The organism is Streptomyces sp. 5-10 (assembly GCF_014712245.1).
Taxonomy (GTDB): Bacteria; Actinomycetota; Actinomycetes; order Streptomycetales; family Streptomycetaceae; genus Streptomyces; species Streptomyces violaceusniger.
The window spans coordinates 1-57,671 of sequence record NZ_JACVYG010000050.1; the positions used below are offsets into that span (position 1 = coordinate 1).

A 57,671-nucleotide genomic window follows, 5' to 3' on the forward strand; every position below is an offset into this window, starting at 1 on the left:
CGGGGTCTGGGGCGGAGCCCCAGTTTCGGGGAGGGGTGGGGTGGGGGAAGCATCGATATGCGGCTCCCCGCCGCGTGGCCCGCCGCAGGCGTCACGATCCGCCGGGCACCCCCGGGGCGGAGGCACGAGGCGCGAGCCGGGCCACCTCATCCATCAGCGCCCGCAGCCGAGGCGAGGCGACCAGCTCCTCCAGGGACATCGGGCGCCCCTCGGCGTCGGCGATCGGCAGCCGCCAGTTGGGGTACTGATCCCACGTGCCCGGCAGATTCTGCGGCCTGCGGTCCCCCACCGCGTCCGGCAGCCAGACGCCCACCATCTTCGCCGGGGTGCGCAGCAGAAACCGGTGGACCGCCTTGACCGCCGCCTCCTCGTCGCCCGGCCCCTCCGGCAGCAGCCCGAGCCGCCCCAGCAGCCCCAGCCACTCGGCGACCTCGACCGCGTCCGCCGCCCGCTCCTCGGCGAGGGGACGGCTCAGCAGGCCCAGCCGGTGGCGCAGCTCCACATGGTCGCCGGTGAGCCGGGCGGCCGTGCTCGGCAGATCGTGGGTCGTCACGGTGGCCAGGCAGTCCGCCCGCCACTCCTCCGGCGCCAGCGGCCGGGCCGCGCCCACCCCGTCGTAGTTCCGCTCGAACCACATCACCGAGGTGCCCAGCACCCCCCGCCGCTCCAGCTCCTCCCGTACACCGGGCTCGACCGTCCCCAGGTCCTCCCCTATGACGACCGCCCCGGCCCGGTGCGCCTCCAGGGCGAGCGCGCCGAGCATCGCCTCCGCGTCGTAGCGGACGTAACAGCCCTCGGTCGGCTCCCGCCCCTCCGGCACCCACCACAGCCGGAAGAGGCCCATCACATGGTCGATGCGGAGCGCGCCCGCGTGCCGTAGGAGGCCGCGCAGCAGATCGCGGTAGGGGGCGTAGCCGGTGGCCGCGAGCGCGTCCGGGCGCCACGGTGGCAGGCCCCAGTCCTGGCCCCGCGAGTTGAAGGCGTCCGGGGGCGCGCCGATCGACATGCCGGAGGCGAAGACGTCCTGGAGCGCCCAGGCGTCGGCGCCCGAGGGATGGACCCCGACCGCCAGGTCGTGGACGAGGCCGATGCCCATGCCCGCCTCGCGCGCGGCGCGCTGGGCGGCGGCCAGCTGGGTGTCGGTGAGCCAGGCCAGCCAGCAGTGGAAGTCGGTGCGGTCCAGGTGCTCGGCCCGCGCCCGCGCGGTGCCCGACGAGCGCGGATCGGCCAGGCCGTCGGGCCAGGTGCGCCATTCGGGGCCGTGGATCTCGGCGAGCGCGCACCACAGGGCGTGGTCCTCCAGGGCCTGACCGCGCTCGGCGAGGAAGTCGCAGTAGGCGGCGCGGCGGCCGGGGCTGAGCGGGACCGTCCGCACCAGCTCCAGCGCCTCGCGCTTGAGGGCCCAGACGGCGTCCCGGTCGATGAGGGCGCCCTCGCGCAGGACGGCCGTACGGAGGGCGGCGGCGGCCTCCAGCAGCTGATCGGCCCGCTCACGGGCGCGGCCGCGCAGATGGGCGTATTCGGGCACGTCCTCGATGCGCAGATGGACCGGGTCGGGGAAGCGCCGCGAGGAGGGGCGGTACGGAGAGGGGTCGGTGGGCGCGGCCGGGGTGCCGGGCACGGCGGCGTGCAGCGGGTTGATCTGAACGAAGCCGGCACCGAGCGCCCGCCCGGACCAGGCGGCCAGATCGGCCAGGTCGCCGAGGTCGCCCATGCCCCAGGAGCGTGCGGAGAGCAGTGAGTAGAGCTGCACCAGGAAACCGTGGCTGCGGGCCGGGGGCAACGGCATCCGGTCGGGGGCCACGATGAGGGGGGCGGTGGCGCGGCGGCCGTCGGGGGCCCCGGCGAGCAGGGTGTGGGCGCCGGGCGGCAGCGCGGCGAGCGCGGTAAGGAGGCCATCGGCGGTGGCGCCCTCCGTAAGGACGCCGTCTGTAAGCACTCCGGCCGTAAGGACGCCGTCCGTAAAAACTCCGGCCGTAGGGACGCCATCCGCAAGCACTCCGGCCGTAAGAGCGCCCTCAAAAGCGCTCTCCGTAAGGACGCCGTCCAAGGCGCCGCCCTCGCGGGCGCCCCTCGTCAGGGGGCCATCGGCCCGTAAGGCCCCCGCGGCCGCCCGCCCCCGCGCGTGCGGTGCGCCGTCCTCGAGGCGCACCCGCAGCGCCGTGCCCTCGGGCAGGCTCAAGCGGGGCACCTTGCCGGGGCGCACCACCACACAGGGGGGCAGCAGCCGTTCGCGCCGCCGGCTCTCGTGCCGGTCCAGCGCTTCGGTCACGGATCGGGGGGTCGAGGCGTCCACGCCGAGCGCGGCGAGCACGGCGACGACCGTGTCCTCGGGCACCTGGACGGTGCGGCCCGGGGCCGGGTCGTAGGAGGTGGCGACACCGTGCAGCTCGGCGAGCCGCGCTCTGCCCATCAGTACTCCATCGGCTCGCAGCCCGCGCCCGCGCCGGTGAGGACGGCGGTCGGCTCACTCGTCAGGGGAGGTTCGGCGGCCAGCGGAGGCTCGCTGGTCAGGGGGATGTTGTCGGAGAGGGGAGGCTCGCTGGTGAGGGGCGCCTCGGTGGCGCTTCCGGACCCGAAGCCGTCCAGGCCGCACAGTCCGCAGTCGGGGTCGGAGACCCCGTCGAAGGGATCCGGTTCGCTGGACGCCTCGGGGCCGGGTTTGGACAGGGCGGAAAGCAGGAGTTGAGCTGACGCGGCCACACGGACCTCCGTGGGGTTGTCGGCAGTGGGTCATCCCGAGCCCTACCCACTCCGGAGTGACGCAGACGTAAACGCCCCCCGGACGTGCTGTAGGTCACATCCCCTCTGGGCGGCGATTTCACGGCGGGAAGGGATCGGGGGCACAGAGTTTACGAACAGGACCGCCCTTCATCCGTCAGACTTGCGCCGGGCGTGCCGCGCCCGGCGCGGGCCGCCCGAGGCCGGGCGCCAGGCGCCCGAGGCCCGGCGCACGCGGCAATGCCGACACTTCGGTCGTTCGCGTTGACACCCTCACCGGCCTGGTGGTGGGCTCACGCCTATCGGCGCCACATCTACGGGGACCGGCTATCTGGATCGAGGAGAGGCCCGTGCAGTTCGGGGGGAAGAGGCCCAGGGCAGCGGGCGCGACGGCCATGGCCGCCGCGGTCATCGGAGGGCTGCTCGGCGGTGCCCCGGCGGCCACCGCCGCACCGGTGGACCACGGCGCCCCGGGCGCCACCACACCGGAGCGCGACAGCAGCGAGGGCATACCACCCGTATGGCCGCGCCCCCAGTCGCTGCGGGCGCAGGGGTCGGAGGTGGCCCTGGGGGACGAGGCCACGCTCATAGCCGACGGCGACGCCGATCCGTACGCCCTGGACGCGCTGCGCGGCCTGCTGCACGACGCGGGGGTGCGCACCGTCAACGAGGCCACGCCCGGCGGCAAGGCCCCGGCACGCGGGCTGGTGGTGCATGTCGGCGGCAAGGGCGCGACGAACGCGCTGCGCGCCCTGCGCGCGCCCGAGCGCGGCGACCTCCCCTCCGGCGGCTATCTCCTGGCCACGGGCCCGGTGGACGGGCACCCCACGGTCGCGCTGTCCGGCGTCGGCCCCGACGGGCTCTTCCACGCCGTCCAGACCTTGCGCCAGCTGCTGGTGAAGCGGGAGGGCCGGGGCTCCGCCTTCGCCGGGGTGACCGTACGCGACTGGCCCGCGACGGCCGTAAGGGGGACGACGGAGGGCTTCTACGGCTCCCCGTGGTCGCACCGCGACCGGCTGGCCCAGCTCGACTTCATGGGCCGCACCAAGCAGAACCGCTACCTCTACGCGCCCGGCGACGACACCTACCGGCAGGCGCGCTGGCGCGACCCCTACCCCGCCGAGCGGCGCGAGGAGTTCCGCGAGCTGGCCACGCGTGCCCGGGCCAACCATGTGACCCTCGGCTGGGCGGTCTCCCCGGGCCAGGAGATGTGCTTCTCGTCCTCGAAGGACCTCAGGGCGCTGCTGCGGAAGGTCGACGCCATGTGGGCGCTCGGGGTGCGCTCCTTCCAGCTGCAGTTCCAGGACGTCAGCTACAGCGAGTGGCACTGCGGCGCCGACGCCGACGAGTTCGGCTCCGGCCCGGAGGCCGCCGCCACCGCGCAGGCCAAGGTGGCCAATGCCCTCGCCCGCCACCTGGCCGAGCGCTACCCCGGCTCGGCCCCGCTGTCCCTGATGCCGACCGAGTACTACCAGGACGGCGACACGGATTTCCGGCGCGCGCTGGCCGGGGCGCTCGACCAGCGTGTGGAGGTCGCCTGGACCGGGGTCGGGGTGGTGCCCAGGACCATCACCGGCGGTGAGCTGGCCGGTGCCCGGTCGGCGTTCGGCCACCGCCTGGTCACCATGGACAACTACCCGGTCAACGACTGGGCGCAGGATCGGATCTTCCTCGGCCCGTACACCGGCCGCGACCCCGCGGTGGCCACCCAGTCCGCGGCGCTGCTGGCCAACGCCATGGAGCAGCCGACCGCCTCCCGGATCCCGCTGTTCACCGCCGCCGACTTCGCCTGGAACCCGCGCGGCTACCGCCCCCAGGAGTCCTGGCAGGCGGCCATCGACGACCTCGCCGGGCCCGACGCCAAGACCCGCGCCGCCCTGCGCGCCCTCGCCGGGAACGACGCCTCCTCGGTGCTCGGCGGCGACGAGTCCGCGTATCTGCGCCCGCTCGTCGACGCGTTCTGGACGGCCCAGGGCGGTACGGACGTGGAGCGGCTGGAGCGCTCGGCCGACCGGCTGCGCGAGGCCTTCACGACGATGCGTGACGCCCCCGAGCGGCTCTCCCGCACGCTGGGTGACGATGTGCGGCCCTGGCTCGACCAGCTGAGCCGGTACGGCGACGCGGGGGTGCGGGCCGTGGACATGCTCACCGCCCAGGCGCGCGGCGACGGGGCGGCGGCCTGGAAGGCCCAGCTCGCGGTGGAGGCGCTGCGCGAGAAGATCGGGGACAGCCGGGTCACGGTCGGCAAGGGCGTCCTCGACCCCTTCCTCGCCAAGGCCCTGGTCCGGGCGGACGCCTGGTCGGGCGTGGACCGGACCCCGAAGCTGGGGCTGCGGACCGGCAAGGAGGACCGCGCGGCGGCCGACGGCAAGGCGGCCACCGAGGTGTCCTCGCCCGGCCGCCCGGTCACCGTGCGCTTCGGCCGCAGCCGTCCGCTCTCCTCGGTCTCCGCGCTCACCGCCCGGGTCCAGGACGCCGCACCGGGCACCGTCGAGGCGCATGTGCCCGGTGCGGGCTGGCGCCGCATCGGCACCCTCTCGGGCAGCGGCTTCACCCAGGTCAGGGCGGCGGAGGGGGACAAGGACCTGTCGGCGGACGCGATCCGGCTCAGCTGGCCGGAGGGCACCACCCCGCCGGCCGTGCACGAGATCACGCCCTGGTTCGGCGACACCCCGGACGCCGGGCTCACGCTGTCCCACAAGACGGCGGACGCGCAGATAGGCGGCGACGCGGCCGTCGTCGAGGCCCAGTTGGTCTCCCATCGCCCCGGCGATGTGAACGGCGACCTCACGGTGAAGGCGCCGCGCGGCATCACCGTCCGCGCCCCCGCAGGGGTGACGGCTCCGCGCGGTGGTACGGCGACCGCCCGGCTGGAGATATCGGTGGCCAAGGGCACCAAGCCGGGCAGCTACTCCCTTCCGGTCCGCTTCGGGTCCGAGGAGCGCATGCTGACCATAAGGGCGCATCCGCACACCGGCGGCCCGGACCTGGCCCGCGCGGAGGGCACGAAGGCGACCTCGTCCGGCGATGAGACCGCCGATTTCCCGGCGTCCGCAGCGATCGACGGCAAGGCGGACACCCGCTGGTCCTCCCCGGCCGAGGACGGCGCCTGGCTCCAGCTGGAGCTGGCCCACCCGGCGCGGATCGGCCGCCTGGAGCTGACCTGGCAGGACGCGTACGCCTCCCGCTACCGCGTCCAGGTCTCCAAGGACGGCCGCACCTGGCGGGACGCGGCGACGGTGGCCCATGGGAAGGGCGGCCGGGAGTCGATCGGCATGGACGCCCCGGACACCCGGTTCATCCGCATCCAGGGCGTCGAGCGCGCCACCCGCTTCGGCTACTCCCTCTGGTCGGTCGCCGCCTACGCGGTACGGAAGGACTAACGGCGTCCGACGGATCTTTCCCCTCCCCACCCCTTCCCGCGATATGCGGCTCCGCCGCGTGGCAGGGGCTTCGCCCCGGATCCCGGGTCTGGGGCGAAACCCCGCACGCGGCCGAGCCGCATATCGTCAGGTACCGGGGAGGGGCCGGGAGGGGGCAGCATCGATATGCGGCTCCGCCGCGTGGCCCGCCGCAGGCGTCACAATCCGCCGGACGCGCCCGACGCAGTGCGGAAGGACCAGGCGGCGCAGAAGGACCGGATCCTGTCCGGCGGATCTTCACGGGCCCGTGAAGATCCGCCGGACAGGACCCAGGGGCTCCCGCGGGCAGACACAGTAATGGCCCGGTCTCTCAGGCAGATTTGCCGTCGATCCGGGCCATGGCGTCTTCCGCGCCGTATGCCTGGAGGTATGGCAGCCAGCGCGGGTCCCTATGGCCCGTGCCGATGATCCGCCACGCGAGCCCCGACGGCGGCGCGGGTTGATGGCGCAGCCGCCAGCCGATCTCCGCGACATGGCGGTCCGCCTTGACGTGATTGCAGCGACGGCACGCGGCGACCACGTTCTCCCAGGTGTGCTGCCCGCCACGGCTGCGCGGGATGACGTGATCGACGCTGGTTGCGACGCCACCGCAATAGGCGCACCTGCCGCCGTCGCGGGCGAACAGGGCGCGGCGGGTGAGCGGGACGGGGCCGCGAAAGGGCACCCGCACAAAGCGCTTCAGCCGGACGACGCTGGGTGCGGGGATGACGCGGGTCGCGCTGTGCATCAGGGCGCCTGAGTCCTCGAGACTGACGGCTTTGTCATTGAGGACGAGTACGAGCGCGCGGCGGAGCGGTACGACGCCGAGGGGCTCGTACGACGCGTTGAGGACCAGGACATGCGGCACGGGGGCCTCCTTGTACGCCGGCGGCGCGTGGCTCGCGCCGGGACGATCTCCCCCAGTTTCCCCTGAACCCTGGCCGGAACGCCACTATCACCGGGTTAACGGTTGAGAGGCATTTCCGCGTACCGCACGTATACCCTCCGTACACGGCGGCGACACCGACCGCTTGACCACTGCCCCGTCGGCCTTCCGGCGCCCTCGCTCACGAGGTGCGCGGGGAGCGGGACCACACCGCGAAGTGGCAAGAATCACGGCCCGCTCCGGCTGGTGCCGCCGCACGGCCCCCGGCCGGGGCAGAAGGTGGAATTGCCGCCTCCGGACCCGCTCATATGCGCCCCCTGGCCGCGCTCGCGCGCTCTCGAACACAGGAACGGCGCACCTCGCGCCCGGCTACTGTGTGAGAGGTTGCGCGCGGGCGATCCGTGCGGGCATGTCGCATACGAAGGGTTTCTGCTGTGTTCTGGTCCGCTGCTCTGGCCGCTGACTCGACGCCTCGTCCCACGACTCTCGACGATGCGCAGAAGAGCGCCACGAACGCCGCGGGCTGGGTGGAGGAGAACTGGTCCACCTGGCTCGGCATCGGGTTGCGCATAGCCCTGATCCTGATCATCGCCTTCGTCCTCCGGTCCGTCGTCCGGCGGGCGATCACCAAGCTGATAGAGCGCATGAACCGCACGGCCCAGGCCGTCGACGGCACCGCGCTCGGCGGGCTGCTGGTCAATGTGGAGCGACGGCGCCAGCGCTCCGCGGCGATCGGCTCGGTGCTGCGCTCCGTGGCCTCGTTCCTGATCATGGGCACCGCGGCGCTGATGATCCTCTCCGCGCTGGAGATCAATCTGGCGCCGCTGCTCGCCAGCGCCGGGGTCGCGGGCGTGGCGATCGGTTTCGGCGCCCGCAATCTGGTCACCGACTTCCTCTCCGGTGTCTTCATGATCCTCGAGGACCAGTACGGGGTCGGCGACACGGTCGACGCCGGGGTGGCCTCCGGCGAGGTGATCGAGGTCGGTCTGCGCGTCACCAAGCTGCGCGGGGACAACGGCGAGATCTGGTACGTGCGCAACGGCGAGGTCAAGCGGATCGGCAACCTCAGCCAGGGCTGGGCGACGGCCGCGCTCGACGTCCAGGTCCGGGCCGAGGAGGATCTGGACCAGGTCCGGGCCGTGATCACGCAGGTCGGTGTGGACATGGCCAAGGAGGAGCCGTGGAACGAGCGGCTCTGGGAGCCGATCGAGGTCCTGGGTCTCGACGCCGTCTATCTGGACTCGATGATCGTCCGGGTGTCGGCGCGGACCATGCCCGGCAAGGCGCTCGGCGTCGAGCGTGAGCTGCGCTGGCGGATCAAGAAGGCGCTGAACGAGGCGGGCATCCAGCTCGTCGGCCGGCCCCTGGACCCGGAGCTCCAGACCGACGCCGTCGATGCGGGCGCCGCCGTGGCGGCGCCGTCGGCGCTGGCCAACCCGGACTCGCCGCAGTCGGCGGCGGCCAGCCCGATCGCTCCCGCCGCCGGTCCGGCCACCACCCCCTCCGCGACGGTGCCGCCGCCCACGACGAAGTGACCACGGCGGGCGCGACATGGCTGACGCGGCACGGCTGACGCGGCACGGCGGACATGCCACGGCGGAACATGACGAGGCTCCCGCCCCAGGGAGGGACGGGAGCCCCATGCGAACCGTAAGGCGCTCAGCCCCGGCCGCTCAGCGGCGGTGGTGTCCACCGAACGAGGTGAGGTAGCCGGCCGCGGGCGTGCCCACACCGGTCACGTCGTCATAGCCCACGACCGCGTGGAGCGAGCTGTCCCGGCCGAGGCTGCGCAGCGAGGTCACCAGCCCGTCGGCGTCGTCGTGGCTGTTGACGTAGTCGACCCGGACCACGCCCAGCGAGACACCGGCGCCCAGCGGGTGGTCGGTCACATCGTGGTACGAGGCGGTGCCGTACCGGTCGTACAGCGCGGGGTTGGCGAAGCCGATCGGCTGGCCGCCGCGCGCCTGCTGGGCGAGCGCCTGCACACCGGCGATCACGGGCGCGGCCAGCGAGGTACCGCCGATGCGGTACTCGCCGTACTGGAGCGATCCGTCCGGGAAGGTCTGCGTCTGGCCCACCAGGAAGCCGGTGTTGGGGTCGGCCACGGCCGCGATGTCCGGGGTCACCCGCTGCCTGGCCGGGCCGCCGCCTGCCAGGGCGAGCGCGTCCGGCACCACGCCGCGCTGGTAGAAGGGCTGGGCGACGGTCTTGCTGGTGCCGCCTCCGGCGCCGGAGGTGTACGCGCCGGGCAGCGCGTCCCAGTTGGTGCCGTCGGCCGAGAGGGTGGCCTTGGTGGTGCCCCAGCCGGTCTCCCACTGGTACTTCTCGCCCTTGCCGACGGCCAGGGAGGTGCCGCCGACCGCCGTCACCCATGCCGAGTTGGCCGGGGTGTCGACCTGCTTGGTGCCGGTGGACGCCACGTTGTCGCCGTTGTCACCGGAGGAGAAGTAGAAGCCGATGCCCTCGACCGCGCCCTGCTGGAAGATCTGGTCGTAGGCGGCGGCCACGTCCGGCGTCTCGTTGGCCTCCACATCGCCCCAGGAGTTGGAGACGATGTCGGCCAGCCGGTTGTCGACGACCTTGGCGAGCGAGTCGAGCAGATCGTCGTCGGTGCAGGAGGCTCCGCCGACGTAAGTGATGTCGGCCGCGGGGGCCACCGCGTGCACCGCCTCGACATCAAGGGTCTCCTCGCCGTACCAGCCGCTCGCGTCGCACTCCTCGGTGTACCGGTAGTCGGCCGGCAGCACCTGCGTCAACTGGCCCCTGCGGTAGGCCGCATCGCCGTTGCGCTTGGCGTACTGGGCGGCGTCCGCAGCGATGGTGGGCGAGGCGAAGGCGTCGGTGATGGCCACGGTGACGCCCTTACCGGTGTTGCGGCTCGTGGCGCCGTAGGCGGCGCGCAGCTGCTTGCCGGTGTACCCCTTGATCGCGTACGGCTGCTTGGCGCCGTAGGCCGAGGGCAGGCTCCGGTCGGTCCGGGAGCCGTAATAGGTGGAGAACGGCCCGGCGTTCTTGAAGACCGGCCCGGGGGGCGGAAGGGTCTCGTCGTGCTTGGCCCGCTTGGGCGCGTTGTCCAGGCCGACGACGGTCAGCACGGCGCCGTGGAGCGAGGCGGGCACGGTGGCCGCGTTCGACGGCGCGCGGTAGACCTTGCCGTCCTTGGTGTAGTTGTGCAGCTGGGTGCCGAACGCCCGCTCGGCGGCGGAGACTTCGCCGCTGACCGACAGATAGTGCTGGTTGCCGCCGGTGACAGCGAGCCCGGCGCCCTTCAACCAGGCGCTGACGGCGTCCTTCTGCTGCCGTGTCGGTCCGAAACGTGCCTGGGTCTGCCGGGCCGACAGATATGTGCCGTAGTCCGGCGAGGAGGGGTCGGACACGGCCTTGGCGTAGTCGGCCAGCCCCTTGGCGTCCCGTCCGGCCAGATAGACGCGCGCGGTGACCTTATTGCCGTCATCGGCCGCGCCCCGGTCCGAACGCGCCGTCGCCCAGGCGGGCTTGGTGCCGTTGAGGGTGTCACGGCCATGCGGTGCGGAGTCGGCCTGGGCCGTGGGTATGCCGAGCGCCAGCGCACCGGCCACCAACGGCAGCGCCGCCGCCAGCCCCAGGGCCGTGCGCCTGCCGGAACGGGCCGTGCGTTTTCCGGAACGGGCCGTGCGTTGTCTGGAACGGGCCGTGCGTTGTCTGGAACGGGCCGTGCGCTCCCGGGAAGAAACAGATCTCACCTAGCCCCCTTGCGATTCGAGTCGTCGCATGACAGTGGAGCTGACGATCACAGCCACCCCACCGGAGGCCACTCTTACGGTGACTTGTCCATGCCAGGCACATGGTTGATCCATCTCTTCGCCAAGAACCCGCCAAGGAAAGCCCGCCCATGACCCATTGACGCCGCCCCGGTCCGCCCCCTAGCTTGCTATTCATCAATAGGAAACTTTCTTAACAGAGTGAGACGGGGGCACCACCATGGCCGCATCACCCGGCAGCACTACGCAGGGCGGCACACCCGGGACCCCCCGCGTCCTCCGCGCCATGAACGACCGCGCCGCGCTGGAGCTGCTGGCCGCCCACGGACCGCTCACCCGGACCCGGCTCGGGGAGCTGACCGGGCTGTCCAAGCCCACCGCCTCCCAGCTGCTGACCCGCCTGGAGTCCGTCGGCCTGGTCCGCACCACCGGGAACGTCACCGGACGCCCGGGGCCCAACGCGCAGCTGTACGAGATCGATCCGGCCGCCGCCCATGTGGCCGCGCTCGCCGTGGACCAGGAGGGCATCACCGCCGCCGTCGCCGACATCACCGGCCAGATGGTCGGTGAACACCGGGTGACGGCCCCGGCGACCGACGCGAGCGTGACCAACCGGACCGGGGAGCTGGTCGCCGAGGCGGTGGACGGGGCGCTGGCCGCCGCCGGGCTCGGCCGGGACGACCTGCACTCCACCGTGATCGGCACCCCCGGCGCGCTCGACCCGCGCACCGGGACGCTGCGCTACGCCCCGCATCTGCCCGGCTGGCAGTCCCGCACCCTGCGGGACGACCTGGCCGAGGTGCTGCACACGCCGATCGTCATCGAGAACGACGTCAACCTCGCCGCCATCGCCGAACAGCACCATGGCACCGCCCAGGACTTCGACGACTTCGCGCTGGTCTGGGCCGACGAGGGGGTCGGCGCGGCCATCGTGCTCCACGGCACCCTGCTGCGGGGTGCCACCGGCGGGGCCGGGGAGATCGGCTACATGCCGCTGCCGGGCGCCCCGCTGGCCCGGGGTGGCCCGGACGCCGCCGCCCGGCCGGACGGCGGCGGGGGGTTCCAGAAGCTGGTCGGCTCGCCCGCCGTCGTGGAGCTGGCCCGCGAGCACGGGATCGACGCGCCCACGGCCACCAAGGCGCTCGCCGCCGCGCTGCGCACCCCCGGCCCGGGCGACGAGGTGCTGACCGAGCTGGCCCGCCGGCTGGCCACCGGGCTGGCCTCCGTCGTCGCCGTGGTCGACCCGGAGCTCGTCGTCCTTTCGGGTGAGGTCGCGCAGGCCGGCGGGGAGCGGCTGCGGCAGCTGGTCGAGGCCGAGATGACCGGTCTCGCGCTGCCCCGGCCGCAGCTGCGGATCAGTGAGATCGAGGGGGATCCGATTCTCATCGGCGCGCTGCGGACGGCGGTCGCCGATGCCCGTCAGACCGTTTTCGACACCGCCCGGTTCGACGCCTGAGTCACCGGGCGCCGCTCCACCACCCCGTACGTCCCCCCTTCCCCGCTTTCCCCTCTTCTCCTCCGTCCCCTCTTCCCCGCTGTCCGTTCTCCCTCCTGCCCGTTCTCCCTCCTGCCCGTTCTCCCCATCCGTCCGTTGTCCGGCGCCCCGCACCGCCGCTTCCCCTGCCGTCCCCCTGTACCGCAGTAAAGGAAGTCTCCCCATGGCACGAAAACTGGCCGCTCTCGCCGCAGCGCTGAGCGCCGGCGCCCTGCTCCTCACGGGCTGCGCCAATCCCAGTACCGGCAGCGCCGAGGACGATCCGACCAAACCCGTCACGCTGAAGTTCTGGCACGGCTGGTCGGAGGACAGCGAGGTCAAGGCGATTGATGCCAGCATCGCCCGGTTCGAGAAGCTCCACCCCAATATCAAGGTGAAGGCCACCGGGAATGTCACCGACGCCACCGTGAACCAGACACTGCGGGCGGGCGGCGGCGACGCCCCCGATGTCGTCTCCTCCTTCACCACCAAGAATGTGGGGCAGTACTGCTCCTCCGGGATGTGGGTGGACCTCGATCCGTTCATGAAGAAGACCGGTCTTGACAAGGCCAAGGTCTTCCCGAAAACGCTGCTGGACTACACGAGCTACCAGGGCGACCAGTGCGCCCTCCCGCTACTCGCCGACGCGTACGGCATGTACTACAACAAGGACGCCTTCGCCGAGGCGGGCATCAAGCGGCCGCCCCGCACCATGTCGGAGCTGCGGCGCGACGCGGTCAAGCTGACCAAACGCACCAAGGGCGGCGGCTATGAGCGAGTCGGCTTCATGCCCAATTTCCGGCTCTACCAGAACAGCCCGGACCGGTTCCTCGCCCAATGGGGCCCCACGTACTTCGACAAGGACGGCAAGGCGCGGCTGGCGAAGGGGAAGGCGGTCAAGGAGTTCTACGCCACCACCAGGGAGCTGGTCCGGAGCCAGGGCGGCTATGGCCCGCTGGAGACGTTCCGCACTTCCTTCGGCGATGAGATGTCGTCCCAGAACGCCTTTCTCACCGGAAAGCTCGCGATGCACATGGACGGCGAATGGCGCGGGCTCTTCATGAAGGGCGCGAAGTTCAAGTGGGGCACCGCCCCGCTGCCGGTGCCCGACGACCGGCCCGAGACCTATGGCCGGGGCTATCTCACCGGCACGGTGGTCGGCATCGCGCACAGCAGCACCCACCAGAACGCCGCGTGGGAGCTGGTGAAGTTCCTGACCGCCAACACCGATCAGGTGGTCGCCTTCGCCAACGCCATTCACAATGTGCCGTCCACCAAGGCGGCGCTCACCTCCCCGAAGCTGGACTCGGATCCCACCTTCCGGGCCTTCCTCGATATCGCGCAGAACCGCTACAGCACCGCCCTGCCGCCCTCGATCAACGGCGGTCAGTACGTCACCTCGCTTCAGGACTTCTCCTACGGCGTCGAGGCGGGCAAGGTGCACGATCTGGACGCGGGGCTACGAAAACTCGATGACGAGATAGACGCCGACAATCTCCAGGCACAGAACTGACGGAGCGCGACATGGCCACCTTGACGAACGCCCCCGCCCTGCGCCGTAAAGCGCGGCGCGAGCGGCTGCGCACCCTCGGTTTTCTCTCCCCCTGGCTGGTCGGCTTCACCGTCTTCTTCGGCTATCCGCTGATCGCCACCGTCTACTTCTCCTTCATGCACTACAACCAGATCAAAGCCCCGACCTTCGTGGGACTGCGCAACTGGCGTTATGTGCTGGAGCAGATGCCGCTGTTCGGACCGGCCCTGTGGAACACGCTCTGGCTGGTCGTGGTCATGGTGGCGCTGCGGGTCGTCTTCGGCCTGGGCATCGGACTGCTGGCCACCAAGGTGAAGTCCGGGGTGGGATTCTTCCGCACCGCCTTCTACCTGCCGTATCTCGCCCCTCCGGTGGCGGCCACCGTCGCCTTCGTCTTTCTGCTGAATCCCGGTACCGGCCCGGTGAACGACATCCTCGGCAGCATCGGGATCCACGCCCCGAACTGGTTCAACGACCCGGCCTGGGCCAAGCCGTCCCTCGTCCTGCTCTCCCTGTGGGGCATCGGGGATCTCATGGTCATCTTCATGGCGGCCCTGCTGGACGTCCCCAAGGAGCAGTACGAGGCCGCCGAACTGGACGGCGCCGGGGCGTTCCACAAGTTCCGCTATGTGACCTGGCCGTCGATCACGCCGATCGTGATGTTCGCGGTCGTGACGGGCGTCGTCCAGACCATGCAGTACTACACCCAGGCGCTGGTCGCCGGAAAGCTCGCCTCCGGGGTCAGCGTCGGGCCCGGAACGGTCATCCAGCCCGGCTACCCCGACCATTCCACGCTCACCGTGCCGCAGCTCGTCTACTCGCTCGGCTTCCAGAACTTCAACACCGGGGCCGCCTGCGTGCTCTCGCTCGTGCTGTTCGCGATCGCGATGGCCGTGACGACGCTGCTGATGCGCAGGCGTACCGGACTGCTGTCGGCCGATGACTGAGCCGAGGACTGAGAGGAACGATCCCTCATGACCGCCACCACCACCCTCTCGGCGCCGTCCGCGCCGGCACGCCCCGCCGCCGGCCGCTCCCCCGCCCCCGCCGCCCGCCGCCGCGCCGCGCTGCACTGGATCGCCGTGCACACGGTCGCCATCGCCGCCGCGCTCTTCTTCATCCTGCCGTTCGTCTTCGTCTTCCTGACCTCGGTGATGAGCGACGACCAGGCGCTGAGCGGCGACCTGTGGCCCACCGAATGGAACTGGTCGAATTACGTCGATGTCTTCAACACCCCGGGCTTCCTGGACTGGTGGCGCAATTCGCTGATGTACGCCGGGCTCGGCACCCTCTTCACCGTCTGTTCCTCCATTCCGGTGGCCTACGCCCTCGCCAAATTCCGCTTCCGCGGCCGCCGCACCGCCATGATGCTGGTCATCTCCACGATGATGCTGCCGCCGCAGGTGATCGTGATACCGATGTATCTGGTCTGGGCCCAGCAGCTGCATCTGTCGGGTTCGCTGTGGCCGCTGATCATCCCGATGGCTTTCGGCGACGCGTACTCCATCTTCCTGCTGCGCCAGTTCCTGCTGACGATTCCCCGGGAGTACCTGGAGTCGGCGAAGGTGGACGGCAGCGGGGAATTCGGCACGCTGCTGCGCATCGTGATCCCGATGGCCAAACCGGGGATCGCGGCCGTCGCGCTGTTCCAGTTCTTCTACTGCTGGAACGACTACTTCGGCCCGCAGATCTACGCCTCGCAGAATCCGGGCGCCTGGACGCTCAGTTATGGCCTGGAGAGCTTCAAGAGCGCGCACAGCGTCAACTGGAATCTGACGATGGCCGCGACCCTGCTCGTCATGGCCCCCGTCATCATCGTCTTCTTCTTCGCTCAGAAAGCCTTCGTCGAAGGCGTCACACTGACAGGAGTCAAGGGTTGAAGCTCGCAGTCGTGGGGGGTGGGTCCACCTACACCCCCGAACTCATCGACGGATTCGCCCGGTTGCGGGACGTTCTCCCGCTGGAGGAACTTGTCCTGGTCGACCCGGCGGCCGACCGGCTGGAGCTGGTCGGCGGGCTGGCACGAAGGATCTTCGCCAAGCAGGGCCACCCGGGCACCATCTCCTGGACCGACGACCTGGACGCGGGCGTGGACGGCGCGGACGCGGTCCTGCTCCAGCTGCGCGTCGGCGGCCAGGCCGCGCGGAACCAGGACGAGACCTGGCCGTTGGAGTGCGGCTGCGTCGGGCAGGAGACCACCGGCGCGGGCGGGCTGGCCAAGGCGCTGCGCACCGTTCCGGTGGTGCTGGACATCGCCGAGCGGGTGCGCCGCCGCAACCCCGACGCCTGGATCGTGGACTTCACCAACCCGGTCGGGATCGTGACCCGGGCGCTGCTCACGGCCGGGCACCGGGCGGTCGGCCTGTGCAATGTGGCCATCGGCTTCCAGCGGAAGTTCGCCAAGCTGCTGGGCGTGGACCCCGGCGAGGTGACGCTGGAGCACGTCGGCCTCAACCACCTCACCTGGGAGCGCGCGGTGCGCGTCGGCGGCACCGACGGTGAGGACGTGCTGCCCAAGCTGCTCGCGGAGCACGGCGAGGCGATCGCCGAGGACCTGCGGATGCCGCGCACGCTGGTGAGCCGGCTCGGCGTCGTCCCCTCCTACTATCTGCGCTACTACTACCAGCACGACGCGGTGGTGCGGGAGCTGCGCAGCAAGCCGTCCCGGGCGGCGGAGGTCGCGGCGATCGAGCGGGAGCTGCTGGAGATGTACGGCGATCCGGCGCTGGACGAGAAGCCCGAGCTGCTCGGCAAGCGCGGCGGGGCGTTCTATTCGGAGGCGGCGGTCGATCTGACCTCGTCCCTGCTGGGCGACACCGGCGAGGTGCGGATCGTCAATACGTTCAACGAGGGCACGCTGCCCTTCCTGCCGGACGACGCGGTGATCGAGGTCCCGGCGGCCGTCAACGCACAGGGCGCGAAGCCACTGCCCGTGCGCCCCCTCGAGCCCCTGTTCGCCGGTCTGGTCGCGAATGTCACCGCGTACGAACGCCTGGCGCTGGAGGCGGCGTTGAAGGGCGGCCGGGAGCGGGTCTTCCAGGCGCTGCTCTCCCACCCCCTCATCGGCCAGATCGAATACGCCGAGAAGCTGACCGACGACCTCATCGCGCACAACCGGGAGCATCTGGCGTGGGCCTGACCCAGTCCGTATCGACCCCCTCTCCTTCCCCTTCGTCCGCTTCCCCCTCGTCCGCTGCCCCGCCGGACGGGTCGGTCCTGGCGATCGACGCGGGCAACAGCAAGACGGACGTGGCACTCATCGGCCCGGACGGCTCCGTCCTCGGCGCGGCCCGCGGCGGCGGCTTCCGGCCGCCCGTCGTGGGCGCCGAGCGCGCCGTCGGCTCGCTCGCGCCCCTGGTGGAGGAGGTGGCGCGGCAGGCGGGCCGGTCCGGGGCGGCGGGCGCGGGGCATGTCTCGGCGTGTCTGGCCAACGTCGATCTGCCCAGCGAGGAGGAGGAGTTGACGGGCGTCCTGGCCGAGCGCGGCTGGGGCGCCACCGTCACGGTCGCCAATGACACCTTCGCCCTGCTGCGGGCCGGGGTCGGGGACGACGGCGAGCCGACCGGCGTCTCCGTGGTCTGCGGCGCCGGCATCAACTGCGCCGGGATCGGTCACGGCGGCCGGGTGGCCCGCTTCCCCGCGATCGGCCGGATCTCCGGCGACTGGGGCGGCGGGGGCTATCTGTCGGAGGAGGCGCTGTGGTGGGGGGCGCGCGCGGAGGACGGCCGCGGCGAGCCGACCGAGCTGGCCCGCGCCCTGCCCGCGCACTTCGGCCTGACCACCATGTACGAGCTGATCGAGGCGCTGCATCTGGGCCGTCTGGAGCCGGGGCGGCGGCATGAGCTGACGCCGGTGCTGTTCGCGGTGGCCGGGGCCGGCGACGGGATCGCGCGGGCGATCGTCGAGCGCCAGGCGGAGGAAGTGGTGACCATGGCGGTGGTCGCCCTCGGCCGGCTCGACCTGCTGGGCGAGGAGACCCCGGTGGTGCTGGGCGGCGGGGTGCTCGCGGCCCGCCATCCGCTGCTGGACGACCGGATCCGCGAACTGCTCGCGGAGCGCGCCCCGAAGGCCGAGCCGCGGGTGGTCACCGCGCCGCCGGTGCTCGGCGCCGCGCTGCTGGGCCTGGACCGCACCGGCGCGCCGGAATCGGCGTACGCCCGGCTGCGCGCGCACTACGCCCCGGCCGATGGCACGGAAAGTGGAACCGAAAGTCCTTCCGAAGCGTAATGAAAAGGGGAGGGAAGATCGCGATCCGAACAAGATCCAGGCTCGACCGGTGACCTCTCCTGGCGCCGCGGTCCATACTGCTGCGACACCGACCGCGACACCAACCAGGAATCCGGGCCAAGGGGGAGGTCTTGTGTCATACCCGCCGACCACCGGCAGAGCCGCACCGCCGCCCGCGCCCGCGGCCCCGCCGCGGACCGCGTGGGCCGAGGGGCTCGACCGGGCGCGGGCGGCGGCGACGACCGAGCCCGGCCGGCTGCGCGTCATCGGAGCGGTGCTGGCCGCGCTGGTGGTCGCGTTCGGCGCCGTCACGGCCTGGCAGGTCTCCGACCGGCAGACCGCGGCGGACGCCGTGGCCGAGCGCAGCCAGCCGCTGAGCGCCGACGCGGCGCAGATCTACCGCTCGCTCGCCGACGCGGACACCACCGCCACCGGTGGCTTCCTGGCGGGCGGCCAGGAGCCTCCCCAGGTCCGGCAGCGGTTCGTGCGGGACATCGACACCGCGTCCAAGCTGCTGGTGCGGGCCGCGGCCAATACGGAGGGCTCGTCCTCCGCCCGCGACGAGATACGGAAGATCAATCAGCTGCTGCCGGTCTACACCGGACTGATCGACTCCGCGCGCGCCAACAACCGCCAGGGACTGCCGCTGGGCGGCGCGTATCTGCGCTATGCCAACGACACCATGCGCGACAAGCTGCTGCCCGCCGCGGGCAGGCTCTACCAGGCGGAGACCGCCCGGCTCGGGGAGGACTACGAGGACGCCGAGGCATGGCCGTGGGTGGCGATCGCCACCGGCCTGGTCGCCCTGGGCGCGCTGGGCTGGGCCCAGCGCCGTGAGTTCCACCGGACCAACCGGGTGCTCAACCGCGGTCTGCTCACCGCCACGGCCGCCTCCACGGTGGTGATGCTGTGGCTGGTGGTCGGCCACGCGGTCGCCAGCACCCAGCTCAGCGACTCCAACGACCACGGGGCGAAGTCCCTCCAGGTGCTCAACGAGGCGCGGATCGACTCCCTGCGGGCCCGCGCCGACGAGAACCTGACCCTGGTGGCGCGCGGCGCGGTCGTCGTCGACGAGGACGGTGCCAACAAGGGCAAGGACGCCTACGACGTCAGCTATGTCTCCCGGATGTCCGCGCTCGTGGGCAAGGCGTCCGGCGGCCGTCCCTCGGACGGCAGCCTGCTGGACAAGGCGCGCGCCCTCGCGGACGACGACGAGGGCCGTGAGCCGGTGGAGAAGGCCGGCGACCGGATCCGCGAGTGGCAGGTGCGGCACAAGGCCGCCCGCACCGCCGACGACGCGGGCGACTACAGGAAGGCGCTGGCGAAGGTCATAGGCGCCAAGGACAGCACCGGCGAGTCCTTCGACGCGGTGGACAGCCAGCTGGCCAAGGCCCTCGACCACGAGCAGCGGGAGTTCCAGCAGGCCGCCGACGACGGACGCGGCGCGTTCACCGCCATGGCGCTGGGCGCCGGGGTGCTGGCCGTGCTGGGAGCCGCAGGAGCGGTGCTGGGCATAGGCCGCAGACTGTCGGAGTACCGATGAGGACGATGGGGGGCGGAAGCATGCGATCGCTGCGATCGGCCGCCGCGGTGACGGTATGCGCCCTGGGCGTGGCCACGGCCATCGCGGTCCCGGCGATGGTGGACGACGGCGGGGACGGCGATGGCAAGGGCGGTGCACGGCAGCCGCATACGGTGCGGACCGGCGCCGAGGCCGCGGCGGCGGACAGCTGCCGCGATCCCGAGGCGAGCCTGCGCCCGTCCAGCGCGAGCGGCCCGGCCATCAAGCGGATCAAGAACCGTGAGGTCAACGGGCACAAGCTCAACAAGCTGATCGCCGGCGTGGACCAGAACAGCTACCGCTGGGGATACCGCGATCCGGCCACCGGCGACCTCACCGGCTTCGATATCGACCTGGTGCACGCCATCGCCGAGGACATCTTCGGCGATCCGGACGCGGTCATCTTCCGCACCATACCCACCAGTCAGCGGATCAAGGCCCTCCAGCAGGGCAAGGTCGACGTCGTGGTGCGCACCATGACCATCAACTGCGACCGGATCAAGGACGTGGCGTTCTCCACCGCGTACTTCCAGGCCGGGCAGCAGGTGCTGGTCCCCGACGACTCGTCCATCACCGGCTACAACAAGACCCTGCGCGGCAAGAAGGTGTGCACCGCACAGGGTTCCACCGCCGAGGCCGAGCTGGACAAGCCGGACACCGGGGCCGAGCATCTGGGCGCGATCAAGGTGAAGCCCGTGCCCAACCAGCTGGACTGCCTGGTCAGACTGCAGCTCGGCCAGGTGGACGCGGTGATCACCGACAATGCGCTGGCGGCCGGGCAGGCGGCCCAGGACCCCTCCGTCAAGCTGGTCGGCTCGCGATTCACCGATGAGTTCTACGGCGTGGCGATGAACAAGAACGACGACGACCTGGTACGCCGGGTCAACAAGGTTCTGGAGAACTACCGCCAGGGCGGGGCAGGCAGCCCCTGGATGCGGGCCTACCAGAAGTGGCTCGCCAAGGACTTCAGCACGGCACAGGAGAACCCGACGCCGCCCGCCCCCATGTACAGGGACTAGCACGGCCAAGGACCAGCGCGCACGAGGACCCGGCGCGCACGAGCACGACGAACCCGGACACATCGGGTACGAGCAAGGATCACGGACCGGCAAGGATTAGCACCCGCCTCACACGCGTAGGGATGACGCAGCAGACGGATCACATCACGGTTACGGACATGGAGAGGTGATCGATGGGGGTCTCGGGACCCTTCCCCAGTTTCGCGGGGACACCCGACGGCCCGGTCATGGGCCGGGAGGAGGTGGACCGCGCACTGGCGAAGCTCGCCGCCGAACACGAGGCGATCGAGTCCTCGCTGCTCGCCCTCCAGGACCACGCGGGCAGAAGGCTTCTCGAGGGCGCCGAGCTCACGGGCGTCACCAAGGACCGCTGGTCCACCACCGAGCAGGCCATCTCTCTCCTGTGGAGCTACTTCGACGCGTACACCGAGGCCCTCACCCGGGCCCGTGAGGTGCGCTCCCGTCACCGCTGGCCGACGCAGGACGAGTTGGCCGAGCTCACCGAGCTGCTGTGCGGCACCGCGATCACCCTGCCGAGCAGCGCCACCCTCGGCGGTTCCCCGCTGCTCAGCGAGGAGTTGGGCCTGGACCGGCTGGTCGACCGGATGAACCGCTGGTACGCGGAGGCCCTCGACGTCATCGTCAGCGCCGACGCCGTATGGTCCGCGCTGCCCGCCCGGATCGACATGCTCTCCGCCGAGCTGCACCGCACCCGCTCGCTCGCCCACTCCGTGGGGGTGCGCCCCGGCGAGCACCCCTCGGGGGACGATCTGGAGCAGATCACCGCCGAGCTGACCGCGCTGCGCGCCGAAGTGGTCTCCGACCCGCTGGCGTTCTGGAAACCGGCCAGCGGCAGCTCCGCGCCCGGCGGCGGCAGCCCCGACACCGAGCGCTATGACCGCGCCGCCCGCGCCCTGGAGGATGTGCGCCGGGAGATCGAGGCGGTCCTGGATGTGCGGCAGGACGCCGAGCGGCGGCTGATGCGGCTGCGGGATGTGCTCTCCCGCGCCGACCGCACCCTGGCGGAGGCGCGCCAGGCGCGCGGTGAGGTGCTCGCGAAGATCGCGGCATCGGAGGTTCCGGCCGTCAGCGGCCCGCCGACCGCGCTGCACGAGCAGCTGGTCGCCGCCGCCGACTACCGCAGGCGCTCGCAGTGGCACCGGCTCTCGCCGCTGCTGGAGAGCCTGGAGCAGCGCGCCGACGACGAGCTGCTGCGCGCCCGCGAGTCGTTGACCGCGGTCACCGCGCCGCTCGCGGTCCGCGCCGAGCTGCGCGGCCGTCTCGACGCGTACAAGGCGAAGGTCGCCCGCCACGGCATGGCGGAGGATCCGTTCCTGGTGGAGCGGTATGACGTGGCCCGCCGGATGCTGTGGAGCGCCCCGTGTGATCTGCGGGCGGCCGAACAGGCCGTGCTGCGCTACCAGCAGGCGGCGGCCGAGGCCCTGGTGCCACGCCAGACGGGCCCGGCCGGGCAAGGCATCGAGGGAGGCACGGAATGAATGCGGCGGTCGTCGCCTGCCAGCGGCGTGACTGCGGCGGGTCCTACGAGGACGTGGGCGGAGGCGAGCTGTACTGCGATGTCTGCGGTATGGCCCCGGTCGTCTCACCGCAGGGGATGGTGGCCTCACCGCCCACCGGGATCACCGGCCAGGCCGGGCCGGGCGGAAGCTCCTCGGCGCGGAGCGGGGGTTCCTCGGCGCGGAGCGGGGGCTCGTCCGCGCGGACCGGGGGTTCCTCGGCGACCGGCCGGGATTCCTCGTCCGGCACCTCGGGCCGGTCCCGTTCGGCGCGCTCCTCCTCGTCCCGGCGCTCGGTGTCCGGGCGGCTGTCCCGCTCCATGTCCGGGCGGACCTCGTCCCGTTCGGTCTCGGTGCGCAGCTCCCGCTCCGCCACCTCGGCCTCCTCGGGGCGGAACGCCCTGGGCGCCGGTCTGGTCAGCGTCCCGGATGTGCCGCGGCCCGATCCGCGGACGGCGGTACTGGCGGACCCCGAGGTCCCCGAGCGCAAGCGGTTCTGCAGCCGCGGGGACTGCGGCGCCCCGGTGGGCCGCGCCCGCGGCGAACGGCCGGGCCGTACGGAGGGGTTCTGCACCAAGTGCGGCCATCCGTATTCGTTCGTCCCGAAGTTGAACCCCGGTGACATCGTCCACGGCCAGTACGAGGTCGCGGGCTGTCTGGCGCACGGCGGGCTCGGCTGGATCTATCTGGCCATCGACCGCGCGGTGTCGGACCGCTGGGTGGTCCTCAAGGGCCTGCTGGACACGGGCGACGAGGAGGCGCTGGCGGCCGCCGTCTCCGAGCGCCGCTTCCTCGCCGAGATCGAGCACTCCAACATCGTCCGGATCTACAACTTCGTCGAGCACCTCGACCAGCGCACCGGCAGCCTCGACGGCTACATCGTCATGGAGTACGTGGGCGGCAAGTCCCTGAAGGACATCGCCAACGCCCGCCGCACCACCGAGGGCCGCCGCGATCCGCTGCCGGTGGAGCAGGCGTGCGCCTACGGCATCGAGGCCCTGGAGGCGCTCGGCCACCTGCACAGCCGCAATCTGCTCTACTGCGACTTCAAGGTCGACAACGCCATTCAGCAGCAGGACCAGCTCAAGCTGATCGACATGGGCGCGGTCCGGCGGATGGACGACCACGACAGCCCCATCTACGGCACGGTCGGCTACCAGGCCCCCGAGATCTCCGAGTCCGGCCCGTCGATCTCCTCCGACCTCTACACGGTGGCGCGCACCCTGGCCGTGCTCACCTTCGACTTCCAGGGCTATACCAACGTCTACGTGGACAGCCTGCCGGACCCCGAGCACATCGAGGTCTTCCGGACTTACGAATCCTTCTACCGGCTGCTGGTGCGCGCCACCGATCCCGACCCGGGGCGCCGCTTCGCCTCCGCGCGGGAGATGGCCGACCAGCTGACCGGGGTGCTGCGGGAGGTCGTGGCGCTGCAGACCGGGCGGCCCCGGCCGGCCCTGTCCACGCTCTTCGGACCGGAACCACGCGTCGTGGACACCGAGTTGTTCGCCGACGACGGAAAGGACCCGTCCCTGCTGGGCGCCCGGACCGCCGGCGGGGGCGCCACCGCTGCCGCCGTCCCCGCGCAGCGCCCGCCGGGCCCGCTGGCCCTGCCGCTGCCCGCCATCGCCACGCTGGACGGACGGGCCACCGCGCTGGCGCTCCCGGTGCCGCTGGTGGACTCCGACGACCCCAACGCCGGATTCCTGGCCGGTCTGCTGGCCGCCGACCCCGCCGAGGTGAGCGCCGCGCTGCGGACCGCGCCCGTGGACTCGGTCGAGCTGCGGCTGCGCCGGGTGCGCGCCCAGCTGGAGCTGGGCCAGGAGCATGACGCGGGCGTCGCGCTCACCGGTCTGGAGGCCGCGTACAGCGACGACTGGCGGATCGTCTGGTACCGGGGGCTGCACGCGCTGGCCACCGGCGACCGCGAGACGGCCGCGCTCTCCTTCGACGCCGTCTACGACGCGTTCCCCGGCGAGCCCGCGCCCAAGCTGGCACTCGGCGTCTGCGCCGAGGTGCTGGGCCAGTTGGACAACGCGGCGGAGTACTACCGGCTGGTCTGGGCCGCCGACCCCAGCTTCGTGAGCGCCGCCTTCGGCCTCGCCCGGGTCCTGCTGTGCTCGGGGGACCGTCCGGGCGCGGTGCGGGCCCTGGAGTCGGTGCCGGAGTCCTCGATCCACTACACGGCGGCGCGGGTCGCCGCCGTACGGGCCCGGCTGCGCCAGCGCGCCCCGTACGACGCCCTGCTGAGCGATCTGACGGCCTCGGCGGCCCAGGTCGAGCGGCTGGGCGAGTTCGGTCTGGACGCGGTGCGGCGCGAGCGGCTGCGGACGGAGGTCCTGGGCACCGCCCTGGATTGGGTACTGTCCGGCAGCAGCGGGGCGCCCCCGGGACACAACCGGCCGCCTCTGCTCGGCAGCAGCCTGGACGAGCGCGGGCTGCGCTTCGGATTGGAGCGCTCGTACCGTGTACTCGCCAGACTCGCGCAGCGAGGCGAGGAGAGGATCGAACTGGTGGAGCGGGCCAACCGTTTCCGCCCCAGGACGTGGGTGTGATCGATGTCGCAGATGCCGCAGCCGCCCCAGCTGTCAGCCTGCCCGACCTGTGATGAGCCGCCGCAGGCGGGAGACAGATACTGCGATCAGTGCGGTGCCGATCTGACGGTGGCGGCCGCGCTGGCAGCGGAGGCCGCGCTGTCGGCGGAGGCGATCGCCGACCGGCCGGAGGCACACGGCGATCTGCCGGAGGCACACGGCGACCTGCCGGTGCCGCCGCGGGTGAACGGGGCGGCGCGGTCCACCCACCCGGGGCCGGAGCCGGACGACTACGAGCTGGCCGCCCCGGCCCCCGGCGGGTACGGCCAGGTGGCCGATCCGCGGGCCGCTGCGGCGCTCGGCGCGCTCGCGGCGCCCGGCGAGTCCGGTATGCCCCCGGAGACCAACGCGAGTACGCACACCAGCGCGGCGAGCAGCGCGGGCAGCGGGACCGGCACCGGCACCGGTGTGGACCCCCGACTGCCCGGCGGCGAGCACCGCCCCCGGTGCGCCGCGTGCCAGGAGGGCACCATCGACCAGGACGGATACTGCGAGCGCTGCGGATACGCCCAGGCACGGACACGCGACCATATGGAGAGCGAGCTGGAGGGAGTCGCGGCGGCCAGCGACCGCGGGCTGCGCCACCACCGCAACGAGGACGCGTTCTCGGTGTCCACCGCCGCGCTGCCCGACGGCTCACCGGCCATGGTCGCCGTGGTGTGCGACGGGGTCTCCTCGGCCACCCGCCCCGACGACGCCTCGGCCGCCGCGGCCCATGCGGCGAGTCAGGCGCTGCGGGCCTCGCTGCCGCATGGCGCCCACCCCCAGCAGGCCATGAACGAGGCGATCATCGCCGCCGCCGACGCGGTCAACTCCCTGGCCCTGGACACCGGCGCGGCCGCCCCCCACCACGAGGGGCAGCGCCATCAGAACGCACCGGCGTGCACCATCGTCAGCGCCGTCGTCACCAGCGACATCCTCACCGTCGGCTGGGTCGGGGACAGCCGCGCCTACTGGGTCCCCGACGACCGTAACGCCCCGCCCGCGCGGCTCACCGAGGACGACTCCTGGGCGGCCCAGATGGTGGCCGCGGGGCTGATGTCGGAGGCGCAGGCGTACGCGGACGAGCGCGCCCACGCCATCACCGGCTGGCTCGGGGCGGACGCCTATGAGCTGGAGCCCCACACCGCCTCGTACAAGCCGGACCGGCCGGGCGTCGTGGTGGTGTGCACCGACGGGCTGTGGAACTACGCCGAATCGGCGGAGCAGATGGCCCGCGCGGTGCCGCCGGACGCCCGTTCCCGGCCGCTGAACAGCGCGCAGGTCCTGGTCGGCCACGCCCTGGACGGCGGGGGCCACGACAACGTAACAGTGGCGGTCGTGCCGTTCCCCGCTGCCCCGGGCCGGGCAGGATCCGCCTGACGGTCGCCAAGGAGCGGATGACATGGCCCACTTCTCCACGCCCGATGCGCCGCGGTTCTCGGTCGAGGTCTACCAGAACGAGTACCTCCCCGAGGGGGGCCGCGAGGTGAACGCGATCATCACCGTCACCTCGGCCGGCGGCGGGGCCACGGCAGGACCGCCGATACCCGCCCCCGCCCGTGGTGGGTACGAGGACGCTCCCGGCACGTACGACAGCGCGTCCGGCCGGGGCGGCGGCTCCCCCAGCGCGGCCGTGGTGATCATGGTGGACTGCTCCGGCTCGATGGACTATCCGCCGACGAAGATGCGCCACGCACGGGACGCGACCGCCGCCGCCATCGACACCGTGCGCGACGGCGTGGCCTTCTCGGTGGTGGCGGGCACCCACAAGGCGGTCGAGATCTTCCCCGGCGGCGGGCGGCTGGCCATCGCCGATCCGCTCACCCGCGCCCAGGCGAAGGAGGCGCTGCGGAGCCTGAGTCCGGGCGGCGGCACGGCGATCGGCACCTGGCTGCTCCAGGCCGACCTGCTGTTCGACTCCACCGACGCCGCGATACGGCACGGCATCCTGCTCACCGACGGGCGGAACGAGCACGAGGAGCCGCAGCGGCTGCGGACCGTGCTCGACGCCTGCGCGGGCCGCTTCACCTGCGACGCCCGCGGGGTGGGCACGGATTGGGAGGTCGAGGAGGTCACCGGGATCGCCACCGCCCTGCTCGGAACGGCGGACATCGTGGCCGATCCCGCCGGGCTCGCCGCGGACTTCACACGGATGATGGAGACGGCGATGGGCAAGGAGATCGCCGACGTCAGCCTCCGGCTGTGGACCCCCAAGGGTGCCGAGGTGGCGTATGTGAAACAGGTCGCACCGACGGTCGAGGATCTGACCGCCCGGCGCGTCGAGGCCGGTCCCCGCGCGGGCGACTACCCCACCGGGTCCTGGGGCGATGAGTCCCGCGACTACCACCTGTGTGTGAGGGTTCCGGCGGCGGAGGTCGGCCAGGAGATGCTCGCGGCCAGGATTTCCCTGGTTCAGCCGGTGCCCGACGGGGTCGGCAGCCCGCCCAGTCCCCTGGCGCAGGGGCTGGTGCGCGCGGTGTGGACCGATGATCTGGCCGTCTCCACCGCGATGAATCCGCAGGTGGCGCACTATACGGGCCAGGCCGAACTGGCACAGGCCATCAAACAGGGCATGAATGCCCGCAAGTCCGGCGATGCCGAACAAGCGACCGCGAAGCTGGGGCGTGCCGTACAGCTGGCGGCCGCATCGGGGAACGAAGACACGGCGAAACTGCTTGCGAAGGTGGTGGACGTGCTCGATGTGGCGGCAGGTACTGTGCGACTGAAGGCGAAGGTCGCGGAGGCGGACGAGATGACACTCGAAACGCGCTCCACCAAGACAGTTCGCGTCAAGAAGTAGCACATAACCAGCACTCACGTAGCACTTCTCGGCAGAAACGCCAAGAACGCCACAGAGGGGGATCCGACATGCCGACCTGTCCCAACGGCCACCAATCGGCGGCCGACGACTGGTGCGAGGTGTGTGGGCACCGGATGTCGGGGACACCCATGCCCTCCGGCGCCGTCCCGCCACCTCCGCCCACGCCGAACGGCCCCGGTGTTCCCGTGCCACCGGGTGGCTACGGGAGTCCGGGGCCGGGTGGCCCACCGCCGCCCGGCGGCGCGGGCGGCTACGGCTATCCGGCACAGCAGCAGGAGCTGTGCCCGCAGTGCCGTACGCCGCGTGAGGCACAGGCCCCGTTCTGTGAGGAGTGCCGCTTCAACTTCCAGACCCACACCCCGTCTCCGTACGGCCCGCCGCAGGGCGGTTACGCGCCGCCGCAGCAGCCCGGTCCGCCGCAGCCCGGGCCCGGGGGGCCGCAGGGCGGGCACCCGACGCAGGGCGGCGGTCAGCCCCCCGGCTTCGGCGGCGACAGCGACTGGACGCTTCCGCCGCCGCAGGGGGGCGCACCGCACCCGGGCACGCCCCCGCACGGCGCACCGCAGCAGGGCGCCCCGGGCCACGGCGCGCCCCAGGCCCCGCAGTACGGCTACGGCTACCCCCAGGCCCCGGCGCCCCCGGCCCAGCCGTACGGGAACGAGGGGTACGCCCCGCCCCAGCAGCAGGGGCCGGGGCACCAGCCGCCACAGCAGCAGCACCCCGGTGCCCCGCAGCAGCAACACCCCGGCGCCCCGCAGCAGCACCCCGGCGGGGCCCAGTTCGGCCAGCCCGGGGCCCCGGCGCAGGCGCCCGGGAACTGGATAGCCGTCGTCGCCCCGGACCGCGAGTACTTCATGGCGATGATGAACCGCAGTGGCCCGGAGGCCGCCGGGCTGAACCTCCCGGCCTACTCCCCCGAGCAGCAACTGCCGCTCAACGGCCAGCAGATCACCATCGGCCGGCGCCGCCACAGCACCGGTGAGGCCCCCGACATCGACCTCGGGCGGCCGCCCGAGGACCCGGGCGTCTCGCACCAGCACGCGCTCCTCGTCCAGCAGCCCGACGGCGTCTGGGCGGTCGTCGACCAGGACTCGACGAACGGCACGACGATCAACGGCGGCGAGGAGCCGATCCAGCCGTTCGTGCCGGTTCCGCTCCGGGACGGCGACCGCGTCCACGTGGGCGCCTGGACGACGATCACGGTGCGCCGGGGCTGAGACCCCGGAAGGGCTCAAGACGGCCGGGAGGGCCCAGCGGCCAGCCGTAGGCGCCCTCCGGGTCGTCCAGCCAGGCCCATTGGCGCTCGCCCCGCACCGTCACCCCGTAGCGCTCCCGCCCCGGCCTGCCCTCGTGCTCCCACAGCGCGAGGGCCTCGACCGGCTCCATATGGCCCGCGGCCACGTTCAGCAGGAAGCGGAAGGAGTCGTCCAGCAGCGGCCGGGACGGCAGCCCGTGGGTGGGCACCCGCGGCGGCGGGCCGCTGCCGCGCAGCGGGACGAAGTACGCGGGGATGGCCAGGAAGCGCCCCTCGGCATGGCGGGCGTCGGCGACCCTCAGGGCGATCAGCCCGGTCGCGAGCGGCGTCAGGATCAGCGCGTCCGGCCGGCACTGACCGAGCCATGCGGACGGGATGGACGCCACGGCGCAGGTGGCGATGATCCGGTCGTAGGGAGCGTGCAGCGGACAGCCGCGCGCCCCGTCGCCGGTGACGACCGCGGGGCGGAACCCGGCCGCGGCCAGATGGTTGCGGGCGGCCTCGGTGATCTCCGGGTCGAGGTCGAGGGTGGTGACGTGGGCGTCGCCGAGCCGATGGGCCAGCAGCGCGGCGTTGTAGCCGGTGCCCGCGCCGATCTCCAGCACCCGGTCCCCGTCCCGCACCTGGAGCGCCTGGAGCATCCGCGCCATCAGCGACGGCTGGCTGCTGGAGGTGATCAGCTCACCGTCCCGCACCCGCGTGGCGAGCGGGGCGTCCGCGTAGGCGCCGGCCAGCCAGCGGGCCCGGCGCAGCGGGTGGGGGTCGTCGCGCCACAGCCGGGTGTAGCCGACCGTCCCGTGCGCCGCATCCACCTCTCCTGCCTCTGCCGCCTCCGCCGCCCCTGCCGTCCCCGCCGCCGCTCCTGCCGTCCCCGCCGCTCCTGCCGTCTTGGCGCCCGGCGGTGCGGCCGCCGCGGTCGCGTCCCCCGCCTCGTAGTAGTAGGGCACGAACAGATGGCGCGGCACCTCCTCGAAGGCCGCCCGCCAGGCGGGGTCGGTGAGTCCGCCGCCCGCCACGACCTCCCGGACCAGCCCGGTCCGCAGCGCCGCGGCCTCCTCGGCGCACCCATCGACCTCCCGGCCCGCAGGCTTCCGCCACGCCATACGCTCCGCGGCGTCCGGCGCACTGCGTGTGCTCCCGCCCGTGCTGCCCATGACTCCACTCTCCTGCGCCCGGCCCCCGGCCGCGACCCACGCCCCCTTTTCCAGACGGGGGCGTCTGAGAGCATGGAGGCGTGAAAGAGATTCCGCGAGGCACACTTCAGGAGCAGACCTTCTACGAGCAGGTCGGCGGCGAGCAGACCTTCCGGCGTCTGGTCCACCGCTTCTACCAGGGGGTCGCGGAGGACCCGCTGCTCCGGCCGATGTACCCCGAGGAGGACCTGGGGCCGGCCGAGGAGCGACTCACACTCTTCCTGATGCAGTACTGGGGCGGTCCCCGCACCTACAGCGACAACCGCGGCCACCCCCGGCTCCGCATGCGCCACGCACCCTTCGCCGTGAACCGCGCCGCCCATGACGCCTGGCTGCGCCATATGCGCGACGCGGTGGACGAGCTGGAGCTGGCCCCGGAGCTCGAGCGTCAGCTGTGGCACTACCTCACCTACGCCGCCGCCTCCATGATCAATACGGAGGGCTGACCCGGCGGGTCGCCCTGGAGGACTGATCCGCCGGGCCGACCGGTGGGCTGATCCGCCGGGCCGACCGGCGGGCTGACCCCGGTGGGCTGACCGCCGGGCCGGCCGGTGGGCTCAGGCGGGCGTGACGGACAGCCCGGACAGACCGCCGGACAGGCCCTGCGTACGCACCGCGATCGAGCCGTACGGCGTGCGCAGCCGCAGCCAGCCGCCCGCGGCGAGCAGTGCCAGGGGCTCGGCCATGGAGCCGAGCGCGGCCGCGGCGACACTGGGGAGAACCTCGAGGCCGGACGGGGCGGCGAGCGCCCGGACCGGACGCAGGAAGCCCAGCGACTGCGCGGCGTGCACGGCGCGCAGCGGGAGCCCGGTGTCGCCGAGGGTGCGGGACCAGATCTCATGGCCGATGCGGTCGCGCTCGGCGCGCGTACGGCGCTCCTCGGGGAGCGCCGCGTCACGGGCCCGGAACTCGGCGACGGCGGCGGCGACCGCCCCGCGCACCTCGTCCACGCCCGGCAGCCCGTCCACCCGGCGCCAGCCGCCGCGTGGCGGCAGCACTCCGGCCCACGGCGGGCCGGTGACGGCCTGCGGCACGGTGACCGCCAGGCCCCGGTCGCGGCCCTCGGGCCCGTCGGCGGTCCGCGCGGCCCGCGCCGTGTCCAGCGCGTCCGCGAACTCGCCCGCCGAGACTGTCGTATCCAGCGCTCCCGGCCCGGCCGCCGCCCCGGCCGACGTGTGCGGCGTGTCCGGTGCGGCCTCGGTGCTGACGATCGCCTCGAGCCGCGCCGTACGGATCGCGAGGACCTCGAAGGAAGGCGGCCGGCCGAAGACGGCGAGCACACCGCCGCCCGCCTGCAGCCGCACCGCCGCCGCCCGGTCGTAGTGGATCAGCCGGGCCAGGAAGGCGGCGAGATCGGCCGCCTCCCCGGCGTCGGCGAAGTGGAGTTCCTGGCTGGAGGCCGTCATACCGAGACGGCCCCCTCCGCCCGTCCGGCGCCATCGGTGGATCCGGCGGGCTTCGTGGCCGCCTTGGACGCCTTCTTGGCGGAGCCCTTCTTCACCGGGTCCGGCTCCAGGTACTCGGTCAGGAACTTCTCCTCTTCCGGGGTGACCCGGCGCGGGCGGCCCTGGTCGAGGTCGTAGGGCACGATACGGGTGGCGGCACGCGCATACAGGGCGTCCTCGTCCTTGATCTCATAGCGCAGGGTGAGATACGCGGCCTTGATCTCCGTCACCCAGGTCTCGATCGTCACCGGCCGGTGGCGGTGGACGAGCGGCCTCAGATAGTCGATCTCATGCCGGGCCACGACCACGCCGCCGGTGAACGCGTCACTCCCGTTCCCCGGCGCCAGCCGCCACATGAAGTCGACCCGGGCCTCCTCCAGATAGCGGAGGAAGGTCACGTTGTTGACGTGGCCGAACGCGTCCATGTCGGACCAGCGCAGGGGACAGGGGTAGATATGGCGTGCCATCCACTCAGCCCCGGGTCAGCTTCTTGTAGGTGGCGCGGTGCGGACGGGCCGCGTCCGGGCCGAGCCGCTCGACCTTGTTCTTCTCGTACGACTCGAAGTTGCCCTCGAACCAGAACCACTTGGAGTCGCCCTCGTACGCCAGGATGTGGGTGGCGACGCGGTCGAGGAACCAGCGGTCGTGGGAGACGACCACGGCGCAGCCGGGGAAGTCGAGCAGCGCGTTCTCCAGCGAGGAGAGGGTCTCCACGTCGAGGTCGTTGGTGGGCTCGTCGAGGAGCAGCAGATTGCCGCCCTGCTTGAGGGTGAGCGCGAGGTTGAGGCGGTTGCGCTCACCGCCCGAGAGCACCCCGGCCGGCTTCTGCTGGTCCGGGCCCTTGAAGCCGAAGGCGGAGACATAGGCGCGGGAGGGCATCTCGACCTGGCCGACGTTGATGTAGTCGAGCTCGTCGGAGACGACCGCCCACAGCGTCTTCTTGGGGTCGATGTTGGCGCGGCTCTGGTCGACGTAGGAGATCTTGACGGTCTCGCCGACCTTGATGCTGCCCGCGTCGGCGGTCTCCAGGCCCTGGATCATCTTGAAGAGCGTGGTCTTACCGGCGCCGTTGGGGCCGATGACGCCGACGATGCCGTTGCGCGGGAGGGTGAAGGAGAGGTCGTCGATCAGGACCTTCTCGCCGAACGCCTTGGAAAGGTTCTCCACCTCGACCACGACATTGCCCAGGCGCGGGCCCGGCGGGATCTGGATCTCCTCGAAGTCCAGCTTCCGGGTCTTCTCGGCCTCGGCGGCCATCTCCTCGTAACGGGTCAGCCGGGCCCGGGACTTGGCCTGGCGGCCCTTGGCGTTGGAGCGGACCCAGTCCAGCTCTTCCTTGAGGCGCTTGGCGCGCTTGGCGTCCTTCTGGCCCTCGACCTTCAGACGGGCCTGCTTCTTCTCCAGGTAGGTGGAGTAGTTGCCCTCGTAGCCGATGGCGCGGCCGCGGTCGAGCTCCAGGATCCACTCGGCGACGTTGTCCAGGAAGTACCGGTCGTGGGTGATGGCCACGACGGTGCCCGCGTACTTGGCGAGGTGCTGCTCCAGCCAGTTGACGGACTCGGCGTCGAGGTGGTTGGTGGGCTCGTCCAGCAGCAGCAGGTCGGGGGCCTCCAGCAGCAGCTTGCAGAGCGCGACGCGGCGCTTCTCACCACCGGAGAGGGTGGTGACCGGCCAGTCACCGGGCGGGCAGCCGAGGGCGTCCATGGCCTGCTCGAGCTGGGCGTCCAGGTCCCAGGCGCCTGAGTGGTCCAGCTCCTCCTGGAGCTTGCCCATCTCCTCCAGCAGCTCGTCGCTGTAGTCGGTCGCCATCTGCTCGGCGATCTCGTTGAAGCGGTCCAGCTTGCCCTTGGTGACCGCCACGCCGTCCTGGACGTTCTCCAGCACGGTCTTGGACTCGTCCAGCGGGGGCTCCTGGAGCAGGATGCCGACGCTGTAGCCGGGTGAGAGGAAGGCGTCACCATTGGACGGCTGCTCCAGGCCGGCCATGATCTTCAGCACCGTCGACTTACCGGCGCCGTTGGGGCCCACGACACCGATTTTCGCGCCGGGCAGAAAGCTCAGCGTGACATCGTCGAGGATCACCTTGTCGCCGTGCGCCTTACGCGCCTTGCGCATGGTGTAGATGAACTCAGCCAAGAGAAACCGTCCGGCAATCTGGTAGGTATCGAGGTGCGGCTCCGCCGCGGTGTCCGTATCCGTGGCGGCTCCACCGCGTGAGGGCAGATACAGCCATCTTGCCGTACGCCGCGCCCGAGGCGGAAACCCGTTTGGTCCGGCGTGCGGCATGGGTCCGGCATTCGCCGTCCCCCCGCGACGCGAAGGGCCGGAGCCTCCACGAGGCTCCGGCCCTCCATCACCGCGTTCTCCGATGATCACCACATTCGGTGACCGTCGCTTCACTCAGCGATCACTGCTGCCCGGCGTCGTCGCCCTGGCGTCACCGCCCTGGCGTCGCCGCTCTGGCGTTCACTCGCCCGCGGGCGCCTTCTTCTTGCGAACGAAGAAGATCGCGCCGCCACCGACCACGACCAGCGCCACGGCGATGCCCGCGATCATCGGAGTGTTGCTGCTGCTACCGGTCTCGGCGAGGTCGCCACCGGAGGTGTCACCGCCGGTGCTGCCGCCGGCCGACGCGGGGCTCGGCTGCGACGAGGGGGTGTCGCTGCTGCCGCCGCTGCTGGAGGTCTTGCAGTCGAGAACGCCGGAGAAGGTCTTCTCGAAGCCGTTCGGACCGGCGATGGTGAACTTGTAGCTCTGGTCCTCCTTCACCGGGGCGGTGACGGTCTTCGACTGACCCGCCTCGACGGTGTACTTCTGGCCCAGCAGCTCGAAGGTGAACGCCTCGTCGCCCTTGTTGGTGGCCGTGATGTCCACGCCGCCCTTGGCGCAGTCCTTCTCGGCGGAGACCGCCGGGACCGCGCCCTTCTTCGCCCAGTTCGCGGTGGCGGTGGCGGAGACGGTGCTCTCGCTGGAGCCGGCCAGGATCTGTGTCTGGCTCTTGGTGGCGCTGGCGAACGCGCGGCCCACCGGAACCTTGGTGGCGGCCTGCGCGGTCAGGGTGGCGGAGCCGTCCGACGCGCCCTCCGGGACGTCGAAGTACACCTCGCCGCCGTCGGAGGCGCTGGTGAGGGTCTTGCCGCTCTTGTCGACGAGCTTGACGCCGCTGCCCGCGGACTCGGTGCCCGGGGTCAGGGTGACGCTGTCGGCGTTGGTGTGGACCTTCACCGGGCCGAGCCGCTCACCGGCCTTGCCGGAGACGGCCGGCGGGTCCAGGCTCAGCGACGCCTTGGGCTCCTGGAGGTTCTGGGCGTTCTTCTCCAGGTAGTCGGCCAGCTTCTCGGCCTCCGGGTCGGCCGCGTCCACCTTCGCGTTGTCGGAGAAGCGCCAGATGGCGACCTGCGTACCCGCGGCGGCGGTCTTCTCGGTGAGGGGACCGGTGCCCGCCGTCTTCGCCAGCGCGCCGAGGTCGTTCACCTGCGGGTAGGAGTTCTGCAGAACCCAGTTGATCTTGCCCGCGTTGGGGTTGTTCGCCAGCGACGTCTCGGACCAGGACTTCTCCTCGTACTTCGCCTTGCTCTGCGTCGGGTTGTGCAGATCAATGCAGTACGTCTGGATGGAACCGCCATTGTCGACCGACATCTCGAAGAGACCGGCGCCGACCTGCTGGTCCTTGCCGTTGTCGTGAATGATGGCCTTGTCGAACGTCTTGAGACCACCCAGCGTGGCGGTGGCGCCGCCCTGACTCGGGGGCGCGTCATCGGCGGCGGCGGTGCCGGCGGTGACTATCGCGCCCGCCGCGACCAGACCGGACGCCAGAACGGCGGCCGCAAGGCGGGCAGCGCCCCGCCTCCTTACAGAAATCATCGTTTCCCCTCCGGGCGAGCGCCAGTCAGTTGGTGCGCCTCGCCAGCGAACTCAAAACTCAGGAACCCCCGTTGGGCACGCACGGATCCTAGGGAGAAAGGAACCGCACGCTCCCCAGGAATACCTAGACCCAACCGATCCGAATCGGAATCGTTATCTAATCTCCAGATCCCATATGACCTGGGATTATCGACAAATCTCCCGTAGTCGCGGCCACTCACGGGGAAGTTGCCCCGGTCGGCGTGTTTAGAAGCGGTTTGGCCTGTGAAACCCGGCGAAATGCGGATGTACCCCGCGCGAGATCGTGGCCGACCGCCACCGCGTCGATGTCCGCGGTGACCCAGCGCCTGGGCTGATGCGCCCCGCCGCCGGAATCCACGCCCGGGGCCGGAGGCTCGGCCGCGCCTCCCCCGTCTCCCGGGAGCGGCCGGTCCCGCTCCCGCTCTCGCTCTCGCTCCCGGTCCCATTCGCGCTCCCTCACCCGCAACGTCCCATGGACGACGAGGGGTTCACCGAGCGATACCGACCCGGCGACATTCGCGGCGAGCGACCGCCACGTCCAGACCGTGTAGAAACTCGTGTACGCGTCCGCCCACGCGTCCCGCCCCCGGTCCCAGCGGCGCACCGTCACCGCCAGCCGGAACCGGGCCACCGCGACACCCGCCGCCGTCTCCCAGAAGTCCGGCCGCGTCGCGGCATTGCCCACCACGGTCACCCAGCTCTCGTTCACCGGCTACGCCTCCCCCATCACTTCGCGGCTCTGCCGTGCCGTTCGTGGACCATGCTGCCCGGCATCGCGAAACCCCGCCGGGGCCTGTGCACGACCCCGCGTTTGTGGATAACTCGGCCACCCGGACGAGTGACCAGCCGTCACGCCCCGGCCCTGAGACCGCGTCCCGTCACGCCGAGCCGGGGGTGTCCGGCGGAGCTTGGCGCCTGCGGCGGGCAGCCCCCTCCCCGCCCCTTCCCGAAACTGGGGCTCTGCCCCAGACCCCGGGTCCAGGCCTGGGCTCCGCCCCAGACCCCGGGTCCAGGGGCGGAGCCCCTGCCACGCGGCGATGCCGCATAGCGATGCCGTGGGGACGGGCGGGGAAGCATCGCCATGCGGCTCCGCAGCCTGGTCCGCCGGACGCCCCGTAGAGCGTCGCGTACCGCCCGTCACCGCTGGTCCCCTCCCCGCCCCTTCCCACAACTGGGGCTCCGCCCCAGACCCCGGGTCCAGGGGCGGAGCCCCTGCCACGCGGCGGAGCCGCATAGCGATGCCGTGGGGACGGGCGGGGAAGCATCGCCATGCGGCTCCGCAGCCTGGTCCGCCGGACGCCCCGTAGAGCGTCGCGTACCGCCCGTCACCGCTGGTCCCCTCCCCGCCCCTTCCCACAACTGGGGCTCCGCCCCAGACCCCGGGTCCAGGGGCGGAGCCCCTGCCACGCGGCGATGCCGCATAGCGATGCCGTGGGGACGGGCGGGGAAGCATCGCCATGCGGCTCCGCAGCCTGGTCCGCCGGACGCCCCGTAGAGCGTCGCGTACCGCCCGTCACCGCTGGTCCCCTCCCCGCCCCTTCCCACAACTGGGGCTCCGCCCCAGACCCCGGGTCCAGGGGCGGAGCCCCTGCCACGCGGCGGAGCCGCATAGCGATGCCGTGGGGACGGGCGGGGAGACATCGCCATGCGGCTCCGCAGCCTGGTCCGCCGGACGCCCCGTAGAGCGTCACGTACCGCCCCTCACGCCCCGCCCGCCGCGATGACGTACTGCGCCCGTACCTCCCCGTACCGCGCCAGCTCCGTCTCCACCGGCTCCAGGACCCGCCTGCGCCCGCACTCGGCCGCCGCCTCCCGCAGGCGGCCCTCCACCGACCGGCCGTGGCGCCGGGCGGGTCCGCGCGCGGCCGCCCTGGAGCCCCACGCCAGCGCCGGGCCGACCGCCGCGCCGCCCGCCACCAGCAGCGCAGGCATCCACCACTCCGGCCCGCCGAACGCCCCGGCCATGGCCCCCAACAGCCACAGCACCCCCATCACTTGCGCCAGCAGCACGGTCACCTGAGCCGCGGCCACCATCGACCACCACACGGGCCGGACCGGCCGTCGGTGTGCCGTCTCGGCCGCCACCGCCTCGTCGACCGCCTCCGCCAGCCCTCTGCCGCCCCACGCCGCCGCCTCCCGCACGGCCTGGGCCCATGGACCGGGCAGCCCGGCCGTCGCCTCGTCCCCGAGCGTCCGTACCGCCTCCTCCACCGCGGGGCGCGCCGTGACCGCCTCCACCGCCGACGTGCGCGCCCGCGCGCCCGGGATCTCCGTCCACTCCCTGGCCCCGGGGGCTCGCGAGCCCCGAGAGCCGCCTCGAGAGCTTCCTGAGGCGCGGCTCCTCCTCCCCCGCAGCCGCCCCCACGGGGTTCCGCACGCCCACTCCGCGTCCCTCAGCCAGGCGCGCTCGGCGGCCTTCCCGGCCGCGCCCGCGCCCGCCGCCTCGGCCAGCCGGTCCTCGAACTCCGCCCGCGCCCGCTCGGTGAGCCCGACCGGCCCGCTGTCCGCCACATACTGCGGCCGCAGTCGCGTCATCGTGCCGTCCACGTCCGCCGACAGCCGGCGCTCTGCCGCCCCGCACTCGGCCGTGAGCCGCCCGAGCATCTCCCGCAGCTCCCGGACGCCCTCGCCGGTCAGCGCGGACAGCGCGAGCACGGCGGCCCCCGGCTCCCCGTGCTCCCCGAGCGCGAGCCCGTCCTCGTCCAGCAGCCGCCGCAGGTCGTCCAGCACCTGGTCCGCGGCCTCGCCGGGGAGCCGGTCCACCTGATTGAGCACGACGAAGGTCACCTCGGCGTATCCGGCGAGCGGCCGCAGATAGCGCTCATGAAGGACCGCGTCCGCGTACTTCTCGGGGTCCACGACCCACACCACCGCGTCGACGAGGCCCAGCAGTCGGTCCACCCGTTCCCGGTGGCCCGGGGCGGCCGAGTCGTGGTCGGGCAGGTCGAGCAGGACCAGGCCGCGCAGCGCGGGGTCGTATGGATAGCCCGGGTTGCGCCGGTCCACCGCCGGGATGCCGAGGCGGTCCAGCAGGCCGTCGGCGTGGTCGGTCCACGCGCAGGCGAGGGGCCTGGCGGTGGTGGGGCGGCGGATGCCGGTCTCGGAGAGAGGGGCTCCGGCGAGGGCGTTGAACAGTGTCGACTTACCGCTTCCGGTGGCCCCGGCGACGGCGACCACGGTGTGCCCGTAAGGATGCCGTCCCCGCGCGTCCGCCTCGTCGAGCACCCGCGCGGCCCCGGCGAGCGCGCGCCCCTCGAGCCGGGACCGGGACAGCCCGACGAGCTGGCGCAGGGCCTCCAGACGGGGCCGTAGGGTGCCCGTGGCGAAGCTGCGGACGCCGGCCTGGTAGACGGCGTACGGAGGGCCGCCGAAGGACCGCCGGCCGGTCTCCTCTCCGGGGAAGAAGCCCGCCGCGGCGCCGGGGATGTCCGGTGCGGCCTCCTCCATCGCCCCCTGGTCCATCGCACGGGGCGGGCGGCCCGCGGCGCGCCCGGCGGCCCGGCGTTGCGCACGCCGGGCGATCAGGCCGTCGTCCCAGGTGTGGCGGCCTCCCGCCGCCCGGTCTCCCCCGCCGCCCCCGCCGCCCTCCTTGCCACCGTTGCCCTCCGTGGCCGTCACCTGCGGTCACCTCTCCTTCTGCAGTACGGACAGCGCGGCGATCAGCTCGACCTGGTGTTCCGGGGACATGTCCAGGGCGTCCAGCGGGGCGAGCCTGCGGTCACGCTCCGCCCGCATGACGCGGGTGACACAGCCGTCGAGCAGCCGTCCGCCGCGGTCGCCCAGGCGCAGCGCCGCATGCGCGCCCAGGGCCTCGGCAAGCTTCTCGCCCGCCTTACGGGCGCGGCGCCCGCCCAGGAGGGACGCGGCGAGCAGGGCGGCGATCTCCTCGGGCACGCAGCTGCCCCCGCGTTCGGCGATCCGGGCCCGGGCCTCCTCCTCGGCCAGCTCCTCGGCGCAGCGCCGCCAGTGCCGTACGGCCACGCCGATCCGCTCGGCGGCGCCGCGCGCGTCGCAGGGCGCGAGCCCGGCCCGCGCGGCCGGGTCGTGCCGCCCGGCCTCCGCGACCCGTTCGTCAGCCGTGGCGGCCGCGCTGCGCAGCAAGGTGGCCAGGGAGTCGGTGAGAGCCGTAAGGAGCTCATCGGGGGCGCTGCCGTGCGGCAGGCCGTGCCAGTGGGCGAGCGCGCCGCCCGCGAGCGCCGCGCCCTGCGCGATCTCGCGCCGCACCCGCTCCCCGGCCTCCCCGTACGCGCCCTCGACCCGCTGGATCAGCCGCACCGCGGCCGCGTGCTGCGCCGCCGCGGCCCCGGCCAGCGCGGGCATCCGGGCGCGCAGCGAGGCGAGCGTCCCGGCGGCCGTACGGGCGGCGGCGACGGTACGGGCGTACGGATCCTGTGCGTGCTGGGTGAGCCAGGCCCGCAGGGCGGCGACGGCGGTGGCCGGGAGCAGCCCGCTGCCGCCGCCCGCGGATTCCGGGAGCTCGGGGATGGTGAAGCGCGGGACATCGCCGAGCCCGGCCGCCGTAAGGAGCCCGGCGTACTGCCGGGAGACCTCGGCGGCCAGCTGGTGCGGCACCCGGTCGAGGACGGTGACGAGGGTGACGTCGTACTCCTTGGCGGTCCGCAGCAGATGCCAGGGGACGGCGTCGCCGTAGCGGGTGGCGGTGGTGACGAGCACCCAGATGTCGGCGGCGCAGATCAGTTCCGCGGCCAGCTCGCGGTTCCGCGCGACCAGTGAGTCGATGTCGGGCGCGTCGAGCAGGGCGAGCCCCCGCGCCAGCCCCGGGTCGGTCTCCACCCGCAGCGCCGCCGGCCCCTCCTGCGCCCGCTCCTCCTCGTCGTACGCGCTCTCCGCCCGCTCCCCCTGGGCCGGCACCCACACCCGGGTGAGCCGCGGCAGCACCCGCTGCCCGGCGAACCAGGGGTGGTCGTCGGGGTGGCACACCAGCACCGGCGTCCGCGTTGTGGGCCGCAACACACCGGCCTCGGTGACGCGTCGGCCGACCAGCGAATTGACGAGGGTGGACTTGCCCGCTCCCGTCGATCCCCCGATTACCGCCAGCAGGGGCGCTTCGGGGGCGCGCAACCGGGGCACGAGGTAGTCGTCCAGTTGAGCGAGCAGCTCGGCACGGCTGCGGCGAGCGCGGTCGGCGCCGGGAAGGGGGAGCGGAAACCGAGCGGCGTCGACTCGGTCACGCAGTGAGGTCAGCGCGTCGAGCAGCCGGGGCCGTACGTCCAAGATCGCCACGTGGTGAAGAATGCCCGCTTTTGGTGACTTTTTGAAGCGTATGCTCACTCGTGCGCGTCAAAGAGACCCACCCGGATCACCCCAAAAGGGGCACGAGGCGGACGTGACGACAGGGGCGCGGGCATAACGAGTACACAACACCCGTTCCCTGAGGCGTGAAAAACGATGCAAGTTTCGGACCTGCCTGCGATTATCAGACCGCTTCACCGAACCTCCACAACGTGCCACGGAGGTGAAGCAACCGGGGCGAGGTGCAAGGAGCCCTATCCTTGTCCCGGCAAGGTCACGGTCCGTCGAGCCCGGCCACCCGCACCACGGCCGCCCCGTCGGCCCCGCAGGCACCGGGGGCTCACCCGCTCCATGACCACCACCGGCCCCCGTAGCTCAGTGGATAGAGCAGGCGCCTTCTAAGCGCTTGGCCGCAGGTTCGAGTCCTGCCGGGGGCGCACTGGACCCTCTCCTCTACGCACGTAGCGGAGGGGGTCTTCGCGCTGTTCGCAGTACGTACAGACGAATACCGGCCGCCTCGAGGGCGGCGAGAAGCGGCCGAGGCGCCCGTCCAGGGTCAGCCCTCGCGGCCCTCGGTGCCGCCGCCCGTCTCGGGGCCCGGTCCGCCGCCGGTGCGGTCGTCCTCGGTGCCGAGGTCCACCGGGGCACCCATGGCCTCGGAGAGGGGCGGTCGGCTGGTGGTGGGGACCTCGTGGGGGACGACCTCGGGGTGGTGGAGGTCGAAGGCGGGGGATTCGGAGCGGATCTTCGGCAGGGTGAGGAAGTTGTGCCGGGGCGGGGGGCAGGAGGTGGCCCATTCCAGGGAGCGGCCCCAGCCCCAGGGGTCGTCGAGTTCGACGCGCTTCCCGTACTTCCCGGTTTTCCACACGTTGTAGATGAACGGCAGCGTGGACAGGCCCAGCAGGAACGAGCCGATGGTGGAGACCGTGTTCAGCGTGGTGAAGCCGTCGGCGGCCAGATAGTCGACATAGCGACGCGGCATGCCGATGACGCCGAGCCAGTGGTGGACCAGGAAGGTGGTGTGGAAGCCGATGAACAGGGTCCAGAAGTGGATCTTGCCGAGGCGTTCGTCGAGCATTCTGCCGGTGAACTTGGGCCACCAGAAATAGAATCCGGCGAACATCGCGTAGACCACCGTGCCGAAGACCACGTAGTGGAAGTGGGCGACGACGAAATAGCTGTCGTGGACCTCGAAATCCAGCGGAGGCGAGGCCAGGATCACCCCGGTCAGCCCGCCGAAGAGGAAGGTGACCAGGAAGCCGATGGCCCACAGCATCGGCGTCTCGAAGGAGAGGGAGCCACGCCACATGGTTCCGATCCAGTTGAAGAACTTCACCCCGGTCGGCACCGCGATGAGGAACGTCATAAAGGAGAAGAACGGCAGCAGCACCGCTCCGGTGGCGAACATGTGATGGGCCCACACCGTCGCGGAGAGGCCGGTGATGCCGATGGTGGCGCCCACCAGACCCATATAGCCGAAGACCACCTTGCGGGAGAACACCGGAATGATTTCGGTGATGATGCCGAAGAACGGCAGGGCGATGATGTAGACCTCGGGATGGCCGAAGAACCAGAAGAGGTGCTGCCACAGCACCGGCCCGCCGTTGGCCCCCTCGAAGACGACCGCGCCGAATTTGCGATCCGCCTCCAGCACCAGCAGGGCGGCCGCCAGGACGGGAAAGGCCAGCAGCACCAGGATCGAGGTGAAGAGGATGTTCCAGGTGAAGATGGGCAGCCGGAACATCGTCATCCCCGGGGCGCGCATGCACACGACGGTCGTGATGAAGTTGACGGCGCCCAGGATCGTCCCGAAGCCGGAGAGGGCGAGGCCCATCACCCACATGTCGCCGCCCACGCCCGGTGTCCGCGTCTTGCTGCTGAGCGGGGTATAGGCCGTCCAGCCGAAGTCCGCCGCGCCGCCGGGGGTGAGCAGACTGCCGATCACGATCAGCCCGCCGAAGAAGAAGAGCCAGTACGAGAGCATGTTCAGCCGGGGGAAGGCGACATCCGGGGCGCCGATCTGGAGCGGCATGATCTCGTTGGCGAATCCGGCGAAGACCGGCGTGGCGAAGAACAGCAGCATCAGCGTGCCATGCAGGGTGAAAGCCTGGTTGTACTGCTCCGGGCTGATCAATTGCAGTCCGGGCCGGGCGAGTTCGGCCCGCATGATCATGGCCAGCAGGCCGCCGATCAGAAAGAAACCGAACGCGGTCACCAGGTACAGGTGTCCGATTTTCTTGTGGTCCGTGGTGGTGAGCCAGTCGACCACGATGCTGCCGAGTTTGGTGGGTTCGGCGGGAGCTTCATATTCGGGCCTGGTTGTCGTCGCCATGTCCGTGTCCGCTCCTCGGCCGTCTGCATGGGTGGGCGGCCGGCGGCACCGGCCGACGAATTCGTTGTATCGATTCGCCCACCATTACCCGAAGCGGAATGGCGATTCGGACCCGACTCGCCGTAGAGGCAGGGTCATTCACCGGGTCATTCACCGGCGTCCTGGATGCGGCTCGCGGGCCGGTCCGCGCCGCCATCGCCGGATTCCCGCGCTCACGACGATTGCCACGGCGCTCAGCAGCGCCGATCTCACCCGTCGCACACGTGACATCGGTTTCTCCCGTCCTCTGGGATGAGCGCCTCGCAGCTCCTCACATTCGAGCGCGCCGGTGCGCGCCGGTGCGGGAGCGCTCCGCTCTCGGCGGGCGTGCCCGCCTCTCGCGGGCGCGTTCCGCTCTCCGCACCGGCTTCTGCGTCGGCTTGCGCGTCGGCCAACTGCTATTTCCCCTTGTAGACGGCCTTCTGGACGTCGTCGGGGCCTTCGAAGCGGCCCTTCTTGACGTGGGACAGCTGGTCGACCAGTTCCCGGTCCGCTCCGTTGTCCTTCGCGCGTTCCACCAGGGAATCCCGGTCGGCCGGATAGCTGACCCCCTTGAGCGCCTTCTGGAGATCCGTGGGGTTGGGCTTCGCCATGACCAACGCTCCCTTCAACTCTTCGTCGCGTGTCTGGGGCCCGCCCCGAGTTACCCATGGCCGGAGGGCCCATTCAGTTGGCTCTCCGTGAGCGGGTGACCACCCGAGCCGGGCCATCGGGCACGTCGGCGGCCGGGGCCTCACCACCCCTGGCCGGTTTTACCGCCCCAGAACGCGTACATGGGAATCCCTTTACCTTCCCGTTCGTTCCACGCATGCCCCCCACGGAACCCAGAACGAACGCCCCCCACACGGAACAGAGAACGATCACAGTGACAGTGAAGGAGTGAACGCCGCGATGGTGTTCAAACGAGTGCTCGGCTCGCTCGGGGTCGGCGGGCCCGTCGTGGACACGATCCTGGACCGGGAGCCAGTGCGCCCCGGCGGGGTGGTGCGGGGGCATGTGCGGCTCCGAGGCGGAGGCAGTGCCTGCGATCTCGAGCACCTCGCGCTGGAGCTGGTCGCCGGGGTCGAGGCCGGGCACGGCGGTGAGGAGCACGAGGGCGGCGTGGTCTTCGACCGCCTCCGGCTCGGCGGCGGGTTCCGGCTCGACGCGAGAGAGCACAGAGATATTCCGTTCACCATTCACATACCGTGGGAGACGCCGCTCACCGAGGTGTCCGGGCAGCCGCTGGGTGTCGTCCTGGGCGTCCGGGTCGAGCTCGCGGCGGCGGGCACGAAGGACCACGGCGATCCGGAGCCGCTGATCGTGCACCCGCTGCCGGTCCAGGAGGCCGTGCTGGGGGCACTGGGCCGACTCGGCTTCGGCCTCGTCGCCGCCGATCTGCGACTCGCCCATATAGCGGGCACCGGACAGCGGCTCCCCTTCCACCAGGAGATCGAGCTCACCCCCGCCCCTCAGTACATCCATGACGTGAACGAGATCGCGCTGACCCTTCTCACCGGCCCCGCCGGCATGGAGGTCGTCCTGGAAGCCGACAAGCGCGGCGGGGGCTCCGGCGCCCACGGCCGCCACACCGTGCGCCATGAGCGCCCTGAGCAGCGCGACTGGACCGGCGAGGTCGACTCCTGGATCCGGGCGCTCATCGAACCCCGCGCCACACATACCGCCCGCGATGACCGCACCGGTGCGGTCATCGCGGGCATCGCGGGCGCCCCAGGCGTCACGGCCGGAACGGCGGCGGGTGGGGCCGCAGGCGGCGGCATGGGCGGCGGCATGGTCGCGGCCGGGCTCGGCGACGCGTTAGGGAACTTGGGGGACTTGGGGAACTTAGCGGGCTTGGGCGACTTGGATGACCTAGAGCGCTTAAACGGTTCAGAGGGTTCAGGGGGCACAAAAGACTTAGGGGGCCCGGGGCCCGAGAAGGAGAGCCGGGGCTGAGCCGTGGAGCGACGGGGAGGGCCGCGGATCGTCCCGCGGCCCTCCCCGTACGCACCGGCGAACGGCTAGGAACGACGCCCCACCGCGTCCGGGTCGTCCACCACCTCCCGCGGCTTCTCCGCCACACCATCGCCCCCGCCCTCGACCGCCGCGGCGGCAGCGGGCTCGCGGCGCGCCGCCAGCCGGGCCGTGACCCGCCGGGCGACGGGCTCGGTCCAGCGGGCGGTGAGCGGCCCGAGGACGACCAGGATCAGGACGTACGCCGTGGCCAGCGGGCCGAGCGATGGTTCGATACCGGCCGTGACGGCGAGCCCCGCGATGACGATCGAGAACTCGCCACGGGCCACCAGCGTGCCGCCCGCCCGCCAGCGGCCCCGGGCCGAGATCCCGGCCCGCCGCGCCGCCCAGTAGCCGGTGGCGACCTTCGTACCGGCGGTGATGACGGCCAGCGTCATGGCGGGCAGCAGCACCGGGGGAATGCTGGCCGGATCCGTGTGCAAGCCGAAGAAGACGAAGAACACGGCGGCGAACAGATCCCGCAGCGGGCTGAGCAGATGGTGCGTGCCCTCGGCGACCTCCCCGGACAGGGCGATGCCCACCAGGAACGCGCCGACGGCCGCCGACACCTGGAGCTGCTGGGCGATCCCCGCCACCAGCAGCGTCAGCCCGAGCACCACCAGCAGCAGCTTCTCGGGGTCGTCGCTGGAGACGAAGCGGGAGATGTGCCGTCCGTAGCGGACGGCCAGGAACAGCACCAGACCGGCCACGCCGAGGGCGATGGCCAGGGTGACGCTGCCCGCCGCCAGGCCCGCACCGGCCAGCAGGGCGGTGACGATCGGCAGGTAGACGGCCATCGCCAGGTCCTCGAGGACGAGGATGCTGAGGATCACCGGGGTCTCGCGGTTGCCGAGCCGACCCAGATCGCCGAGCACCTTGGCGATGACGCCGGAGGAGGAGATCCAGGTGACGCCCGCCAGCACCACGGCGGCCACCGGCCCCCAGCCCAGCAGCAGGGCCATGACGGCGCCGGGCAGGGCGTTGAGCCCCGCGTCGACGAGCCCGGCCGGGTACTGGGTCTTGAGATTGCTGACCAGGTCGCTGGCGGTGTACTCCAGGCCGAGCATCAGCAGCAGCAGGATGACGCCGATCTCGGCGCCGATCGCGACGAACTCCTCGCTGGCCCCCAGCGGCAGCAGTCCGCCCTCGCCGAAGGCCAGTCCGGCCAGCAGATACAGCGGGATCGGGGAGAACTTGAGCCGCCCGGCCAGCCGCCCCAGCAGCCCGAGGCCCAGGATGACCGCGCCGAACTCGATCAGAAAGACAGCAGAGGAATGCATGGGCTCACTCCCGCCCTAGTATCGCCGCGGCCGTCTCCACACCCTCGCGGGTGCCGATCACGATCAGCTCGTCCCCACCGGCCAGCCGGAAGTCGGGGGTCGGGGAGGGGATCGCCTCCGCCCTGCGCAGCACGGCCACGATCGAGGCGCCGGTCTCCGTCCGCATCCGCGTCTCGCCCAGCACCCGCCCGTTCCAGTACGACGTGGTCGACAGCTCGATCCGCTCGGCCACCAGCCCCAGCTCGGTGGTGGACAGCAGATTCGGGCTGTGATGGCTTGGCATCAGCACCCCGACAAGCGCCTCCGCTTCCCCTGGGGTCAGCCTGGTGGACAGGGCACACTCATCGGGATCCTCCTTCCGGTAAGCACTCAGCGTCCGTCCGCCGTCGCGATGTGCGATGACCGAAAGCCGCCTGCTCTCTCGCGTCGTCAGGTCGTAGCGAACCCCGATGCCGGGCAACGGCGTACTGCTCATGCGCGGAGCGCCCACAATCATCCCTCTCGTCGCTCGATGCTTGTGCCACCCTAACGAATGGCAAAGAATTGGTAATGACGGCAGGTGTGCGAGGGTGCGATGGGACGATGCCGACCGCGTATGGGTGGGGTGGCCATCGATCCACGAGGAGGATGGCTCCCAGAGGAGGGGTGATGCCCATGATCGAGTGGAGGCGGCTCTCCACCGGTATCAGGCCAGTTCCGGATCCGGTCGCCACTCCCGTCATCTGGGGCGGAGCCTTCCTCGGCGCTCTGGTGCTGGTGGCGACCCTGAACTTCCTCGGCGGCCACGGCCGCCCGACGTTCGCCCTGGTCGCGCTCTCGCTGCTGGCCGCGCTGCTGGGGCTGTGCGCGCGCTTTGTCGCGGCGCCCGGTACGGCGGCGCTGTGCTGGCTGTTCCTCAACGGCTTCGCCATTCCGCCCGCGGGCCGGCTCTCCTGGGCGGGCGACCGCGACGCCCGGTGGCTCGCCTGTCTCCTGGCGGCGGCCGTCGCGGGCACCGCGCTCGCCCGCATCGTCAATGCCCGGGCGGGATACCGCCGCATCAGCCCGCTCGGCCGCCATCCGGGGTCGCCGGAGTGAGGTGACCGGTCCGCGAGGGAGGTGGTTCGGTCCACGAGCGAGGTGGTTCGGTCCACGGTCGTAGGTCCCACGGCTGTGGGAAGCCCGGCGAGCGGCCGATGCCCCGGCGGGGGCCCGCTCCTAGGCTCGGGAGCACGGCACGGCGATCACCGTGCCGCCGATGCGTTCCCTACGACGTAGTCGAGGCGTTCCCTACGACGAAGTCGAACGCGTTCCCCACGACGAAGGAGGCGCCCATGCCCGCCGACGGTCAGAGCCACATCCGCATCGCCCGCCCCTCGCGCGACCTCGCGGCGGCGGAGCGCTTCTGGTGTACGGGGCTGGGGTTGAGCGTGGTGTACCGGGTGGAGGCCGGGGAGCACGATCTGCTGATGGTGGGCTGGCCGGACGCCTCCTGGCATCTGGAGCTCGTGTACCAAGCGGCCCACCCCGTGGAGCCCCGGCCGACCGAGGAGGACCTGCTGGTGATCTACCTCGACGAACCGGTCCCCGAAGAGCTGGTGGACCGCCTCACCCAGCACGGCGGCACCCGCGTCACCTCCCCCAATCCGTATTGGAACGAATGGGGCGTCACCATCGAGGACCCGGACGGCTACCGCCTGGTGCTGTGCCGCCGCGCCTGGTCGAATTCCTGAGCCGACCACCGGGGGGTATCCGACGGATCGTGACGCCTGCGGCGGGCTGCTCCCCTCCCCGCCCCTTCCCGGAACCGGGGCTCCGCCCCAGACCCCGGAGGCAGACCCCGGGGGTCCAGGGGCGAAGCCTCCGCCGCGTGGTCCGCCGGACACCCCCGCAGGAGAGGCGCCGCGCTTGTTGTGTTGGGCTAGTGCGGCATCGTCAGGACCGCCACACCGTTGACGCGGTCGGCGGCGAGGTCGTCGAGGGCGGCGTCCGCCCGGTCGAAGGGGTACGGCGTGACCGTGGCGCTGATGCGGTGCTCGGCGGCCGCGGCGAGGAATTCGCGGCCGTCCTCGCGGGTGTTGGCGGTGACGCTGCGCACGGTGCGCTCACGGAAGAGATGCCGCTCGTAGTCGAGTGACGGGATGTCGGTGAGGTAGATCCCGGCGATGCTCAGCGTGCCGCCCGCGTCCAGGGACTCCAGGGCGACCGGGACCAGCTCGCCCACCGGGGCGAAGAGGATGGCGGCGTCGAGCGGCTCGGGCGGGCGGTCGTAGGCGTCGTTCGCGGAGGCGGCGCCGAGGTCCAGGGCGAGCGCGCGGGCGGCGGGCGAGCGGGTCAGGACGTGGACGACGGCGCCCTGCGCGATGGCGACCTGGGCGGTGAGGTGTGCCGAGCCGCCGAAGCCGTAGATGCCGAGCCGGCCGCCCGGCGGGAGGTCGGCCCGGCGCAGCGCGCGGTGGCCGATGATCCCGGCGCACAGCAGCGGGGCGAGCTCCTCGTCGCGGTATCCGGAGGGCAGCTCGTAGGCGTAGGCCGCCGGTACGGTGACGTACTCGGCGTAGCCGCCGTCCGCGTCCCAGCCGGTGTACTCGGAGAACGGGCACAGGTTCTCCTGGCTCCGGAGGCAGTAGCGGCAGCGGCCGCAGGTGCGCCGCAGCCAGGGGACGCCGAGCCGGATTCCGGGGCCGGGGCCGTGCGCCCGCGAGCCCGCCGCCACGACCTCGCCGACCGCCTCGTGACCGGGGACGACGGGGCTGCGGTGCGAGGGCAGATCGCCGTCGCGGACATGCAGATCGGTGCGGCAGACGCCGCAGGCCCGGACCCGGACCAGCAGCTCGTCCTCCGCCGGCCGCGGAACCGGCAGCTCCACCTGCTCGATCCGGCCCGGGGTGGGGACCACCCATGCCCGCATGGTCGCCGGAAGGCCGGCGTTCGCGTCCGTCACCTCGCCAACGTAACGCCGTGGGCACCGTGGCGACCGTAAGGCACGCGTTATCGCCATGCGGCGCCAAAAAGGGAAGAGATACGGCCGGAAACTGCCAACCGCGTGCGGGCGTGATCAGGCCGAGGTGCCGTCCATCGCGTTGATCAGACTCGTGGGGCGCATATCGGTCCAGTGCTCATTGACGTAGTCCAGGCACGCCTGGCGGTCGTCCTCGCCGTGGGCGACCGTCCAGCCCGCGGGGACCTCGGCGAAGGCGGGCCACAGCGAGTGCTGCCCCTCTTGGTTGACGAGCACGAGATAGCGGCCGTCGGGGTTCTCGAAGGGGTTGCTCATCGCTGGTCTCCTCGCTCCGGTCGGCGTCGACGAGCTTGACGGTACCGGCAGGGGGCGGGCCCTGCCGAGGGGTTCCCGGGTCTGGGGAAAAGCCTGGGACACGGAACGGGACACGGAAAATGGCACCTTCCTGACGGAATTCCGCGTTCCGGGATGCCCCTCGCTTACGGTCCGCGGCATGGTCGCGTCCGCCAGAACCGAGCCCAGGGGCTCCATGGCCATGGAGCTCACCATCGGCGACCCCGCGCTCACGGCCCGGCTGGAACGCGGAATGGACGCCTCGGAGGAGCGGCTGCGCGCTCTCGCCGCCGAGGCCCAGGACCCTCGTGTCGCCGAAGTCGCCGGGCATCTCTTCGGCCGTGGCGGCAAGCGGCTGCGCCCGCTCCTGGCGCTGGTGGGCGCGGAGTTCGGCCGGCGCGCCCCGTTCGGCACTGACCCGTCCGCCGCCGGGCCGGTCATCGCGGACCCGCCCGCCGCCGGCCCGTCCCCCGCCGTGGAGGCCGCCGCCCTCGCCGAGCTGGTGCATGTCGCCTCGCTCTACCACGACGACGTCATGGACCAGGCCCGCACCCGGCGCGGAGTCCCCAGCGTCAACGCCCGCTGGGGCAACGCCACCGCCGTCCTCGCGGGCAATTGGCTGCTGTCGAAGGCGGCCCAGCTCGCCGCGGAACTCGGCCCGGAGACCATACGGTTGCAGTCCAAGGTCACCAATCGGCTGATCATGGGCCAGATACGGGAACTCGTCGGCCCCTCGGACGACGACGATCCGCTCTCCCACTACTTCACCGTGGTGGCCGGGAAGACGGCCGCGCTCTTCGCCATGGCGCTGCAACTGGGGGCGGTCCGGACGGGCGCCCCGGAGCATGTCGTCCAGACGCTCGCCGAGTACGGAGACCATCTGGGCATCGGGTTCCAGATAGCCGACGACATCCTCGACATCACCTCCACCTCCGAGGTCTCCGGCAAGGAGCAGGGCAAGGACCTCGCGATCGGGGTCGCCAGCCTCCCGGTGCTGCTGGCGCTGGCCGACGAGCGGCCGGAAGCGGGTGAGTTGCGGACGCTGCTGACCGCCGCCACCGCGGGCCCGGAGGGCGCCGGGCTGCCGAGGGCCGTCGCGCTGCTGCACCGCTGCGGGGCGCTGGCGGAGGCGCGCACGGTGATGCACGCCCGGCTGCTGCGCGCCCGGGCCGCGGCGAACCGACTGCCGGACGGCCCGGCGACCCGGGCGCTGCACGCGCTGTGCGACTTCGTGGCGCGCCGGGATCACTGAGCACCCCGGGATCACTGAGCGCCCCGGTCGGCCGGTGTCCGCGGTACGACGTAATCTGAGCCCTATGGGCAGCTCACGGTCAGATGTGGTGGACGAGCCCATCGACCCCGATACCGGCCCGGCCCCGCCCGCCCGGCACAGCCCGTGGCGGGGGCAGGGTCCCGTGGTGGGTGTGGTGGCGGTGGGCGGCGCGCTCGGGGCGACGGCCCGCTATGGCGCGTCGCTGCTGTGGCCGACCCCGTCCAGCGCCTTCCCCTGGACGATCCTGCTGGTCAACGCCGTCGGCTGCGCGATCATCGGCGTCTTCCTGGTGCTGATCACCGAGATGTGGACGGCCCACCGGCTGGTGCGGCCCTTCTTCGGCACCGGTGTGCTCGGCGGCTTCACCACCTTCTCGACGTACGCCGTGGACTTCACCCGGCTGGTCCAGGACGGCCGTATCGCGATCGCCTTCGGCTATCTGGTGGGGACGCTCGTGGTGGCGATGGCGGCCGTGGGGGCGGCCGTGGCGGCGACCCGGCGCGTCCTCGGCGGGTACGGCGGCGTCGGTGGGAGGGCGGCCCGGTGACCGGCGAGCCCGCGCTGCGGCTGACCGTCTTCATCGGCGAGAACGACACCTGGCACCGCAAACCGCTGTCCGCCGAGATCGTGCACCGCGCCCACCGCGCGGGGCTCGCGGGGGCGAGCGTCTTCCGCGGTGTCGAGGGGTACGGCTCCTCGTCCCTGATCCACACCTCGCGGCTGCTGTCGCTCGGCGAGGATCTGCCCATGGCCGTCGTGATCATCGATACGGAGGAGCGTGTGCGGTCCTTCCTGCCCGAGCTGGAGGAGATCGTGGGTGACGGCCTCGTGGTGGTCGACCCGGTCGAGATCGTGCACCCCCGGGGGCAGACCCGGTGAACTGGCTGCTGGTGATCGCGGGCGGGATGGTCGGCGCCCCGCTGCGCTATCTGACCGACCGCGCGGTGCAGACACGGCACGACTCGGTGTTCCCCTGGGGCACGTTCCTGGTCAACATGGTGGGCTGTCTGGTGCTGGGCCTGCTGACCGGCGCGGCGGCGGAGGGTGCGGCGTCCCAGCGGCTGCAACTGCTGCTGGGCACGGGGCTGTGCGGGGCGCTGACGACGTATTCGACGTTCTCGTACGAGACCCTGCGGCTGGCCGAGGAGGGCGCCCGGCTCTTCGCCGTGGCGAACGTGGGCTTGAGTCTGGTGGTCGGGGTGGGCGCCGCCTTCGCGGGTGTGGGGCTGGCCCACGCGATCTGGGGCTGATCACCAACCCCCAGCGGCCTTAGGCGCACGCCGCCCTTACCGCGCGCACCGCCCCCACGCGCACGCCGCCCGCACCGCTCGTGCCGTCCTTACCGCGCGCACCGCCCTGACCGCTCTCCCCTCCCCACCCCGCTACGGCAGCAACCGCGTTGTGTTCGGCGGCAGGCCGAACTCCCCCGCGGCCGCCGTCCGCAGATGCTCCAGCATCACCCGGCGCAGCTCCCGCGCGGCCCGGGGCGGCGCGACGTCCTTACGGTGGGCGACGGCGATGGTGCGCCGCATGTCGTGGCCCGCGAACGGCGTGATCCGCAGCCCGGACCGGGCCGCCACCATCCCCGGCAGTACGGCGATGCCGAGCCCGGCCCTAACGAACCCCAGCACCGCGTCCATCTCGCCGCCCTCGACCGTGAAGGACGGCTCGAAACCGGCCGCCCGGCAGGCCGCCGTGGTGAATTCCCGCAGGTCGTAGCCGCGCCGGAACATCACCATCGGGCGGTCCCGCAGCTCCTCGACCTGGATCCGCCGGCGCCGGGTGGGCGGCGGGGACGCGGGCGAGGAGGCCACCACCAGCTCCTCCCGCAACAGCTCGGTGGCGGCGAGGGCGGGGGCCTGGCCGAGCACCGGGGTGATGATCAGCGCGAGGTCCAGCTCGCCCGCGGAGAGCGTGCGGACCAGGTCCTGGGAACCGCCCTCGTCGACGATCAGCTCGATGCCCGGGAACTCGTCGTGGAAGCGGCGCAGCACATCGGGGACGAAGCTGGCGCACAGGCTCGGCGTGGCCCCCAGCCGCACCCGGCCGCGCCGCAGCTGGGCGACCTCCTGGACCTCGCGGTGCGCGGTCTCGGTGTCGGCGAGGATCTGGCGGGCCAGTGGCAGCAGTGCCTCGCCCGCGTCGGTGAGGGCGATGTTGCCGCGCGCCCGGTGGAAGAGATCGGCTCCCAGCTCCCGTTCGAGGGCGCGGATCTGCTGGGACAGCGAGGGCTGGGCGACATGCAGGAGCTCCGCGGCGCGGGTGAAGTGCCGGGTCTCCGCGACGGTGGCGAAATAACGCAGCTGATGCAACTGCACACCACGATGATAGGCACCGGCTATGGACGTCTCGCCACAGCGTGCCCCAAACGTATCGGCCCCTCTCGGGGAAGCTCCTCCGGTGCGGAGAACTCGGCGAAGCTCCCTCGGGCGGCGAACCCGGCAATGCTCCCTCGGCGACCCCGGAGACGCGGGGCGCCACCCGGCGACCGGCCTCCAGGAGGGCGGCCGTCGCCGGATGACGACATGACGACGTGCGCCCTACTGGTGGACGGCCAGCGCCCGCATCCCCGGGCTACAGGATTCCAGCAGCGAGGTGAGCTCGTCCTCGGCCAGCTTGCTCGCCGCGCCCGGCCGGCCACCGTCGAGGTGGGCGATGGACGCGTCCAGCCAGTCGCGGTGCGGTTCCACCCCGATGAACTCGGCGAGCCGGATCAGCTCCTTCTCCGGCTCCTCCAGCAGGGTCTCGTACGACAGCGCGGTGCGCTGCTCCGCCGGGACCCCGTCCAGCTTCTTCAGACCGTCGATGATCGTCTCGGACCACAGGGTGCCGAACGTGTCGATCGGGATGGGACGGTCCCACACCAGCGCCGGGTCGTAAGCGTCGCTCAGCAGCGGGGCGAGGTCGGGCGGGAGCTGGGCCGCGTGCTGCGGCGTCAGCTGCCTCGGGGTCTCAAGGCCGCAGTGGGTGGCCATCTCCCACAGCATCGGGATCATCCGGAAGCTGAAGTGACGGCTCATCGAGACGGCACAGTCGGGGCCCTGACGGTAGAGGTGCACGAACCGGGCCTCGGGGAAGGCGCGGTGCATCTCGGGTACGCGGCCGATGGACAGGCCGGTGCGCTCGACGACGGCTTCGGGGTTGCCGAACCGTGCGCCGAGGGTGGCGAAGAGGGCCGTCCAGTGGTCCGCCGGACGGCGGGTGGGCCAGGTGGTGACCTCGGCCGCCAACTCGTCGAAGAGCGTGTCGGGGTCGTCGGTCAGATGGGGCAGCACCATGACGCTGATGGCCGGGATACCGGTGGTCTCCGCGTCGAACCGCCGCTTGGGCATCCTGTGGTAGAGGAACTCGGGCGGGATGGCGCCATTTTTGATCATGCTATTGGTGACCGCATTGGGCCGGGACAGGAATCCCCAGAATTCCGAACCGCTCAGCGGGGCCTCGTCCAGCACCTCCGCGTCGGGAATGCTGGCGAACAATTCATTGATGCTGAGAACATCCGGATGAATATTGATGATCTGAGACAGAGCCGTCGAACCACACCGACCGGTGCCGACGACAAATGTCAACTTCTGGTTGACCACGCGCACTTCCTCCCGTTTCTCGCTCGGGCAACTAGCTAGTCGCTTCCCTAGTGGCCGTTCCCATAGTGGCCCATGACACACCGCGGTCGATTCGATGGCCGCGGCGATGCTAATGGATGCCTGGGGCGACGATGACTCCGACCACGGAACAGGGGAAACACACACAACGGGATGCGAGAGGGGGAACTCAAGGTTCAGCTGCTTCCTACACTTTTGCGCAACTTTCACATCCGACAAGGGTGTTACCGCCAGGAACCCCTCAACTACCAGGCACGGAGCCCGATCTGAGAGTCGGCTCCGGACTTCACAACTCGGCTCCCGGGACGAAACCGTAATCGAACAGTTTCTCCCGTGACGAGACGGTCATCTTTTCGTACCAACGGCACTGCTAGAGTGCGCATCCACCCCATACCCATGATCCTGGGTTGACATGCCCCACCTGGCCGGGTGGGGCGGGGGAACACGCGACATGACGCAGAGCAGCGGTGCCGCCGCACAGGGTGCAGCAACGGAAGGGATAGGGGACCCGAACAGCGGCACGGTATTTTCAACTCTCGGGGGACGATGCATTACCAGGTGCGCCATGCACGGTGATTCGCTTTCAAGACCCCTGCGCACACGGAAAATCGGGGAAGGTGTTTCGTACGTGTTGGTGGAGCGCGATCAGGAGATAGCCCGGCTCAATCGGCTCCTCTTCGAGGGCGCCCGCGAGGGAAGCCGGCTCGCCGTTATCAGCGGCGCCGTGACATCAGGAAAGACCGCACTTCTGCACACCGTGACGGATACGGCGGGCGGCCGCGGCGTCCGGGTGCTGCCCGCGGTCGCCTCCGCCTCGGAGCAGAAATTCCCCTACGCCGTGCTCGAGCAGCTCTACCAGGGCATGCCGGCCCATTTGCAGCGCTCCCGGCCGCGCCCCGGCCTCGAGGCGCTCCGCGACCCGAACGGCCCGGACCAGGCCGAGCTCCCGCTGCTCCAGGACTTCCACCGCACCCTCGACGAACTGACCGGCGACGCCCCCGTGTTGATCGCCATCGACGACGTCCAGTTCGCCGATCTGCCGTCGCTGCGCTGCCTGGCGTACGGCATCCGCCGCTGCCGCTCGGAGGCGCTGTCCGTCGTGGTGAGCCGCGGGTCGCTGACCGGCCCCGCCGCCACCACCCTGGACGAGCTGCTGCACGAGCCGAAGGTGTGCCACGTCCGGCTCGCGCCGCTCACCGTCGCGGGCGTCTCCACGCTGCTGACCGAGGAGTTGGGCACCGAGGAGGCCGGGCGGCACGCCGCCGCGTACCACGAGATGACCGGCGGCAATCTGCTGCTGCTGCGCGGTCTGCTGGACGACCGGTTCTCCCGCCTCACCCGCGGCCCCCTCGACCCCGCGCCCGGCACGGACGCCCCGGTGGCCGGGGAGCTGTTCCGGCAGGCGGCGCTGTCCTGCGTCTACCGCGGCGGCCCGACCCACCGCCGGGTGGCCCACGGGATCGCGCTGCTGGGTGACGCCACGTCCGTTCCCCTGCTGAGCAGGCTGATCGAGGTCGAGGAGCGGCTGGTCCGGCAGTCCGTCGCGCTGCTCACCGAGGTCGGGATCCTGCACGGCGGGCGGTTCCGCAGCGACGCGGTGCGCACCGTGCTCCTGGACGACCTGGAGCCGCACGAGCTCGGCCCGCTGCACCACCGGGCGGCCCGGCTGCTGTACGAGGAGGGCGCCGACCCCATCGACGTGGCCCGCCATCTGCTCAGCCACGAGGCGCCCGGGCCGGTCGAGGAGTGGATCACGCAGGCGCTGTGCGACGCGGCCGTGCACGCCATCGCCGCGGACCGCAGGGAACTGGCGATGAACTGCCTCCAGATGGCCGACCGTTACACCACCGACGAGCGCGAGGCGCTGCGGCTCCAGGCCACCATGGTGCAGGCCATGTGGCCGTTCAACCCGCTGTCCCAGATGCGGCGGCTGCAGTCGCTGGCCGGTCCGGCGGGCAGCGGGCTGCTGCCCGCGCCGGAGACCATCCCGGTCGTCATCGGGCTGCTGGGGCTTGGCCGGATGGACGAGGCGGCCGCCGCGCTGGAACAGGTCAGCCGGGCCGCCGCCGAGCACCCGGGCACCGAGCTGGACACCGGTCTGCGCGCCATCCGGCTCGCGCTGTCCTCCACCTACCCCGACCACCCCGAACTGCGGCCCTTCCTGGACCAGGAGGACGAGGAGGCGGACGGCCCGTGGGACGCTCCGCTGTCCCCGGACCAGACCCCGGAGTCGCCCCACCTGACCGCGTTCCGCGCGCTGCGGACCGTGCTGAGCCGCGGGGTCGACGAGCGGGCGGTGCGGGCCGCGGAGCGGGTGCTGGAGACCGTCCGGCTCTCGGACCGGACGATGCTGACGGTGCACGCCGCGCTCCAGACGCTGGTGTACGCCGACCGCCACGCCACCGCCACCACCTGGTGCGACCGGCTGATCGAGGAGACCTCGGAGCGCGGCGCCAAGGCGCTGCTGGCCTACTTCTGCGTGCTGCGGGCCCAGATCGCGCTGCGCGTGGGGCGGTTGCGGGACACGGTCCGGTACGCGGAGCGGGCGCTGGAGGAGCTTCCGGCGCGCGGCTGGGGCGTCACCGTCGGCATGCCGCTGGGGATGCTGATCAACGCGCACACCGCGATGGGCAACCATGACGCGGCGGCCGAACTGCTCGCCCGCCCGGTGCCGGACGAGATGTACCGCAACCGCTTCGGGCTGCACTACCTCTACGCACGGGCCCGGCACCAGCTGGCCACCGGCCGCCAGCACGCGGCCCTCACCGACTTCCGCGCCTGCGGCGAGAAGATGGCCGACTGGGGCCTGGACTCCCCCGCCACCCTGACCTGGCGGCTCGGCGCCGCCGAGACCTGGCTGACGCTCGGCGGCCAGGAGCGGGCGGCGCGGCTGGCGGAGGAGCAGCTGGAGCTGGCCGGGGAGTCCTCCTCGCGCACCCGGGGCGCCGCGCTGCGGATCCTGGCCGCCACCCGGCCGCGACACGAGCGCGTCGCGCTGCTCCAGCAGGCGGTGGGGGTGCTCCAGGCGAGCGGCGGCTGGTACGAGATGGCGCGGGCGCTGGCGGATCTGGCGGAGGCGCACAAGCAGCTCGGCGATCTGGACACCAGCCGGCTGATGACCCGTCGGGCCCTGCGGCTCGCGGACAGCTGTGGCGCCGAGGAGCTGTCCCGTTCGCTTCAGCGCACTCCGGCCCGTTCGGCCCTGTCGGAGGCGGCCCGTACCGGAGAGGATACTGCCGCCTTTTCCGAACTCTCCGACGCAGAAAGTCGAGTGGCAGCACTAGCAGCTTCCGGCTACACCAACCGCGAGATCGCCGCTAAGCTTTTCATCACGATCTCCACGGTGGAACAACACCTGACCCGTGTCTACCGGA

At 72.0% G+C, this 57,671-nt stretch carries 44 protein-coding genes and 1 tRNA gene (1 of these 45 running past the window's edge); 25 read left to right on the forward strand and 20 right to left on the reverse strand.

All coding sequences use genetic code 11. The features are described from left to right. Positions 1–91: 91 nt before the first annotated feature. On the reverse strand, positions 92–2,413 hold the full coding sequence (gene malQ / locus IEJ02_RS37655; RefSeq protein ID WP_191068908.1) for a 4-alpha-glucanotransferase: 2,322 nt from the start codon (positions 2,411–2,413) through the stop codon (positions 92–94). Continuing rightward, the gene (locus tag IEJ02_RS37660) at positions 2,413–2,703 is read right to left on the reverse strand and encodes a hypothetical protein (RefSeq protein ID WP_137977975.1); all 291 of its coding nucleotides are present in this window, start codon (positions 2,701–2,703) and stop codon (positions 2,413–2,415) included. Before IEJ02_RS37660 ends, malQ begins: the two co-directional genes overlap by 1 nt. A gap of 413 nt (positions 2,704–3,116) precedes the next feature. Here IEJ02_RS37660 and IEJ02_RS37665 point away from each other — a divergent pair, with 413 nt between their 5' ends. Then, the gene (locus IEJ02_RS37665; protein ID WP_191068951.1) at positions 3,117–6,104 is read left to right on the forward strand and encodes a glycoside hydrolase family 84 protein; all 2,988 of its coding nucleotides are present in this window, start codon (positions 3,117–3,119) and stop codon (positions 6,102–6,104) included. A 349-nt stretch (positions 6,105–6,453) separates the two neighbouring features. On the opposite strand, the gene IEJ02_RS37670 is transcribed toward IEJ02_RS37665, so the two are convergent. Then, positions 6,454–6,990 carry an HNH endonuclease gene (locus IEJ02_RS37670; RefSeq protein ID WP_137977977.1) on the reverse strand — a complete coding sequence of 179 codons (537 nt, stop codon included), beginning with the start codon at positions 6,988–6,990 and terminating at the stop codon, positions 6,454–6,456. Between the two features lie 452 nt (positions 6,991–7,442). Between IEJ02_RS37670 and IEJ02_RS37675 the strand changes: the two genes are divergently transcribed. After that, positions 7,443–8,543, forward strand: a complete 1,101-nt coding sequence (locus tag IEJ02_RS37675) for a mechanosensitive ion channel family protein (RefSeq protein WP_191068909.1) — start codon at positions 7,443–7,445, stop codon at positions 8,541–8,543. A 138-nt stretch (positions 8,544–8,681) separates the two neighbouring features. Here the strand turns inward: IEJ02_RS37675 and IEJ02_RS37680 are convergent, their stop codons facing one another. Next, on the reverse strand, positions 8,682–10,607 hold the full coding sequence (locus IEJ02_RS37680) for a S53 family peptidase (RefSeq protein WP_370467184.1): 1,926 nt from the start codon (positions 10,605–10,607) through the stop codon (positions 8,682–8,684). Positions 10,608–10,968: 361 nt separating this feature from the next. Here IEJ02_RS37680 and IEJ02_RS37685 point away from each other — a divergent pair, with 361 nt between their 5' ends. The 13 genes from IEJ02_RS37685 (at position 10,969) to IEJ02_RS37745 (ending at position 28,691) form a co-directional block, all read left to right on the forward strand. After that, a complete protein-coding gene (locus tag IEJ02_RS37685; RefSeq protein WP_191068910.1) occupies positions 10,969–12,204 on the forward strand; it encodes an ROK family transcriptional regulator in 1,236 nt (411 codons plus the stop codon). Positions 12,205–12,406: 202 nt separating this feature from the next. Then, positions 12,407–13,735 carry an ABC transporter substrate-binding protein gene (locus IEJ02_RS37690; RefSeq protein ID WP_191068911.1) on the forward strand — a complete coding sequence of 443 codons (1,329 nt, stop codon included), beginning with the start codon at positions 12,407–12,409 and terminating at the stop codon, positions 13,733–13,735. A gap of 11 nt (positions 13,736–13,746) precedes the next feature. Then, the gene (locus IEJ02_RS37695; RefSeq protein WP_191068912.1) at positions 13,747–14,700 is read left to right on the forward strand and encodes a carbohydrate ABC transporter permease; all 954 of its coding nucleotides are present in this window, start codon (positions 13,747–13,749) and stop codon (positions 14,698–14,700) included. Between the two features lie 27 nt (positions 14,701–14,727). Beyond that, positions 14,728–15,633 (forward strand): carbohydrate ABC transporter permease, encoded by a 906-nt coding sequence (locus tag IEJ02_RS37700; protein WP_137977981.1) that lies wholly within the window; start codon positions 14,728–14,730, stop codon positions 15,631–15,633. Then, on the forward strand, positions 15,630–16,892 hold the full coding sequence (locus tag IEJ02_RS37705; RefSeq protein ID WP_191068913.1) for a 6-phospho-beta-glucosidase: 1,263 nt from the start codon (positions 15,630–15,632) through the stop codon (positions 16,890–16,892). Before IEJ02_RS37700 ends, IEJ02_RS37705 begins: the two co-directional genes overlap by 4 nt. Before the next feature lie 77 nt (positions 16,893–16,969). Further along, positions 16,970–17,980, forward strand: coding sequence for an N-acetylglucosamine kinase (locus IEJ02_RS37710; RefSeq protein WP_191068953.1), 1,011 nt, complete (start codon positions 16,970–16,972; stop codon positions 17,978–17,980). Positions 17,981–18,113: 133 nt separating this feature from the next. After that, positions 18,114–19,523: a GlnX family signal transduction membrane protein gene (locus IEJ02_RS37715; protein WP_191068914.1), complete on the forward strand. Its 1,410-nt coding sequence runs from the start codon at positions 18,114–18,116 to the stop codon at positions 19,521–19,523. Next, complete coding sequence (locus IEJ02_RS37720; RefSeq protein ID WP_191068915.1) at positions 19,520–20,560, forward strand: glutamate ABC transporter substrate-binding protein; 1,041 nt, start codon at positions 19,520–19,522, stop codon at positions 20,558–20,560. Before IEJ02_RS37715 ends, IEJ02_RS37720 begins: the two co-directional genes overlap by 4 nt. 173 nt (positions 20,561–20,733) lie before the next feature. Further along, positions 20,734–22,059 carry a coiled-coil domain-containing protein gene (locus IEJ02_RS37725; protein ID WP_137977985.1) on the forward strand — a complete coding sequence of 442 codons (1,326 nt, stop codon included), beginning with the start codon at positions 20,734–20,736 and terminating at the stop codon, positions 22,057–22,059. Beyond that, entirely contained in the window at positions 22,056–24,632 is a 2,577-nt protein-coding gene (locus tag IEJ02_RS37730) for a serine/threonine-protein kinase (RefSeq protein ID WP_191068916.1), read from the forward strand. Before IEJ02_RS37725 ends, IEJ02_RS37730 begins: the two co-directional genes overlap by 4 nt. A 3-nt stretch (positions 24,633–24,635) precedes the next feature. Further along, complete coding sequence (locus IEJ02_RS37735) at positions 24,636–26,033, forward strand: PP2C family protein-serine/threonine phosphatase (RefSeq protein WP_191068917.1); 1,398 nt, start codon at positions 24,636–24,638, stop codon at positions 26,031–26,033. A gap of 22 nt (positions 26,034–26,055) precedes the next feature. Further along, positions 26,056–27,453 carry a vWA domain-containing protein gene (locus IEJ02_RS37740; RefSeq protein ID WP_191068918.1) on the forward strand — a complete coding sequence of 466 codons (1,398 nt, stop codon included), beginning with the start codon at positions 26,056–26,058 and terminating at the stop codon, positions 27,451–27,453. A 68-nt stretch (positions 27,454–27,521) separates the two neighbouring features. Further along, complete coding sequence (locus IEJ02_RS37745; RefSeq protein WP_191068919.1) at positions 27,522–28,691, forward strand: FHA domain-containing protein; 1,170 nt, start codon at positions 27,522–27,524, stop codon at positions 28,689–28,691. On the opposite strand, the gene IEJ02_RS37750 is transcribed toward IEJ02_RS37745, so the two are convergent. Then, a complete protein-coding gene (locus IEJ02_RS37750) occupies positions 28,672–29,883 on the reverse strand; it encodes a methyltransferase domain-containing protein (protein WP_498067122.1) in 1,212 nt (403 codons plus the stop codon). The two genes, IEJ02_RS37745 and IEJ02_RS37750, sit on opposite strands and share 20 nt — an antisense overlap. Positions 29,884–29,963: 80 nt before the next feature. On the opposite strand from IEJ02_RS37750, the gene IEJ02_RS37760 reads away from it, so the two are divergent. After that, complete coding sequence (locus tag IEJ02_RS37760) at positions 29,964–30,368, forward strand: globin (protein ID WP_191068920.1); 405 nt, start codon at positions 29,964–29,966, stop codon at positions 30,366–30,368. A 111-nt stretch (positions 30,369–30,479) separates the two neighbouring features. Here the strand turns inward: IEJ02_RS37760 and IEJ02_RS37765 are convergent, their stop codons facing one another. The 7 genes from IEJ02_RS37765 to IEJ02_RS37795 form a co-directional block, all read right to left on the reverse strand. Further along, positions 30,480–31,328 (reverse strand): DUF8185 domain-containing protein, encoded by an 849-nt coding sequence (locus IEJ02_RS37765; protein ID WP_191068921.1) that lies wholly within the window; start codon positions 31,326–31,328, stop codon positions 30,480–30,482. After that, positions 31,325–31,834 (reverse strand): acyl-CoA thioesterase, encoded by a 510-nt coding sequence (locus IEJ02_RS37770; protein ID WP_191068922.1) that lies wholly within the window; start codon positions 31,832–31,834, stop codon positions 31,325–31,327. The genes IEJ02_RS37765 and IEJ02_RS37770 overlap by 4 nt, the downstream gene beginning before the upstream one ends. Before the next feature lie 4 nt (positions 31,835–31,838). Beyond that, positions 31,839–33,503: an energy-dependent translational throttle protein EttA gene (ettA, locus tag IEJ02_RS37775; RefSeq protein ID WP_137977989.1), complete on the reverse strand. Its 1,665-nt coding sequence runs from the start codon at positions 33,501–33,503 to the stop codon at positions 31,839–31,841. Between the two features lie 330 nt (positions 33,504–33,833). Further along, positions 33,834–35,231: a Cys-Gln thioester bond-forming surface protein gene (locus IEJ02_RS37780; RefSeq protein WP_191068923.1), complete on the reverse strand. Its 1,398-nt coding sequence runs from the start codon at positions 35,229–35,231 to the stop codon at positions 33,834–33,836. A 217-nt stretch (positions 35,232–35,448) separates the two neighbouring features. Then, on the reverse strand, positions 35,449–35,961 hold the full coding sequence (locus IEJ02_RS37785; RefSeq protein ID WP_191068924.1) for a single-stranded DNA-binding protein: 513 nt from the start codon (positions 35,959–35,961) through the stop codon (positions 35,449–35,451). Between the two features lie 992 nt (positions 35,962–36,953). After that, a complete protein-coding gene (locus tag IEJ02_RS37790; RefSeq protein ID WP_191068925.1) occupies positions 36,954–38,870 on the reverse strand; it encodes a GTPase in 1,917 nt (638 codons plus the stop codon). A 6-nt stretch (positions 38,871–38,876) separates the two neighbouring features. Then, positions 38,877–40,487: a dynamin family protein gene (locus IEJ02_RS37795; RefSeq protein WP_191068955.1), complete on the reverse strand. Its 1,611-nt coding sequence runs from the start codon at positions 40,485–40,487 to the stop codon at positions 38,877–38,879. Positions 40,488–40,869: 382 nt separating this feature from the next. On the opposite strand from IEJ02_RS37795, the gene IEJ02_RS37800 reads away from it, so the two are divergent. Beyond that, a tRNA-Arg gene (locus IEJ02_RS37800) sits at positions 40,870–40,942 on the forward strand. Positions 40,943–41,061: 119 nt separating this feature from the next. Here the strand turns inward: IEJ02_RS37800 and ctaD are convergent. Continuing rightward, on the reverse strand, positions 41,062–42,837 hold the full coding sequence (ctaD, locus tag IEJ02_RS37805; protein ID WP_191068926.1) for an aa3-type cytochrome oxidase subunit I: 1,776 nt from the start codon (positions 42,835–42,837) through the stop codon (positions 41,062–41,064). Positions 42,838–43,274: 437 nt separating this feature from the next. Further along, on the reverse strand, positions 43,275–43,469 hold the full coding sequence (locus IEJ02_RS37810) for a DUF2795 domain-containing protein (RefSeq protein ID WP_137977991.1): 195 nt from the start codon (positions 43,467–43,469) through the stop codon (positions 43,275–43,277). Between the two features lie 298 nt (positions 43,470–43,767). Between IEJ02_RS37810 and IEJ02_RS37815 the strand changes: the two genes are divergently transcribed. Continuing rightward, complete coding sequence (locus IEJ02_RS37815; protein WP_191068927.1) at positions 43,768–44,811, forward strand: sporulation protein; 1,044 nt, start codon at positions 43,768–43,770, stop codon at positions 44,809–44,811. Between the two features lie 65 nt (positions 44,812–44,876). Here IEJ02_RS37815 and IEJ02_RS37820 read toward each other — a convergent pair whose 3' ends face one another. After that, positions 44,877–46,148, reverse strand: coding sequence for a cation:proton antiporter (locus tag IEJ02_RS37820; protein ID WP_191068928.1), 1,272 nt, complete (start codon positions 46,146–46,148; stop codon positions 44,877–44,879). Positions 46,149–46,152: 4 nt separating this feature from the next. Further along, positions 46,153–46,623, reverse strand: a complete 471-nt coding sequence (locus tag IEJ02_RS37825) for a cation:proton antiporter regulatory subunit (protein WP_191068929.1) — start codon at positions 46,621–46,623, stop codon at positions 46,153–46,155. Between the two features lie 179 nt (positions 46,624–46,802). On the opposite strand from IEJ02_RS37825, the gene IEJ02_RS37830 reads away from it, so the two are divergent. Next, a complete protein-coding gene (locus IEJ02_RS37830) occupies positions 46,803–47,225 on the forward strand; it encodes a hypothetical protein (RefSeq protein ID WP_137980739.1) in 423 nt (140 codons plus the stop codon). Positions 47,226–47,461: 236 nt separating this feature from the next. Further along, positions 47,462–47,860 (forward strand): VOC family protein, encoded by a 399-nt coding sequence (locus IEJ02_RS37835; RefSeq protein ID WP_191068930.1) that lies wholly within the window; start codon positions 47,462–47,464, stop codon positions 47,858–47,860. Positions 47,861–48,048: 188 nt separating this feature from the next. On the opposite strand, the gene IEJ02_RS37840 is transcribed toward IEJ02_RS37835, so the two are convergent. Then, positions 48,049–49,038 (reverse strand): zinc-binding alcohol dehydrogenase family protein, encoded by a 990-nt coding sequence (locus IEJ02_RS37840; RefSeq protein WP_191068956.1) that lies wholly within the window; start codon positions 49,036–49,038, stop codon positions 48,049–48,051. A gap of 147 nt (positions 49,039–49,185) precedes the next feature. Further along, the gene (locus IEJ02_RS37845; protein ID WP_191068931.1) at positions 49,186–49,404 is read right to left on the reverse strand and encodes an MbtH family protein; all 219 of its coding nucleotides are present in this window, start codon (positions 49,402–49,404) and stop codon (positions 49,186–49,188) included. 178 nt (positions 49,405–49,582) lie between these two features. Between IEJ02_RS37845 and IEJ02_RS37850 the strand changes: the two genes are divergently transcribed. From IEJ02_RS37850 to crcB (IEJ02_RS37865), 4 genes are all read left to right on the forward strand, one after another. Beyond that, complete coding sequence (locus tag IEJ02_RS37850) at positions 49,583–50,674, forward strand: polyprenyl synthetase family protein (RefSeq protein ID WP_191068932.1); 1,092 nt, start codon at positions 49,583–49,585, stop codon at positions 50,672–50,674. 64 nt (positions 50,675–50,738) lie between these two features. Then, entirely contained in the window at positions 50,739–51,242 is a 504-nt protein-coding gene (crcB, locus tag IEJ02_RS37855; protein ID WP_191068933.1) for a fluoride efflux transporter CrcB, read from the forward strand. Beyond that, positions 51,239–51,574 carry a DUF190 domain-containing protein gene (locus tag IEJ02_RS37860; protein ID WP_191068934.1) on the forward strand — a complete coding sequence of 112 codons (336 nt, stop codon included), beginning with the start codon at positions 51,239–51,241 and terminating at the stop codon, positions 51,572–51,574. The genes crcB (IEJ02_RS37855) and IEJ02_RS37860 overlap by 4 nt, the downstream gene beginning before the upstream one ends. Beyond that, positions 51,571–51,945: a fluoride efflux transporter CrcB gene (gene crcB, locus IEJ02_RS37865; RefSeq protein ID WP_137977995.1), complete on the forward strand. Its 375-nt coding sequence runs from the start codon at positions 51,571–51,573 to the stop codon at positions 51,943–51,945. Before IEJ02_RS37860 ends, crcB (IEJ02_RS37865) begins: the two co-directional genes overlap by 4 nt. Before the next feature lie 132 nt (positions 51,946–52,077). Here the strand turns inward: crcB (IEJ02_RS37865) and IEJ02_RS37870 are convergent, their stop codons facing one another. Both IEJ02_RS37870 and IEJ02_RS37875 read right to left on the reverse strand, forming a co-directional pair. Then, positions 52,078–53,013, reverse strand: coding sequence for a LysR family transcriptional regulator (locus IEJ02_RS37870; RefSeq protein ID WP_191068935.1), 936 nt, complete (start codon positions 53,011–53,013; stop codon positions 52,078–52,080). Positions 53,014–53,235: 222 nt separating this feature from the next. After that, complete coding sequence (locus IEJ02_RS37875; RefSeq protein ID WP_317986020.1) at positions 53,236–54,285, reverse strand: sulfotransferase; 1,050 nt, start codon at positions 54,283–54,285, stop codon at positions 53,236–53,238. Positions 54,286–54,925: 640 nt separating this feature from the next. Here IEJ02_RS37875 and IEJ02_RS37880 point away from each other — a divergent pair. Next, positions 54,926–57,671, forward strand: the 5' portion of a protein-coding gene (locus tag IEJ02_RS37880) for a helix-turn-helix transcriptional regulator (RefSeq protein WP_191068937.1). It continues 68 nt past the right edge of the window; only the first 2,746 of its 2,814 coding nucleotides appear in the window; the start codon lies at positions 54,926–54,928; its stop codon lies beyond the right edge, outside the window.

What these genes read in the sequence shown, in the direction of transcription:
- crcB (WP_191068933.1), top strand. Translation starts at nt 50,739, where the DNA reads ATGGGCAGCTCACGGTCAGATGTGGTGGACGAGCCCATCGACCCCGAT.
- IEJ02_RS37835 (WP_191068930.1), top strand. Translation starts at nt 47,462, where the DNA reads ATGCCCGCCGACGGTCAGAGCCACATCCGCATCGCCCGCCCCTCGCGC.
- IEJ02_RS37685 (WP_191068910.1), top strand. Translation starts at nt 10,969, where the DNA reads ATGGCCGCATCACCCGGCAGCACTACGCAGGGCGGCACACCCGGGACC.
- IEJ02_RS37840 (WP_191068956.1), bottom strand. Translation starts at nt 49,038, where the DNA reads ATGCGGGCATGGGTGGTCCCCACCCCGGGCCGGATCGAGCAGGTGGAG.
- IEJ02_RS37720 (WP_191068915.1), top strand. Translation starts at nt 19,520, where the DNA reads ATGAGGACGATGGGGGGCGGAAGCATGCGATCGCTGCGATCGGCCGCC.
- IEJ02_RS37695 (WP_191068912.1), top strand. Translation starts at nt 13,747, where the DNA reads ATGGCCACCTTGACGAACGCCCCCGCCCTGCGCCGTAAAGCGCGGCGC.
- IEJ02_RS37810 (WP_137977991.1), bottom strand. Translation starts at nt 43,469, where the DNA reads ATGGCGAAGCCCAACCCCACGGATCTCCAGAAGGCGCTCAAGGGGGTC.
- IEJ02_RS37665 (WP_191068951.1), top strand. Translation starts at nt 3,117, where the DNA reads ATGGCCGCCGCGGTCATCGGAGGGCTGCTCGGCGGTGCCCCGGCGGCC.
- IEJ02_RS37745 (WP_191068919.1), top strand. Translation starts at nt 27,522, where the DNA reads ATGCCGACCTGTCCCAACGGCCACCAATCGGCGGCCGACGACTGGTGC.
- IEJ02_RS37765 (WP_191068921.1), bottom strand. Translation starts at nt 31,328, where the DNA reads ATGACGGCCTCCAGCCAGGAACTCCACTTCGCCGACGCCGGGGAGGCG.
- IEJ02_RS37750 (WP_498067122.1), bottom strand. Translation starts at nt 29,883, where the DNA reads ATGGGCAGCACGGGCGGGAGCACACGCAGTGCGCCGGACGCCGCGGAG.
- ctaD (WP_191068926.1), bottom strand. Translation starts at nt 42,837, where the DNA reads ATGGCGACGACAACCAGGCCCGAATATGAAGCTCCCGCCGAACCCACC.
- IEJ02_RS37815 (WP_191068927.1), top strand. Translation starts at nt 43,768, where the DNA reads ATGGTGTTCAAACGAGTGCTCGGCTCGCTCGGGGTCGGCGGGCCCGTC.
- IEJ02_RS37830 (WP_137980739.1), top strand. Translation starts at nt 46,803, where the DNA reads ATGATCGAGTGGAGGCGGCTCTCCACCGGTATCAGGCCAGTTCCGGAT.
- malQ (WP_191068908.1), bottom strand. Translation starts at nt 2,413, where the DNA reads ATGGGCAGAGCGCGGCTCGCCGAGCTGCACGGTGTCGCCACCTCCTAC.
- IEJ02_RS37735 (WP_191068917.1), top strand. Translation starts at nt 24,636, where the DNA reads ATGTCGCAGATGCCGCAGCCGCCCCAGCTGTCAGCCTGCCCGACCTGT.
- IEJ02_RS37725 (WP_137977985.1), top strand. Translation starts at nt 20,734, where the DNA reads ATGGGGGTCTCGGGACCCTTCCCCAGTTTCGCGGGGACACCCGACGGC.
- IEJ02_RS37825 (WP_191068929.1), bottom strand. Translation starts at nt 46,623, where the DNA reads ATGAGCAGTACGCCGTTGCCCGGCATCGGGGTTCGCTACGACCTGACG.
- IEJ02_RS37770 (WP_191068922.1), bottom strand. Translation starts at nt 31,834, where the DNA reads ATGGCACGCCATATCTACCCCTGTCCCCTGCGCTGGTCCGACATGGAC.
- IEJ02_RS37780 (WP_191068923.1), bottom strand. Translation starts at nt 35,231, where the DNA reads ATGATTTCTGTAAGGAGGCGGGGCGCTGCCCGCCTTGCGGCCGCCGTT.
- IEJ02_RS37845 (WP_191068931.1), bottom strand. Translation starts at nt 49,404, where the DNA reads ATGAGCAACCCCTTCGAGAACCCCGACGGCCGCTATCTCGTGCTCGTC.
- IEJ02_RS37850 (WP_191068932.1), top strand. Translation starts at nt 49,583, where the DNA reads ATGGTCGCGTCCGCCAGAACCGAGCCCAGGGGCTCCATGGCCATGGAG.
- IEJ02_RS37690 (WP_191068911.1), top strand. Translation starts at nt 12,407, where the DNA reads ATGGCACGAAAACTGGCCGCTCTCGCCGCAGCGCTGAGCGCCGGCGCC.
- IEJ02_RS37700 (WP_137977981.1), top strand. Translation starts at nt 14,728, where the DNA reads ATGACCGCCACCACCACCCTCTCGGCGCCGTCCGCGCCGGCACGCCCC.
- IEJ02_RS37730 (WP_191068916.1), top strand. Translation starts at nt 22,056, where the DNA reads ATGAATGCGGCGGTCGTCGCCTGCCAGCGGCGTGACTGCGGCGGGTCC.
- IEJ02_RS37820 (WP_191068928.1), bottom strand. Translation starts at nt 46,148, where the DNA reads ATGCATTCCTCTGCTGTCTTTCTGATCGAGTTCGGCGCGGTCATCCTG.
- IEJ02_RS37740 (WP_191068918.1), top strand. Translation starts at nt 26,056, where the DNA reads ATGGCCCACTTCTCCACGCCCGATGCGCCGCGGTTCTCGGTCGAGGTC.